The following is a 57,671-nucleotide window of genomic DNA, read 5'->3' as shown; positions in this document are numbered from 1 at the left end:
CACCGGCACCCCCGCGCCCGCGGAATTGCGGAAGAAGGAAGGCATTCTCGGGCCGGCAGGTCCAGGTGAAGACCTGCAGCCCGCGGTCGTGCGCATCCCGTACGACCGGGCTCGCGCCTGCGGTGCGGCCGCGCCGGTCGGGAGCGAGGATCATGCGCTTGTCGACGCTGATGCCGTCGACGGAGCCGACCAGCCGATCCAGCCCCGCGGGTGCGGCGGTCGCGGCGTAGGTCGGCGCGGATGCGCCGTGCTCTGCCATGAGGTCGTACGGACGACCGGCCGCCTCCAGCAGGTAGATGTACGTGGCGGGGATGTCGCGTTCCCGGAGCCGGGCGAGCACGGTCGACTCGAACGATTCGAGCACGAGCGGCAGTTCTCCGCGCGCCCAGCCGGCAGCCTCCAGCTCGGCCGCGATGAGCGCGGCGATGTCGAAGCCGAGCCCCCCGAAGTACGTGGCGTGCTTGATCTCCAAGACGACGCCGATCTCGCGCCCCTGCTCGAAAGAGGCTTCGCGCACGAGGTCGAGCACGTCGCGGAGGCGCAGCAGAGGCTGCGTCCCGTCGAACGTTGCGCTGGACGGGCGGATCTTCGGCAGCCGTTCGCGGGCGTGGAGCGTTGCCAGCTCGTCCCAGGTGAAGTCCTCCGTGAACCAGCCGGTCACCTGGGCCTCATCGATCGTCTTCGTCGTGCGGCGGTCGGCGAACTCGGGATGCTGCGCCACATCCGTCGTGGAGCCGATCTCGTTCTCGTGACGGACCACGAGCACGCCGTCGCGCGAGACGACGATGTCGGGCTCGACCGCATCCACCCCCATAGCCAGCGCCAGATCATAGGACGAGCGGCTGTGCTCGGGACGGTACCCCGGGGCGCCACGGTGTCCGATCACGAGCGGGCGGGGGCGACTCACGGCCCCACGCTACCCGGGCGACATCGGGGCGCCACCGGGGGTTGCATCGCTCATAGCGAACCCTCAGCGCCGTTCAGCCGGCGTCCACACGCGGTCCGCTATCGTTATTGCACAGCACAGTGCTGTGATCCCGAACATTCTTTGGAGTGTGAGAGCAAGTGGCCCTCAACAACCCGGCCTTCAACAACCCGGCGTTCCAGGACTCCCGTGCCTCTTCGACGTACCGGGGCGGTCCCGCCGGGACGCAGTACGCGCCGCCGCCGGCCGCCGAAGCCGCACAGCTGGACGGCATGTACGCCTCGCCCCCGGCGGGCGCGCGCGAGACCGGCCGCATGACGGTCGAAGACACCGTCCACAAGACCCTCGCCCTCTTCGGCGTGCTGCTGGTGACCGCGGTCGTCGGCTGGGTCTGGACGATGTCGGGCGTCACCGCCGCGAACCCGAACCCCTCGGTTGCTCCGTGGCTGATCGGTGCGCTCGGCGGTTTCGTGCTGGCGCTGGTCAACATCTTCAAGAAGCAGCCGTCGGTGCCGCTGATCGTGGCCTACGCCGCTTTCGAGGGGCTGTTCGTCGGTGGCATCTCGGCCTACTTCGAGTTCATCTACCCGGGCATCGTCTTCCAGGCGACCCTCGCGACCCTTTCGGTCGTGGGAGTGACGCTCGCGCTGTTCGCGAGCGGCAAGATCCGCGCGTCCGCCAAGGCGACGAAGATCTTCCTCATCGCGATGGTCGGCTACCTCGTGTTCAGCCTTGTCAACGTCGGCCTGATGCTCTTCAACGTCCCGGTCGCCGGAGGCGCTTTCGGTCTCCGCTCGATCGAGGTCTTCGGCATCCCGCTGGGTGTCATCATCGGCCTCCTGGTGGTCGTGATGGCCGCCTACTCGCTGGTGCTCGACTTCGATCAGATCCAGCGCGGCGTCCGCGCCGGCGCCCCCCGCAAGTTCGCGTGGGTCGGGGCCTTCGGCATCATGGTCACCGTCGTGTGGCTGTACGTCGAGATCCTCCGCATCCTCGCCCTCTTGCGCGGCAACAACTGATCCACCGCTTCCCGAAGGGGGTCGCCCATCCGGGCGGCCCCCTTCGTCGTCCCCGCGGCGCTTCGGCCTAGTCGCGCCGCTTCGGTAGCGGTCGCGGCGCTTCGGTGTCGTCGCGCCGGTGCGGTAGGGGTCGCGGCGGGAGGAGAAGTGCACAAGGGAGGACCCCTCCAGGCGAAAGGGCCCTCCCCAGCGGACATCTCCTCCCCACACGCACCCACCCCAGCCCCACCCAGCCCCACTCAGCCCGCCGAGCGAGCGCCCCGGGAGGAGAAGTGCACAAGGGAGGAACCATCCAGGCAAAAACGCCCTCCCGAACGGACATCTCCTCCGAAGAGGCACACCCCAGCCCCATGAGCCACCCACCCCGTCGGCGGCGTCCGCCGAGCGGCGACCGCCCCGGGAGGAGAAGTGCACAACGGAGGAACCATCCGGGCAAGAACGCCCTCCCCAGCGCACATCCCCTCCCCACACGTCCGCACCCCGGCGTCGCAGCAGGCCCCTCCCCACACGCACCCCCCACGGCGCGGCACCACGCTCCCCCGGAACGAAGCGAAGCGCATCAGCGCACGCCACCGGCACCGTGGCGTGGCCGCATCACCGCGCAAGGCCTGGCCGCCGCATCCACTGCACGGATACCCTCGGCGGCATGAGTCCGTCAAAGACCCCCGCCGAGATCCTCGAGGTCGACGGGCATGAGGTCCGCGTGACGAGCCCCGACCGTGTGGTGTTCCCCGAGCCGGGGATCACGAAGCTCGACATCGTCCGGTACTACCTCGCCGTAGCCGACGGTGCGCTGCGCGGTGCGGGCGGCCGGCCGATGGTGCTCAAACGGTTCGTGAAGGGCATCGATCAGGAGGCGTTCTTCCAGAAGCGCGTGCCGGAGAACCACCCCGACTTCATCGACACCGCGACGCTGCATTACGCGCGCGGCACGTCGGCTGAGGAGACGGTGGTGCGGGATGCTGCGGGGCTCGCGTGGATCGCGAACCTCGGCTGCCTCGACCTGAACCCGCACCCCGTGCGCGCCGAAGACCTCGACCATCCCGACGAGCTGCGCGTGGACCTGGATCCGATGCCCGGTGTCGACTGGTCGCAGATCGTCGATGTCGCGTTCATCGCACGGGACGTTCTGACGGATTACGGCCTGGTCGGATGGCCCAAGACGAGCGGCTCGCGGGGCCTTCACATCCTCGTCCGCATCGCCCCGGACTGGGACTTTCGTCAGGTACGCCTCGCCGCCGAGACGCTCGCGCGGGAGGTGGAGAACCGGGCGCCGGGGCTGGCGACGGCGCGCTGGTGGAAGGAGGAGCGCGGCGAGAGCGTCTTCGTCGACTTCAATCAGAACGCCAAGGACCGCACGGTCGCGTCGGCCTACTCCATCCGTCCCCTCCCCGACGCGCGCGTCTCGACGCCGCTGACCTGGGAGGAGGTCCGCACCAGGCGTCCCGAGGAGTTCACCATCCGCAGCGTGCGCGACCGTTACGCCGACATCGGTGACCCGCACCGCGGCATCGACGACGCGGTCGGATCGCTCGAAGGCCTGCTCCAGCTCGCCGAAGATCTCGGACCCGCCGAGAAGCCGCCGCGCGACTCCGACGGCTCCGGACGACGGGCATCCACGATGCCGCTCATCGAGATCGCCCGCACCAAGACGAAGCCCGAGGCGCTCGAGCTTCTCGAATCGTGGAAGACGCAGCATCCGAAGGTCGCGGGGATGCTGCATCCTGCCGATGTCCTCGTGGACGGCATGCGCGGGTCGAGCTCGCTCTGGTACCGCGTGCGCGTGAACCTCCAGCACGTACCCGAGCCGGAACGCCCGCCGCAGGGCGAGCTGCTCGCGTCATACGACCCCTGGGCCTGAATCCCGGACACGGAGGGACGCGGACAAGCGGGCGAGCCCGTACTCGAATGCGGCATCGACGTCGCCGCCGAGCCGGAAGGCGCCGGCGAGCTCCATCGTGATGAACCCCAGCGCCCAGGCCGTGATGAGTCGCGCGGCATCCAGCGCATGCTCCTCCCCGACCGCGGCGCGAGCTGCCCTCAGGACGGGTTCGCTCACGCGGGCGAGGACCTCCGGATCGGCATGACCGCCCACCAGAAACCGGAATCCCTCGGGCTGCTGGCGCGCGAACGCGCGGAACGCGCGCGCGAGGCCCTCGATCGAGTCCGTCGCCTCGAGGTCGGCTCGCAGATCCTCCGCGATCGCGGTGGCGACGAGGGCGAGGAGACCTTCACGGTCGCGCACGCGTTTGTACAGCGACGGCGCGCGCACGCCGACTCTCTCGGCCACCGCCTGCATTGTCACGCGTGCCGGGCCGCCTGCCTCGAGCAGCTCACGGGCAGCCGCGACGATCTGGTCCAACGACGTGCGCTCGGGTGTCGGCATGCGCCCTCCTCATGGCTATTGACATAAGCTATCATAGCTATGTACCATAGCCATACTAACCACAGACAGGATTGTCCTCTCATGCGACTCGCACCCCACCTCTCCCGCCTCGGGAACGACATCGTGGCGGCCCATCTCATTGACACCCCCGACGGCATCACCGTGGTCGACACGGCACTCCCCGGCCACTGGCGCGATCTGCAAGCCGAACTGCGCTCCCTCGGCCGCTCGATCGACGACATCAAGGGCGTCATCCTCACGCACGGCGACAGCGACCACATCGGTTTCGCCGAGCGCCTGCGACGCGACCACGGCGTGCCGGTGTTCGTCCACACGGCCGATGCCGTCCGCGCACGCACCGGGAAGAAGCCGAAGACGCCCATGGGTGCGCTGCGGCTGGCGCCGACCCTCGGCTTCTTCGCGTACAGCCTGCGCAAGGGCGGGATGCGGACGCACTATCTGACCGAGGTCGTCGAGGTGCACGACGGTGACGTGCTGGATCTCCCGGGCGCCCCGCAGATCATCGGCATGCCCGGTCACTCCCCGGGCAGCATCGCGGTGTACTCCCCCGTCGCGGATGCGGTGTTCGTCGGCGATGCGCTCACCTCACGCAACGTGCTCACGGGCCGGCTCGGGATGCAGCCGGCACCCTTCACCGACGAGCCGGCCGAGGCCCTGGCGTCGCTCGACCGCCTGGCCCCGCTCGAGGCATCCTGGGTCCTCCCCGGGCACGGCGCCCCGTTCCGCGGATCGCCGGCGGAGGCGGCGGCGGCCGTGCGGGCGGTGGCGGCCTGAGACCCCAGGCGCGGAGTGCGGCGGCGGCCCCGCTCCGCCCCAACTCAGGATGGATGCGGCGGTCGGTTCCGCACACCCGCGGATTTCCGCGGCGCGCGGCCAGACGCGTTCACACTCAGCCTGAGTTAGGCGCGGAGGATGCCCACCGCCCCGGCCCCGGGAACGCGGGCGGGATGCCGGAGCGCGAGAGCGGGCGGGATGCCGGAGCGCGAGAGCGGCCGGCGGGGAGTTGGCCCCGTACCGCGGTGGCCGCACGACCCGCGATACGCGGAGTCACGCGCGCCGGGCGCCGGGCGGCGACGTCATCACGCGCGCCTGGCGCCAGCCGGAGACGTCGCCGCGCGCGCCGCGCCGTGGTGGCCGGCCGGCCGGAGACGCCGTCGCGGGTCAGACGCGCCGGGAGGGCCGGGCAAGCACGTCCGTCACCGCGGATGCGAGCGCCGACATGGCGCGATCGGGGTCCAGCGCCCGGGATGCGGCGACCGCTTCGACCGCGAGACGCTCCCGCAGGGCGGTGTCGGTGAGCACGTCCACCACCGCCGCTGCGAGGCTCTCCTCGTCGCCGTCGGGCACCAGAATCCCGCCGCCGGAGGAGAGCTGATCACGCGGGCCGTAGCGGACGTCGAAGACAACGGCCGGGCAGCCGTGGACGAGCGCCTCGGCCAGAGCGAGACCCTGTCCCTCGAACGCGGAAGTCTGCAGGTACACCGCCGCCTCGTCCAGCACCCGGCCGGGATCGCCGGTGGCTCCGCGTAGCGCGACGATTGCGGAAAGCCCCCGCTCATCGATGAGGCCCTGCAGTCGTGCCCGCTCCGAGCCCTCGCCGTAGATGTCGAGCCGCGCGTCCGGCACCGCCTCGACGACGCGTGCGAACGTGCGAATCGCTGCATCGATGCGCTTGCCGGGCGCCAGCCGCCCGAGCATCACCACCCGCCCGGGCACGCGGTCGGCAACCGGCACGACCGCTTCGGCCGCCGGGACGCCGTGCGGCGCGAGAACGTGCACGTCGGATGCTCCGAACCGGTCCTGCACGTCGATGCGCTGCGTCGCGGTGGGCCACAACACGGCGTCGAAACGCTCAGCGAGCGTGAACCATCGGGTCCACAGAGGGTTCAGCTCCGCGTCCGGCGTGTACGGCGGCTCGAGGTGGATCGTGTGGATGGCGTGGACGAGGCGCACGCCGGGGTCGTCCCATCCGGCGAGCAGCTCGCCGAGCTGCCGGGACTCGCACACGACGACCACCGGCTTGTCTGCGATCGACCGCAGCTCTGCCACGACGAATGCCAGCCACGCGCGATAGAGCGCACCGAACCCGTCGATCACCCCTACCGCACCGCCGTGTCGGTCGCGCACGACGACCGGAGCGGTGCTGATGTGCCAGTCGGGGTCACCCGCGATCACCGGCAGGTCCACGACGGGCCGGCCCGCTGCATCCGCGATCGATCGATAGGCGAGCGCCGGATCGGCCTCTCCGGGATGCGCGGCGCCCCGGAGCCACGCCGCCGCGCCGCCGCGCGGATCGGCCGCCTCGTCGAAGAGGTTCCGTATCCGGTCGGCCGCGATGACGGCGCCCCGCCGCGCGAACTCCGCCCGGTGCGCGGCGTGGTCGGCGACGGCGCCCGGATCCACCGTGAGCAGCAGCGGACCTCGGCCGCCCTCGACGCCGGCTTCGGCCATCTGCCGGGCGCGCGCGAGCGTCGCGATCGTGTATCCGCCGTCGAGATCAGGGATGAGCCGGCTCGACAGCACGAGGTACCACGCGTCCGGAAACTCCGTCATCCCGTCCCCCACTGCCCACCGGGTTCGGTTTCGCTCCGGCTACCGAGCGACGGAGCGCGTAGTGATGTCCTGTCCCGGCCAATCGGGGTAGGGGCCCCCGCTCTTGGTCGGGACAGGACGTCACCGAGCGCGGAGCCGCCCACCAGACAGCCGAGGGAGGACATGGGGGCTCACTCCCATTCGATGGTCCCCGGCGGCTTCGACGTCACGTCGAGCACGACCCGGTTGACCTCGCGCACCTCGTTGGTGATGCGGTTCGAGATGCGGGAGAGAACGTCGTACGGCAGGCGCGTCCAGTCCGCGGTCATCGCATCTTCACTGGAGACCGGGCGCAGCACGATCGGGTGACCGTACGTGCGTCCGTCACCCTGCACCCCCACGGAGCGCACGTCGGCGAGGAGTACCACGGGGCACTGCCAGATCTCCGCGTCCAGACCCGCCTTGGTCAGCTCGGCGCGGACGATCGCGTCGGCGTCACGCAGAATCTCGAGACGGTCAGCGGTGACCTCACCGACGATCCGGATGCCGAGGCCGGGGCCCGGAAACGGCTGGCGTCCGACGATCACCTCGGGCAGGCCCAGCTCGCGGCCGATCGCCCGCACCTCGTCCTTGAAGAGGGTGCGCAGCGGCTCGACGAGCTCGAACTGGAGGTCTTCCGGGAGACCGCCGACGTTGTGGTGGCTCTTGATGTTGGCCGTTCCGCTGCCGCCGCCGGACTCGACGACGTCGGGGTACAGCGTCCCCTGCACGAGGAACCGGATCGGCTCGCCGTCGGCGGCGGCTTCCGCGACGAGCTCGGCCTCGGCGGCTTCGAAGACGCGGATGAACTCGCGGCCGATGATCTTGCGCTTCTGCTCGGGGTCGCTCACCCCGGCGAGCGCGTCGAGGAACTGCTGCCGCGCGTCGACGGTGACCAGGCGCACGCCCGTGGACGCGACGTAGTCGTTCTCGACCTGCTCGCGTTCGCCCTTGCGGAGGAGGCCGTGGTCCACGAACACGCAGACGAGCTGGTCGCCGACGGCCTTGTGCACGAGAGCGGCCGCGACGGCGGAATCGACCCCACCGGACAGTCCGCAGATCACCCGGGCATCGCCCACCTGCGCGCGGATCTTCTCCACCTGCTCGGCGATGACGTTGCCGCTGTTCCAATCGGCGGCAAGACCTGCCGCGCGGTGCAGGAAGTTCTCCAGCACGGCCTGGCCGTGGTCGGTGTGCTTGACCTCGGGGTGCCACTGGACGCCGTACATGCGCCGTGCGTCGTTGCCGAACGCGGCCACGGGCGTCGCGGCCGTACGAGCGAGCACCTCGAATCCGTCGGGAGCCCGCGACACCTGGTCGCCGTGGCTCATCCAGACGTTCTGCGCCGGGGGCTGGCCCTGCAGGAGCGTCCCCTCGGTCACGATCGTCGCGTCGGTCGCACCGTATTCGCGGAGCCCCGTGTGGGCGACCTCACCTCCGAGCGCCTGCGCCATGACCTGGAACCCGTAGCAGATGCCGAGGGTGGGCACCCCGAGGTCGAAGACGCCCGCGTCCACCGACGGGGCGCCCTCCTCGTACACCGACGACGGGCCGCCGGAGAGGATGATGCCCACGGGGCTCTTCGCGGCGATCTCCGCAGCCGTGGCGGTGTGCGGCACGATCTCGCTGTAGACCCCCGCCTCGCGAACGCGGCGGGCGATCAGCTGGGCGTACTGCGCGCCGAAGTCGACGACGAGGACGGGGCGCTGCTCGGTGCCGGTGGCACTGTCGGGGGCGCTGGCGTCGGCAATGGATGCTGCGCTGTCGGGCTGTTCGGTCAACGGATGCCTTCCGGAGCGGGGACCAATGCGGGTGCCTCAGCGGCTTCGCGCTCGGCGAGGTACGTGCGCACCTGCCGGGCGGTGGCCGCCTCGAGGAAGAAGGACGACAGCGGCACCACGCCGCCGAGGGCGAGGAGCAGGAAGCGCGGCAGACGCCAGCGCATGAGGCTCCACAGGCGGAAGCAGGCGAACAGGTACACGACGTAGAACCAGCCGTGGGCGACGAGGATGAAGAGCGAAATGTTGAAGCCGTCGCCGGTGGAGATCATCTCGCAGCTGTTGGTCCCGGGGAGGAACAGCGACCACCACTCGCATCCGGGGCCGGCGATCACCGTCGCGAACCACAGCGCCCCACCGCTCCCGCCCGCGAACAGCTCGAGGTGCAGGGGCGTGTACTTGAAGATCATCTCCGTCAGCAGAAGGAGCAGGCCGACACCGGTGATGATGGAGGCGACCTGGTAGAACTTCAGCGCTCCACGGATCGCCGGAAAAGAGGCGAGCTTCGGGGCAGCAGGCATGTTTCCAGTCTACCCGCGCGCCCCTGAGCCGCCGTCCCCCGGAGTGCTCGCGGCCTCCGCTGCAGCGTCCTCGAGGTCTTCGAGTTCCCTCTCCCACGCGTCGCGCGCGAGCCGGTACCAGAGGTAGAAGGCGAAGCCGGCGAACACGGCCCACTCCACGGCGTAGAAGATGTTCAGCCAGTTGACGTTGCTCCCCTCTTCGGGGGCCGGTGACGAGATCTCCTCGAGCCCGCCGAGCGCCTCGAAGGAGACCAGGTACGGGCGATACACGTCGATGCCTTCGATGTCGTGCCACCGCGAGAGCAGCGCGGGCGGCGACATGCGGGTGATCTCCTGCGGATCTGAGGCGGGAGGAAGCGCCGGCCCCTCGTCCGAGATGAGACGGCCGGTCACTTCCACCAGCGCATCCGGATTCTCCCTCGCCTCCTCCGACAGGGCGGATGCGGCGGATTCGGCCGACGCGCGGTCCGGTGCCCACCCCACGGCCACGGCCAGGGAGGTGGGGACGTCCGTGTCGGCGAGGCGCAACTGTCCGGTGACCCAGAATCCCTCCACGCCGTCGTTCACCCGCGCCGAGACCACCAGGAAGTCATCCGGGATCCAGCGTCCGACGGTCTCGACCTGCTGGCCGACGAGCGGCTCGGGCAGGTACTCCCCCGGCTGCGCGACGTCGGCGAGCGGCCGGAGCTCTTCCGTCATGCCCGGAGGGGGCGGCGACGTATCGATCGCGCGGCCGAGCTGCCACTGACCGAGCCACGCGAAGACCCCGGCCACGACCAGGCAGAGCGCCAGCATCGCGAGCCACTGCGGTCGGAGGAGCACCTCCCGCAGGGTAGGCGGGAAGACCTCGGGCAGTGTGTCGGGGGCGTCGCTCATCGCCCGCCCCGGCGAGGGAGGGAGGGCTGCATCAGCTGCCGTAGGGGGCAACGACGACCTCGACGCGCTGGAACTCCTTGAGATCGGAGTACCCCGTGGTTGCCAGGGACTTCCGGAGCGCTCCGATGAGGTTCGCCGTGCCGTTGGACACCGGTGCGGGTCCGTACAGCACTTCTTCGAGGGGGCCGGTCTGATCGACGCGCACGCGGCGTCCGCGCGGCAGCTGCGGGTGGTGGGCCTCCGGACCCCAGTGGAATCCCCGGCCGGGGGCGTCGGTGGCGCGGGCCAGCGCGACGCCGAGCATCACCGCATCCGCGCCCATCGCGAGCGCCTTGACGATGTCGCCGGAGGTTCCCACGCCGCCGTCCGCGATGACGTGCACGTAACGGCCGCCCGACTCGTCGAGGTAATCGCGGCGGGCGCCGGCGACGTCGGCGACGGCGGTGGCCATGGGGGCATGGATGCCGAGGGTCGCGCGGGTCGTGGAGGCTGCACCCCCGCCGAATCCGACGAGCACTCCGGCGGCGCCCGTCCGCATGAGGTGGAGGGCGGCGGTGTACGTGCCGGCGCCACCGACGATGACGGGCACGTCGAGGTCGTAGATGAACTTCTTCAGGTTCAGGGGCGCGGCGACGCTCGACACGTGCTCGGCCGACACCGTCGTGCCGCGGATGACGAACAGGTCGACGCCGGCGGCGACCACGGTCTCGTACAGCTCCTGCGTCCGCTGCGGCGTCAGAGCACCGGCCACGGTCACCCCGGCGGCGCGGATCTCGGCGAGCCGATCGCGCACGAGTTCGGGCCGGATGGGCTGGGAGTACATCTCCTGCATGCGGCGCGTGGCATCCGCATCATCCAGCCGCGCGATCTCATCCAGGAGCGGCTCGGGATCGTCGTAGCGCGTCCACAGCCCTTCGAGGTCGAGAACGCCCAGGCCGCCCAGCTGGCCGAGCATGATGGCCGTACGCGGGCTGACGACGGAGTCCATCGGGGCGCCGAGGACCGGGATCTGGAACGGGAAGGCGTCGATCGTCCACGCCGTCGAGACGTCTTCGGGGTTGCGGGTGCGCCGGGACGGCACGACCGCGATGTCGTCGAACGTATAGGCGCGGCGCGCACGCTTGGCACGGCCGAGGTCGATCTCCATGGTCACCGGTCCAGCCTACCCGGGGGTTCCGCCGGCGGTCGGGGCTGGTCGGACGCGTAATGGCGAGTCGACCGGTTACCTCTTGTAGTTGGGGGCCTCGACGACGATCTGCACGTCGTGCGGGTGCGACTCCTTCAGGCCCGCGGAGGTGATCCGAACGAAGCGGCCCTTGGCCTTCAGCTCCTCGATCGTGCGGGCACCGACGTAGAACATCGACTGCCGGAGACCGCCGACCAGCTGGTACGCGACAGCGGAGAGCGGACCGCGGTAGGCGACCTGACCCTCGATACCCTCCGGGATGAGCTTGTCGTCGCTGGGGACGTCGGCCTGGAAGTAGCGGTCCTTGGAGTAGGACGTCTTCTTGCCACGCGTCTGCAGGGCACCGAGCGATCCCATGCCGCGGTACTGCTTGAACTGCTTGCCACCCTGGAAGACGATCTCGCCCGGCGATTCGTCGGTGCCGGCGAGGAGCGACCCGAGCATGACGGTGTCGGCTCCCGCGACGAGCGCCTTGGCGATGTCACCGGAGTACTGCAGACCGCCGTCGGCGATGACCGGGATGCCGGCCTCCCGCGTCGCCTGGAAGGCCTCCCAGATCGCGGTGACCTGGGGGACGCCCACGCCCGCGACGATGCGCGTCGTGCAGATCGAGCCCGGCCCGACGCCGACCTTGACCGCATCCGCCCCGGCATCCACGAGCGCCTGGGCGCCCTCGCGGGTGGCCACATTGCCCCCGATGACGTCGATGTGCGCGAAGGTCGGGTCGGTCTTCAGCCGGCGGACCATGTCGATGACGCCCGCGGACTGTCCGTTCGCCGTGTCGACGACGAGCACGTCCACGCCCGCATCGCGGAGGGCTTCAGCCCTCTCCCAGGCATCCCCGAAGAAGCCGATCGCGGCACCGACCCGCAGCCGGCCGTGCTCGTCCTTCGTGGCAAGCGGATACTTCTCGCTCTTGTCGAAGTCTTTGATCGTGATGAGGCCGGCGAGCTTGCCGTCGTCGTCCAGAAGCGGCAGCTTCTCCACGCGGTGCTGCGCGAACAGCGCGATGACCTCGTTCGCTCCGATGCCGACTCGACCCGTGATGAGCCCGTCGCTCGTCATGACGTCGCGCACCTTGGTGGTCTGGCGCTCGAATCCGGAGACGAACCGCATGTCGCGGTTGGTGATGATGCCCACCAGGCGACCGTCGTCATCGATGACCGGCAGACCCGAGATGCGGTACTTCGCGCACAGCCCGTCGACCTCTTCGATCGAGGCGTCGGGGGTGGTGGTGATCGGATCGGTGATCATGCCGGACTCGCTCCGCTTCACGCGGTCGACCATCGCGGCCTGCTCCTGGATGGAGGCGTTGCGGTGCAGGATGCCCAGGCCCCCTTCGCGGGCGATGGCGATCGCCAGACGCGCCTCCGTGACGGTGTCCATGGCCGCCGACAACAGCGGCGTTGCCACGGTGATCCGTCGCGTCACGCGCGAAGACGTGTCGGCTTCGCTCGGGATGACATCGGTGTGTCCGGGCAGCAGCAGGACATCGTCGTACGTCAGGCCGACAAAGCCGAAGGGGTCGTGGTTCTCCATGGTTCTCCTGCGCGCGCGGCGCGTTGCTCGAGGGACGACGACGGCCGGTGCGCGGAAGCCCGCGCTCTTTCGATTCTAGGTCGGGGCGGCGGGGAAATACCCGACAAAGGACAGGAACGGCTCAGGTGTCCGAAGTATTCCGATCCGATCACGCACCACTCCCGTCGAGTGGGTGAAACACTGCCGACACATTACGCTCGTAGCGTCGTGCGTCACCGCCGATGCGAGACACCCGACCTCGGCCACCGCCGACTGGAGGATTTGTGAGTCCCACGACCAATGGGCCGCGTCGAAGCCGCGCGAGAACCCTTCCCGCTGTCTTCACGCTCCTGCTCACGCTGCTGGGCGTCTTCGCCGGGGCGGCACCCGCCGTCGCGGCCGAGGACGACCCGTACCGCATCAGCGGAAACGTCCAACTCGACGGCGAGCCGCTGGAGGGAGTCGTCCTCGTGATCGACGGCCCCGGCGGTGAGCAGGAAGCCGAGACGGATGCCGAGGGTCAGTGGCGCGTCGGGGTTCCCGAGCGCGGCGAGGAATACACCGTCGAACTCGACGAGGACACCCTGCCGGAGGGCATCGCGGTCGTGGAGGCCGAGGACGACACCCCCAACGTCAAAGAGGTCGAGGTGGGTGCGGGCGGCCGCGTCACCGTGAACTTCTTCATCGGCGAAGGTGAGCGCAACGTCACCAGCTTCGTCGATCAGCTGGTCCAGCGGGTCGTGCAGGGCCTCAGCTTCGGTCTGATGCTGGCGCTGGCGGCCGTGGGACTCTCCCTGGTCTTCGGCACGACGGGTATCTCCAACTTCGCCCACGGCGAGATGGTCACTTTCGGAGCGGTGGCGGCGCTGTTCCTCGTCGGCCCTGCCACCCTCGCGTTGCCCTGGTGGCTCGGCTTCCCCCTTGCCGTGCTGCTGGGGGCGGCATTGGGGCTCGTGATGGACATGGTGCTGTGGCGCCCGCTCAGGCGGCGCCGGGTCGGCGTCGTGCAACTCATGATCGTGAGCATCGGCCTGTCGCTGACGCTCCGGTACGTCTACCAGTTCTTCATCGGCGGCGGCACGAGCCAGCTTCCGTTCTCCTCCGCACCGAAGATCCCGCTGTTCGGCTCCGTTCAGCTCAGCGTCATCGACCTGGTCTCGATCGGCATCTCCATCATCGTGATCGTGGTCTTCGCGCTGTGGCTGACCCGGTCGCGCCTGGGCAAGGCGACCCGCGCGATCTCCGACAACCCGTCGCTGGCGGCCGCATCCGGTATCGATGTCGACTTCGTGGTCCGGATCATCTGGGTCGTCTCCGGCGCGATGGCCGCCCTCGCGGGCATCCTCTACGCCTACTACCGCCCGGGCATCAAGTGGGACATGGGGGCGCAGGTACTCCTGCTCATGTTCGCCGCGGTCACCCTCGGCGGTCTCGGCACCGCCTACGGCGCCCTCATCGGGTCGATCATCGTCGGGCTCCTCGTCGAGGTATCCACCCTCTTCGGGATCCCGTCCGACCTCAAGTACGCCGTTGCTCTGTTCATCCTCATCGTGATCCTGCTGTTCCGACCGCAGGGCATCCTCGGCCGCCGCGAGAGAATAGGTTAGGCGCGCAAATGGAATGGCTTCCCATCCTCTCCAACACGGCTTCGTCGATCCTGAGCCCGGCCACGATCGGCTACGCGCTGGCGGCCCTCGGCCTGGCCGTGCACTTCGGCTACGCGGGCCTGATCAACATGGGCATCGCCGGCTTCATGGCCATCGGCGCGTACGGCTACGCGATCTCGATCCTCTCCTTCGGCCTCCCCTGGTGGGCCGGGGCGTTGGTCGGACTGGCCGCCGCCGCCGTGTTCGCCCTCATCCTGGGCATCCCAACCCTGCGGCTGCGCGGCGACTACCTCGCCATCGTGACCATCGCCGCAGCCGAAGTGGTGCGGCTCCTCTTCCTCACCACCGCGTTCGACGAGTTCACCGGCTCGGCCGACGGGCTCAGCGGCTACCACGCGAGCTTCCGCGCCTCGAATCCACTCCCCGACGGCACCTACGGCCTCGGCCCGTGGACGTATAACGAGAACGGCTGGTGGGTGCGCATCATGGGCCTGGTCACCCTCGGCATCGCGGTGCTGGTGGTGTGGATGCTGATGCGCAGCCCCTGGGGGCGCGTCCTGAAGGGCATCCGCGAAGACGAGGACGCTGTGCGCTCGCTCGGGAAGAACGTGTTCTCGTACAAGCTGCAGTCGCTCGTGCTCGGCGGCATGCTCGCCGCGGCCGGTGGGATCGTGTACGCCCTGCCCTCCGCGGTCAGCCCCGGCGTGTACGTCACGTCCCTGACGTTCTTCGTGTGGACCGCTCTGCTCCTCGGCGGCGCCGCGACGGTGTTCGGACCGCTCCTGGGTTCCCTCATCTTCTGGGCACTGCAGACCTTCCTCTCGAACGTCCTGCCCGCGCTCGTGGAGGCCGGCGTCCTCCCCTTCATGTCACAGATCCAGGCGGGTACGCTTCGCTTCATCCTGGTCGGCATCGCACTGATGCTGCTGGTGATCTTCATGCCGCAGGGCATCCTCGGCAACAAGAAGGAGCTGACCTTTGTCCGGTAACAGCATTCCGAGCGGTGCCGATTCCGAGGGTGTGGACGCGTCGGCCGTCCCCGCGACGACCTCCCCCACGCCCCGCCCGAAAGCCACGGGCCTGCACGTGGGTGAGGCGGCCCCGGGTGTGAAGAAGGTCGACCCGATCATCGTGGCCGACAACATCACCCGCTCGTTCGGCGGCGTGAACGCCGTCGACGTCGAGCACCTCGAGGTCCCCCGCGGCGCGATCACCGCCTTGATCGGACCGAACGGCGCCGGCAAGACGACACTGTTCAACCTCCTCACCGGGTTCGACAAGCCCAACACGGGGTCGTGGACGTTCGACGGCAAGTCGCTCTCCGGCGTTCCGGCCTACAAAGTCGCGCGCTTGGGGCTGGTGCGCACGTTCCAGCTGACGAAGGCCCTCGGCCTGCTCACGGTCATGGAGAACATGAAGCTCGGCGCCACGGGGCAGCGCGGCGAGCGCTTCTTCTCGAGCCTCATCCCCGCTGCCTGGCGCGGGCAGGACGCGGAGATCGAAGAACGCGCCGAGGTCCTGCTGCAGAAGTTCAAGCTGGACACGAAGGCCGACGACTTCGCCGCGTCCCTCTCCGGCGGTCAGCGAAAGCTCCTGGAGATGGCGCGGTCGCTCATGACCCAGCCCACGCTCGTGATGCTGGACGAGCCGATGGCGGGCGTGAACCCGGCCCTCACCCAGTCGCTGCTGGACCACATCCTCGACCTCAAGGATCTCGGGATGACGGTGCTGTTCGTCGAGCACGACATGCACATGGTCCGCCACATCGCCGACTGGGTCATCGTCATGGCCGAGGGCCGTATCGTCGCCGAGGGCGATCCGACGTCGGTCATGAAGAACCCGGCCGTCATCGACGCGTACCTCGGCGCGCACCAAGAACTCGACCTCGGCGTCGTCACCGGGCGCATCCCCGTGGTCGCAGCCGATCCCACGACGGATGCCGCAGCATCCCAGAGCGCCAGCGCCGCCCTCCTCGTAGACCAGGGCGTCGCCGAAGACGAGGAGAACCGCTCATGAGCGCCGTTGCCACCGACACCGCGGTCGTCTTCGTCGACGACGTCCACGCCGGGTACCTCCCCGGTGTGAACATCCTCAACGGCTGCTCCCTCACCGCCCACCAGGGCGAGCTCATCGGCATCATCGGGCCCAACGGCGCCGGCAAGTCGACGCTGCTGAAGGCGATCTTCGGGCAGGTGAACGTGCGCAGCGGCCGCGTGCTCCTGGAAGGTGAAGAGATCACGGGGCTCCGGGCCAACAAGCTGGTCGGGCGCGGGGTCGGCTTCATCCCGCAGACCAACAACGTCTTCCCGAGTCTCACGATCGAAGAGAACCTGCAGATGGGGCTCTACCAGAACCCCAAGATCTACAAGGAGCGCCTCGAGTTCGTCACCGGGATCTTCGCCGAACTGGGCAAACGCCTCAAGCAGCGCGCCGGGTCGCTCTCCGGCGGTGAGCGCCAGATGGTCGCCATGAGCCGAGCGCTCATGATGGACCCCAAGGTGCTGCTGCTGGACGAGCCGTCAGCGGGTCTGTCGCCGGTGCGTCAGGATGAGGCGTTCATCCGCGTCTCGGAGATCAACAAGGCCGGCGTGACCTGCATCATGGTCGAGCAGAACGCCCGCCGGTGCCTGCAGATCTGCGACCGCGGCTACGTCCTCGACCAGGGTCGCGACGCCTACACCGGCACCGGGCGCGAGCTGCTGAACGACCCCAAGGTCACCGAGCTGTACCTCGGCACGCTGGGCCAGTAACCCGGACTCTTCGAGGCCGGTAACCCGGGCTCTTCGAGGGGGGGATGCCCCGCGGCATCCCCCCTCTGCCGTCCCCGCGCCCGCGCAGCGGGGTGCTGGTGCCCCGAGTGCACGGGATGCTGCCGAACGCACGACCTCATCACGCAAACAACCCGTGCACTCGCAAAGAACTCGTGCACTCGCGAACCGCTCCCCCCGAGCGGCGCGCCCCGGGAACGGGAAAGGCCCCGGTCTTGCGACCGGGGCCTTTCGCGTGAATGCGGTGATCAGCCCTCGTATGCGACGTAGTTGTTGTCTTCGCCGAACTGGTAGATGCCGATCGACGCCTCGGTCGGGTCGCCGACCTCGTCGAACGTGATCGGACCCGAGATGCCGTCGTAGTCCGCGGTGCCACCGTCCAGGATGATCTGGGCGCAGTCCGCGTACGTCGAGCAGGTCTCACCGTCGCCCGAACCACCGGAGACCTCGACGAGCTTCTCGGCGATGTCGGCGGGGTCGGTCGAACCGGCTGCCAGCGAGGCGAGCGCGAGCAGGACCGTGGCGTCGTAAGACTCAGCCGCGTAGCTGTAGTCCTCCAGAGCCGGGTCACCCTCGGCCTCGACGAAGGCGTCGAGCTCGGAGGTGAAGTCGGCGATCGAGTCGATCGACAGACCGGGCAGCGTGCCCTTGGCGTCCGTGAGGGAGCCGGCCGGGAACGTGTCACCGAAGTTCTTCAGGTTACCGTCGACGAAGTACAGGTCTTCGGCGGGGTACTGACCGAACAGGCTCGGCAGGATCGTGGCAACCTCGTCGAACGTGATCAGGGCGATCGCGTCGGGGTCGGCCGCGAGGACCTCGCTGATCTGCGTGTCGAACGTGGTGTCACCGGTGTTGTAAGTGGTCTCCGCGACGACCTCGCCACCGGCGGCCTCGAAGGCCTCCGAGACGTACTTGGCCAGGCCGGTACCGTACGAGTCGTTCAGCACGATCAGACCGAGGGTCTGGTTGCCGTCCTCCGCGATGAGGTTACCGAGCACCTCGCCCTGCAGCACGTCGGAGGGTGCGGTGCGGAAGTACAGCCCGTTGTCCTCGTAGGTGGTGAAGGCGTCCGACGTGTTGGCCGGCGAGAACTGGATGACGCCCGCGCCGACGACCTGGTCGATGAACTGAAGCGACGTGCCGGACGAGGCAGCACCGATGATCGCGGAGACGTCCTCGCCCAGCAGGCGGGGGATCTCGGTCTCGTATGCCTTGTTGTCGGTGTCGCCGGAGTCACCGAACGCCACCTCGATGGACAGGCCGGTCTCATCGGAGATCTCGTTGATCTGTGAGGCGGCGTAGCCGACGCCGGCCTCTTCCGGCGGGCCGAGGAAGGCCAGGTTTCCGGTCTGAGGAAGCGCGGTGCCGATCTTGAGGTCGAGCTCGCCGCCGACCTCGGACGACGAGTCGCCGCTCTCGGCGGCTTCGCCGCCGCCGCCGGCGCACCCGGCGAGAATGAGCGCGCTGGCACCGACCACGGCGATGCCGCCGATGACCTTACCGGCGCGCGAACGTGTGAAGACGCTCATGTTGCTCCTTGCTGCTGTGTATGAAGGCGGGCCAACTCGGGCGCCACCAGTGAGCTAAACCTAATGCGCGGGGCATCTCGCGAGTATTGCCGTTCGTTAACGATGTGTAACGGGACCCAATCGTTACCTGGCACGGATGCTGCGGCCCTCGGGCCGCGCGTCAGGCCAGTTCCGCCACATCCGCGGTCGCCCCGCGCCCGCGCCGTGCACCTCGCACCGAGTCCGCGGTGAGCAGGATCAGGGCCACCCAGACGAGCCCGAATCCGATCCAGCGCTCCAGGGGCATCGGCTCGCCCAGCACCCACACCCCGATCGAGAACTGCAGGATGGGCGCCACGAACTGCAGCATCCCCATGACCGTCAGCGGCGTGCGGCGGGCACCGGCGGCGAAGAACAGCAGCGGAGTGGCCGTCACGACGCCCGCGAGGAGCAGAAGGATGGCGTGCCCGGCGCCGGCCGTGAAGAGCGTGAGGCCCGAGGTGGCGCCGACGATGGCGAGCTGGACGAGAGCGACGGGAGTGAGCCACGCCGATTCGAGCGTCAGTCCGCTGACGGCGTCGACGGCCCCGCCGATGCGCTTCTTCACCAGTCCGTACAGGCCGAAGGAGAACGCCAGCCCGAGCGCGATCCACGGGAAGGCGCCATACCCGACGATGATCACGATCACCGCGACGGCAGCGATCCCCAGCGCGACCCACTGCGTGATGCGAAGGCGCTCGCGGAGGAGGAAAACGCCGAGCATGACGGTCACGAGCGGATTGATGAAGTACCCGAGGCTCGTCTCGATGACGTGGCCGGTGAGGGTGGCGAGCACGTAGATTTGCCAGTTGACGTAGATGAGCGCCCCCGCCAAGGCGGTCCAGCCGAGCAGACGCGGCTGGCGGAGGATCGCCAGGAGCGGCCGCCACGCCCGCGTGACGGCGAGCAGGGCGACGCAGAACACCAGCGACAGCACGATCCGCCATGCGACGAGTTCCCACGGCCCGGTCGGCGCCAGCGAGACGAAGTACAGCGGCAGGACCCCCCACATGAGGTACGCCACGAAGGCGTACCCCCCGCCGAGCAACGTTTCGCGGCCCTCGGACCGGCGGGGTGCGGACGGGAGGTGGTCGGTCGTCCGGGTCACTCGATCAAGCCTACGGGCGCCCCGCCCTAGGCGCGCCGCCCTAGGCGCGCCGCCCTAGGCGCCGGAGGGAACCGCGCGGGGATGCAGAAGGCCCCGGATGCCGCAGCATCCGGGGCCTTCGTCAGAACGTGTGCGTCAGCGGACGACGACTGCGAGCACGTCGCGCGCCGAGAGCACGAGGTACTCGTCGGCCCCGAACTTCACCTCGGTGCCGCCGTACTTGCTGTAGATGACGCGGTCGCCGACGGCGACGTCCAGCGGGACGCGGTTGCCGTTGTCGTCGATGCGGCCCGGCCCGACGGCCACGACCTCGCCCTCCTGGGGCTTCTCCTTGGCAGTGTCAGGGATGACGAGACCACTGGAGGTGGTCTGCTCTGCCTCGACCTGCTGGATGACGATGCGGTCCTCGAGCGGCTTGATGGAAACCGACACGGTCTACCTCTTCTTTCTTGACGCTTCGGTACGGAAGACTCGTTAGCACCCACCCATGGAGAGTGCTAACGCCAGTCTACGGAAAGAGTTGGCACTCATGCAACGCGAGTGCCAATCCCTGCACTCCGGACGTGGGCGCACGAGCACGGCGGGCGTGTTCCGACCTCTCTTCCTATCGGTTGATGCGTGTGTAAGAATCCCGATCACAGGTCGGCACGTAGGGGGCACGGGCCGACGAATTGGGACATCAGTGGGGATGTCGCAAGGCATTCCATACCGATGGTGTGGAGACGAGCGGGTGTGTTTCGGCGCACCTTCGTCCGGGGGAAAACAATATGAATGCTGCGTACTTTCTGGCGATCGACATCGGAACGAGCCGCACTTCGGCGGCTATCGCGAGGTCTGCTCCAGACGGCAGTCTGCTGGCGACACCGGTGCCTCTGGGGCGCAGCGGTGACAATGCACCGACCGTGGCCTTCGCCGCCGACGGCGAACTGCTGTTCGGCGACGCCGCCGAACGGCGCGGTCATACGCAGCCCGACCGCCTGATCCGCGAGTACAAGCGCAGGATCGGCGACGACGTGCCGATCCTCGCGGGCGACCGCGCGTTCGCGCCGGAGGAGCTGTACGCCCTCACGGTGGACTGGGCCGCGCGGGTCGTCGTGGAGCGCGAGGGAGATACGCCGGCCCAGCTGGCGATCACCGTGCCGGCGGCCTGGGGCGACTATCGCAGCGGTCTCGTCCGGGCGGCCCTGGCGACCCAGGGATGGCGCGATGTCGTCGTGATCTCCGAACCCGAAGCTGCCGCACGGCACTACGAGTCGACCAATCCGCTGGACGCAGGACGGGTGCTCGCCGTGTACGACTTCGGCGGGGGGACGTTCGACGCGGTCGCGCTGAAGAAGGACGCGCACGGCGAGGTTCGCATCGTCGGTGCACCGTCGGGGATCCCCGACCTCGGAGGTGCCGACTTCGATGACGCGGTCGTGCGCCACGTCGTGCGGACCGCACAGGTCGACGCGACGACTCTCTCGGGAACCGCCGCGGGGCGGATGGCCCTGTCGGCGCTCCGCCGCGAGTGCGTCGACGCGAAGGAGTCGCTGTCGTTCGATTCGGAGGCCGTGGTGCCCGTGCTCGTCGGCGGCGACCAGCGCAGCGTGCGCCTGAGCCGCGACGAGTTCGAGCTCATGATCGCCGACGACCTGGAGCGCACGGTCGAGGCGTTCCAGGATGCTCTGGATGCCGCGGACGTCGAGCTCGCGGACGTCGACGCGATCCTCCTCACTGGCGGAACCTCACGCATCCCGCGCGTCGCGCAGGTGCTGTCGGAGCGGTTCGACCGTCCGATCGCCCTGGACGCCGACCCGAAGGCGATCATCGCGCTCGGCGCGGCGAGGGCCGCCGCCGACGCGGCCCGGGCTGCCGTCGCGGCGCACGCCGGCGACGACGCGGATGACACGGATGCGGCGCTCGCGATCTTCGAGACGCCGGCTCCGGCGTCTGCCGCTCCGCGTCGGGCCTGGTTCCGGCGGCTGCCGAGTGCCGCGTACATCACCGTGGGCGCGGCGATCCTCGTCACCGGCATGGGGGTCGCTGCTGCACCGGCGCTCGGCACCGGCGTGATCACCGCATCCGAGCGGGCAGGGATGACGACAGCGCCCGTCGCCCTGGACGACGTCGACGACTCAGCCTCGGTCGAAGCGCCCGTCGCGGAGGCGATCGTCGAGCCGGTGGCCGAGGTACAGACCCCGTCCGCACCGTCCGCCCAGTCCTCCCAGCGCCCGCCCGCGAAGAAGCCGGCGGGCCCGACCCCCGGCACGAAGCGGACCGCGGCGCCGGAGGCTCCACGCACGGCGACCGCACCGAAGTCGACGGCCGCATCGCCGTCGACACCGTCGGGCTCGGGTAATCCCGCATCGACCGGGACGCCGGCGGGACCGTCCACCGGCTCCCCCGCCACCGACCCCGCAACCGGGAGCGGCACGGGCGACGACACCGGAGGCGACGCAGGCACCGGAGGCGACGCAGGCACCGGCGGCGGTGACACCGGAGGCGACACGGGCACCGGAGGCGAGACAGGCACCGGCGGTGGAGGCGACACCGGCGGAGGCGACACAGGCACCGGGGGCGACACAGGCACCGGCGGCGACGCAGGCACCGGTGGCGGTGACACCGGAGGCGGTGGCGGCCACGGCGGTGGTGGTGGCGGCCACGGCGGCGGCGGCCACGACGGCGGCGGCCACGGTGGCGGTGGTGGCGGCGGCCACGGCGGCGGCGGCGATCACGACGGCGGCGGAAACGGTGGCGGCGAGTCGACCCCGCCCGCCGAGGAGCCCGCACCCGCTCCCTCGCCGATCTCGGCTGCCTGAGCCGCACGGGTCCGGACGATGGCGACCACGGCGACCATGCCCATCTCTCCCCTGCTCCACGAGGAGTTCGACGGCGTTCCGATGATCCTGACGCGCCCGGCGCGCATGCACGTGGAGGCGCTCGTCCACGATGACCGCGCCCCGCGCGTGCTGCTCGTCGGGACGGCGGGTTCGGGGAAGACGCGCCTCATCCGGCGGCTTCTCGCGCAGTTCGCGCAGGACGGGCGTACCGCCGTGCCGGCGCAATCGGCGAGCGCCATCGCGTCCGCGTCTGCCACCGAGGTCGTCGTCGTCGACGATGCTCATCTCCTTCACCCGGACGACCTCGCCGCGGTGGCCGAGCGGCTCCGCATCCCCGGCGCGGGCATCGTCCTCGCCATGCGCCCGTGGCCCGCCCGCGACGAGCTGCGTGCGGTCGCCGAGGAGCTGGAGAAGGTGCATCCGGCGATCGTGCTGGGCCATGTGACGCGTGCCGACGTGCTGGACGAATGCGCGGAGAAGGGATGCCGGATCACACCGCGCTGTATCGACAGCATCCTCGACCTCACCGGGCATCTCACGTGGCTGGTCTCGGAGGCGCTCGCGGTGCACAGCGACAACTGCGACGAGGATGCGGCACACCACAGCGTGCGGGAAGAGCTGCGCGACATCATCGCGCACCGCATCGCCGGATTGGACGATGACCTCCGGCGGGCGATCGAGACGCTGTGCCTCACGCCTCAGAGCCTCCCCTCGGATGAGGCAGCGCAGTGGTCGCACGCCGGCCACGCGAAAGGGCTCCTGCTGCGCAACGGGCAGCCGGCACCGGTGGTCCGTGACACCGTGCGCGCCACGATCGGCATCGACCGGTTGGTCGGGTTGTACGCGGAATCGGGCATGACGGAGACGGATCCCACACTGCGTGAGCTTCTCGGCGGCCTGCACCATCCGCGCGTCGCTACGGCGCTCCTGCTCGACGGCGACGCGGCCCTTCCGCGTGACCCCCGTCGTGCCGACGAACTGTTCCGGGCCGCCGGTGAGGCCGGCGCCGATCCGCGGACCGTCGCCGTGCGGCGAGCACGGGCGGCGTGGAACGCCGGGGCGATCGACACCGCCGGGACGGTGCTGGATGCCGCGGCGATAGAACCCCCGCACGCGACCTTCGCCGAGGCGGGCTCGATCGCGGCGGCCGTCTGGGCGGCGCGAGGCGACATGCGGATGGCGTCCACCGTCCTCACACATACCGCGCTGGGCTCTCCCGATGCGGTGGCCCATGCCACGATCGCGGCGATCGGCGCGGGCGACGTCGAGGAACTCGACCGCCTCGCGGACGTACGCCCCGCGCGGGCGGTCCCGTCGACCCTGATCGTGTCCCAGGACCTCCTCGCGCGAGGTCTCCGCGCGAGCCTCGGTACACAGGCGCGCACGTGTTTGAGCGACCTTGTGCGGGCCACCGAGATGTACACGGCATCGGCGTGCGATGCCCCCACTCCTGAGCTGCCGGCCGTGATCGCGGCCATCGCCGCGCTCAGCCTCGGAGAGCTCAACGTGGCCCACACCGTGATCGACGCGGCCGTGCAGACCCGCCACGGCGGCACCTGGGCGCGCTCCCGCCTTCTGCTCTGGCAGGCATGGATCGCCGTCCAGCGCGAGCGACCGCACGAGGCCGAGATCGCTCTTCAGCACGCTCAGATCGGCCGGAAACTGGCACCGCGCGAGCGGATCCTGGCCGACGCGATCACCATGGCTCTGACCCGACGATACGCGGACTCCTCGGCGCTCGCGCCGGCCTGGCGGCTCGCGCGCGAGAGCATCCTCCGCGCGCGTTTCGACCTCTATTCCCTCCTCCCGCTCACCGAGTTCGCCGTCAGCGCGGCGCGGTTGGGCGACATGGATCGGATCCGCCCCAACCTCGATGAGGCGTATGCCGCCGTCGAGCGCCTGGGGTCGCCGCCCATGTGGTCGAGTCACCTCAACTGGGCGGGGCTGCACTGCAGCATCATCCTGAACCAGCCCGGTGATCTGGCGCCGCACGCGCGGGCGCTCCTTGCCGCGGCACCGCACAATCGGCTGGCGAAGATGATGGCCCGGGCCGGCAAGGTGTGGACCGAGGTGCTGACCGGTCAGGTCGACGTGGACGACATCGAACACGCCGCCCTGGGGCTTGCAGCCGTCGGCCTCGCGTGGGACGGCGCCCGGCTTGCCGGCCACGGGGCCGGACGGACCGAAGACCGCCGCGTCATCGCACGCCTGCTGGCATGCGCGCGGCAGCTGCACCCGCGGGAAGAACTCGACCGGACGCCCGACGAAGAAGCGAGCGGGACGACGGGGTCCCTCACCCGGGCGATCGAGGTTCTCAGCGCGCGCGAACGCGACGTGGCGGTATTGGTCGTTCAGGGGAAGACCTACGCAGAGATCGGCGAGTCGATCTTCATTTCACCTCGCACGGCTGAGCACCATATCGCCCGCATTCGCCGGCGCCTGGGCGCGACGTCGCGATCCGATCTCATCGCGAAACTCCGTCTCGTTCTCGAAGACGCCGCCGAGCCCGGCGACCTCCGCCGATCCGCCCGCACGGCGGAGTTCGCCTGAGCACCACGGGACCCCCCGCGTGCCCCCACCCACCCCCTAGTGCACCCCCTACGGCATGGGGGTAGCCCCCGACGCGGGGCGGGAGCGGAAGCAATAGCGTCGAGTCATCATCACCCTAAGGAGCCGAAATGAGCGTCACACTGGCCACGATCGCCGACGCGCTGATCGAGTTCATCCTCAGCCTCCTCCGCGATCCCGAAGCGGCCGCGGAGTTCGACCAGGATCCGCAGGCGGCACTGTCGTCGCGGGGGCTGAGCAATGCCACAGCCGCGGATGTGTGCGCCGTCGCACCGGTGATCGCGGAGAGGGCACAGATCGTCCCGGCCGCCGTGGCCCCCGACCCACGGCCGGCGCCGCCAGAGGTGAGTCCCACCGTGCGGGAGATCAACGCGATCACGAACAGCTTCTCCTACGTCGATGACCGCGACACCGTTCTCGACCAGTCGGTGAATCAGAACATCTGGGCGGACGGTGATGTCACCCAGGTGTTCGACCAGGACGCCGTCGTAGCCTCGGGCGATGACGCCATGGCCGCCGGCGACGACGCCACGGTCGAGACCGACATCGACAATTCCACGGACATCGACGCCGGGGACGACGTGGCGATCGACGGAAGCGACATCACAGAGAACACCGCTACCGACTCGGGCAACACCACGACCGACACCGCGACGACGACGGATGCGTCGACGACGACGACCGTGACGGACTCGATGAACGAGACCACGGGCACCGCCACGGCCGACGACTCCTTCAACGACAGTGCGTCCACCTATACCGAGACCACCGTCGACAGCGACACGTCCGCGGTGTTCGACTCCTCCGACTCGGCCGTGATCGAGGAGATCCCGTCCGATGACAGCTTCTGATCTCGAGCGGAGGCGCGACCCCGACAACGCCGTCGCGGGTCGCGGCCTCCCCTCGAACACGACCGGGGAAGGACGTGCAGCCCCTGCGCGTCCTTCCCTCTCAGACAAAGAGGCCGCGCCGGTGCTGGTGAAACTGCCCGCACCGGCGTCGGTGCGTCTCAGCCAGCTGTCATGGGTGCTCTCGCTCGCGGTGAGCGCGGTCGCCGTGGTCTACCTCTTCATCATTCGCGAGCCGCAGCTGCCGGAGATCGTCCGTGTCATCAAAGGCGTCGACGAGAGCCGTGCTGACGCGACCTACGACACCGCAGCCGACATCGTGTTCTGGTCGGTGTTCGGGGTGCTCGTCGCCCTCTGGCTCGTCCAGGTCACCCTGCTGGTCTCCTTCTCGAACCGCCGACCCCACATCCGCTGGTGGCTTTTGGGCACCGCGCTCCTCCAGGGCGGCGTCTTCCTGGTCTGCCGCGAACTCGTGGCGGTGGGAGAACGGGGCGTTCCGCTCGAGCGCGTGCTGTTGCTGGCTCTGGCCTTGGCCGTGGTGGGGTTGCTCTTCGCGACCTTCCCGCGCGCCCTACGCTGGACCGCTCGCAAACACGACGTCGTCCGCGGCGCCGGCGCTGCGGGCGGCGACCTCTGACGCGATTCCCTCGATGCTGCGCACGACCATGCGGCAGAGGTGCGCGGTATAGCGGTCGTTGATCGGCGACTCTCCCAGCGCGCGCCAGCGGGTGAGCAGTGCTCCGATGCGGGCCGTGCGCTCCTCGGGTCTCGCCGTCTCGGGCAGACCCAGCCGCGCGGATGCCGAGATGCCCAGGCCGCCGAGGACCCGCTCCCCCTCGGCGACGTCCGCCGGCGAGAGAGCAACGGAAGAGGTGCGTAGGTCAGCGAGAAGGGTCAGCTCGCGCAGCTCGTGACTGCGCGACACGATCCGCTCGATGCCACCGAGCACGGCGTCCGCTCCCGGGCGCGGCCGTTCCCGGACGACCTGTTCCACACCCTGCAGGACCCCGCGCGCCTTCAGCGCGACAGCCCGGGCACGGAAGTGGTCGACGACGAACTGCTGCAGCGTCACCATGCCGCTTTGCTGGACGAGCCGCTCGGCGAGGGCGGACGAGGACGTCGCACCGCCGCGGATGAGGGCAGCCGCCAATCGGACGCCGAAGATGCCGAAGCGTTGCAGCAGGTTCTCCCGCACGGGGATGCTGAGCGAGGTCGCCGTCGTCGGACGCACGAACCGGTCGGCCGACAGCAGGAGGCGCTCCCGCACGTCACGGTCCAGTCGCGCGAGCTCGCGCAACGCGATGAACTCGCTCTCGCGAAGGGTGCGCGCGCCCTCCGCGAGCAGGCCGGCGACCGGGAGGACCCCGAGGGCGAGCGCTCTCAGCTCGCCGTCGCGGCGATAGCGGTCAGCGATCGCCGCGGCGGAGAGCAGCGAGTCGATGCGGCCCGAGCCGATCTCGTCTGCGCGGGACAGCACCGCCACGGCGTTCACGGTGGAAGACGGCCCTGCCGCCGTGTCGTGGAACGCCCGCAGGAACGAGACGTCGGAGGAGTGCACGTGCCGCAGGAGATACACGATGGCGTCGGCGGCGGACGGGGAGTTCTCCGGCACGAGGAACTTCATCGACCGCGCCGAGTTCGTCCGCGTCACCGACGCGATTCCGGGCGTGTCGATGAGGATCGTCGACCGCAGGCTCTCCGACGGCCAGCCCACGTCGATCCACGCGACGTCCTCGACGGGATGGCCCTGCAGGTCGAGATCGAGCCGCCCCTCCACACGGCGGACAGGCAGGCGCACCGCCGTTCCGTCGACGAGGTGCATGGTGATCGCCGCCGTCGGCGCATAGCGGTACCACGTGATCGCCCGCGTACATTCACCGGCATCGGTGGGGGCGATCCGCTCGCCGATCAGGGCGTTCAGGAGCGTGGACTTCCCGGCCTTGACGATACCCGCGACCGCGACGCGCAGCGGTTCGCGCAGCCGGCGGGCGTAACCGTCGAGAAGCTCCACCGTCTCGGGCTCATCCTCGTACAGGATGCGGGTGGCATCGATGACGTCGGCGACGTCGCTCAGCGAGGTCCGCATCACTTCGCCCGCCGCGCGGCCGCAGCCTCGATCGCGGGGATCTGCTGGCGGAGGTTCTCGATCTGACGCAGCCGCGTCTCGAGCTCTTTCACCCGCCCGTCGCGATCGGCGGTGTAGGTCGCGGCGGCCTGCTTGGCGGCGAGCACCGACTCCGACAGCGACCGGTGCAGCTCGTCGGCGATCGTTCCGAAATGATCGCGGGAGGCACGTTGAACGAGGCGCAGACGATCTTTCAGCTGCTTGCCCACCTGGAACACGACGTCTTCGATATGCCGGCGCAAGAGGTTCTTCGCCTCCATCTGCCGTCGCGTCAGCCGGCCGGTCATGTCTTCACGGAAGGCCCGGCGGCCGACGAGCACGCCCGCCAGCAGAGACAGGGGATTGATCAGCGAGAGGCCGACAAGGCTCGTCGCGAGCCCCACCATCAGCACACCCCCGTACGAGCCGCGCACCCCGATGTAGATCTTCTCCGTGGCACTCATGCGCCCCTCGTCGAGCACCTGCAGCTGCTCAACCGGGTCGAGCACGCCGGTGACATCGCCGACGTCGATGAGGGGGATGCCCGACTCCCCTGCGATGAACTCCTCGGCGACCCGCTCCGACAGCCACTGCGAGCGCTCGTTGGTCCAGACGAACGTCTCCGACACGGCGGCGGAGACGCGCTGGTCCAGCCACTCCGCGATCTGATCCCAGATCGGGCCGGGGTCGCCCTCGTCGATGGCCGCCTCGCCGTCGCGCTGCACCTTGCGCAGGCGGTCGCGCAGGTCGTGCTCGGTGTCGGCGATCAGGTCGGCGATGCCGTCACTGAGCGTGACTTGCCAGCGGGCCGAGCGGCCGCGGAATTCGTCGGCACGCGCCTTCGCGTCCTCGAGTTCGGCGATCATGCGCGGCGTGTCTTCGGGATGCACCAGGGCGTTGAGCTCCGAGCGCACCGACATCCCCAGCTGGTCGACAACGGTCGTGAGGTCGTGCACGGCGGCGCGCCGGTGCAGCAGCTCGGCGCGTCCCAGCACGTCGCGGCGCAGATGCGCGACGAGTGCGGGGAACCCGGACTCGTCGTTGAGTTCGCGATCCTGGTGCTCTGCGGCCAGCAGGCGCAGGTCACTGGAGACGGCGAAGATCGGCACGTCGCCGAGATCATCCAGACGGGTGCGATCGATCGAGTGGATGTCACGCCACTGCGGATAGATGTCCGTCTTGCTCAGGACCGCGGCGACATTGGGTGAGATGCGCATCGCGTGCTGGAGGAACGTCATCTCCGGCTCGGTGTACTCCTGTGAGGCGTCGGAAACGAGGATGACCGCGTGCGCCGTCGACAGTGCCGCAAGAGTGGCCAACGCCCGCGTGGACTCCAGGCCCCCAACACCCGGTGAGTCGACGAGGCGAAGGCCACCCTTGAGGATTTCCCGGGGCAGGAGCACTTCGGCGCCCACGATCGCCCGCCCCGGAGGCATCTGCGCACGGTCAGACACATACGAAGCCAGATCGTCGAAGGAGATCTGCAGCCGCTCGACCGTTTCGTCGCCGCCGCCTTCGGGCCGCAGGAAGACGGCAGCGGAGGGCTCTTCGGCGTACCCGACCGACGTCGGCACCGCGGTGGCGACGTCGTCGTCGACGGCGCACGCGGGCGCGTTGATGAGCGCGTTGACGAGCTTGCTCTTGCCCTGTTTGAACTGTCCGACGACGATCACCCGCACATGCGGATCGAGGAGGCGCGTGCGGGTGTCGTCGAGTCGTTTGGCCAGATCCGTTCGCCCGACCGCGCCGGAGAACGAGCGCGTCTGCTCCACCAGCCGGACGAGCTCTCCTGGCGGGACAGGCACCGGTGTCCGCTCCGGAGCTCGAGGGCCCGCGGCCGTGGCGACGGCGCCTGCCGATTCGGGTGCGGTCACGGTGTTCTCCTCAGGTGGACGGGCGGGGACAGCAGAGGGCGATGACCCCGGGTCGGGTCATGACCCGGGGTCATCGCCACATCAGGCAGTCGTCACAGATCGACGTCCACGTCGGGATCGTCGTCCGCGATTCCGGACATGCCGCTGTCCCAGATGACGTTCGCGTCGACGTCCCAGTCGTTCGTCGACGTGGTCGTGAACTCGTCGTTGAACGAGTTCTCGACGTCCAGCGTGGCGGAGTAGGTGTTGTCCACGTTGTCGAGGTCCCAGTCCTGCGAGTTGTCGGTCACCGTGGTGTTCACCGTGGTGGTGTTGCCCGAGTTGTAGGCGAAGTTCACGTCCTTCGAGCTGCCGTCCATCAGGATGTCGCCTCCGGCATCGATAGTCGTGGCGTCGTTGACGTTGTAGGTGACGTTCACGTCGTCACCCGCCACGTAGGCGCCGTCACCGCTGTTGACCACCGCATCCGGAGCGACCCACTGGTCGAGCCCCCCGCCGGCGGCGACGTTGGCGTTGATCGACTGGTCGACGATCGTCGACCGGTTGTCGATCATCATGTCGCCACCGCCGCCGGCGGCCCCCAGCACGTTGCCGAAGCCCGTGTCGTACGAGCGCAGGCCGGCATTGACCGAGTTGTCGTTCGTGGAGTTGTCGGAGTTGTCCGTGTCCGAGTCGTCGGTCACCGTCACGGTGTCGTTGTAGGACCCCTCGTTACCGGAGTGGTCGGTGTCGGTCTCGGTGTTGTGCGAGTTCGCGTGGAACGAGTCGGTCGCCGTCGCGTCGGTGTTGCCCGAGCCGTTCGTCGAGGCGTCGACATTGCCGACGTTGCTCACATCGGCGGCGAGGTTCGCGGTGTTGGTGGTCGTCGTGTTGAACGACCCGCGTGTTTCCGCGGTGACGTCGATGTCGGCGGTGTAGTCGTCGAATGCCATGTCCTTGCTCTCTTTCTCGAAAGGCGCGAGCGCCCGGATGCTGGTATGCCGGCCGCCGTTGGCGGCGGCCGGCAGCGGGTCTCACATGCCGAGGTCGGTGCCGTCCGCGATACCGGAGCCGACGCTGTCGACGATCGCGTTGACGTCCACGTCGACGTTCGTGGTGGAGTCGAAGACCCCCGAGTCGTTGTACGAGCCGCTGACGGTGCTCGACCAGTCGTAGGCGTTGTTCGAGTCGTCGATGTCCCAGTCCTGCGAGGTGTCGGTCCAGTTCGAGGTGAACGAGTAGTCGTTTCCCGAATTGATCGAGGTGTTGACCGTCTTCGTGCTGTCCATCAGGATGTCGCCGTCGGCACTGATGGAGGTGGACTCGTCGATGTTGTAGGTGACGCTCACGTCGTCGCCAGCCACGAACGCCCCGTCGCCGGAGTTGACGACCGCGTCACTGGATACCGAGGAGAAGACCGGGCCGTCCGCGGCGACGTTGCCGTTGACCGACTGGTCGACGATGGTCGAGCGGCTGTCGATCATCATGTCGCCGCCGCCTCCCGCGGCCGCCGCCGCTCCGCCGACGTCGCCGAAGCCCGTGTTGTAGCTGCGGAGACCGGCGTTGATCGAGTTGTCGTTCGTGGAGTTGTCGGAGTTGTCGGTGGTCGAGCTGTCGGTGAAGCTCCACGAGTCGTTGTACGAGTCGGTGTTGCCCGAGTTGTCGGTGTCGGTGTCGGTGTTGTGCGACCCCCAGTGGAACGAGTCCGTCGCCGTGGCGGTGGTGTTGTTGCTGTCGTTCACCGACTCGTCGGTGTTGCCCGCGTCTGTGACGGCAACGTCGACATCCAGCGTGTTCGTCTCGTCGTCGTTGAACGAGTCCGCAACCGTCGTGCTGAGCGCGGCGTTGAGGGTGTAGTCGTCGAAGGCCATGATCCCTGTCCATTCCCGGGGCTCTGCACCCCGCGTGAGTTCGTGGCCTCACAGTACGAACGCACGGCACTCGGCCACATCGGGGATGCCTCCGGGGATTCGGGGTCGTTGGGAGGGGGTCCCCTCCCCCCAACCCCCTATCGGCAGGGGGTACCGACTCGGACGCGTACGGGGCCGCGCCTAGGGTGGAGGGGTGGATATGGCGGAGTTGACGGCACTGCTCACGCCCGAAGGGCTCCGACTCCTGGATGAGGCGGGCGAGATCTCGTCGACAACCGACGTCACGCGCGCGGTCTCGCAATTGCGCTCCGCCGGGCACTCCCCCGACCTGGTCTCAGCCGTCGTCGGCCAGGCGCGCCTTCGTGCGCGTGCCCGGACGAAGTTCGGACCGTTCGCCGAACGCATGCTGTTCACCCGTGCCGGACTCGAACAGGCCACCCGCCTCTCGGTCGCCGCGCGCCACGCCGGGCGGTTCCGGGCGGCCGGGATCTCCCGCGTCGCGGACCTCGGCTGCGGCATCGGGGGCGACGCCCTGGGCTTCGCCGCGCTCGGCCTGGGGGTGCTCGCCGTCGACGCCGACGAGGTCACCGCAGCAGTCGCCGCCTACAACCTGGCCCCGTTCGGGGACGCCGTCGAGGTCCGCCACGGTACGGCCGAAGCATCCGACCTGTCCGACGTCGACGGCGTGTGGCTCGACCCGGCGCGCCGGACGGCCGGGCACACCGAGACCGTGCGCGTTCGCGCCGCGGACTACTCGCCGCCTGTGGAGTGGGCCTTCGACCTGCTGGACCGGAGGCCCGGCGGGATGAAGCTCGGCCCGGCGTTCGATCGCGACGCGATCCCCGCCGACGCGGAGGCGCAGTGGGTCAGCGCCGACGGCTCGACCGTCGAACTCGTCGTATGGACGCGTGCGCTCGCCCGCGACGGCGTACGTCGGGCGGCCCTCGTCACGCGCGGCGACGACGCGTGGGAACTCACCGCGGGCGGGGATGCCGAGGACGAACCGGTGCGGGAGCTCGGGGCGTTCGTGCACGAACCCGACGGTGCGGTCATCCGGGCGCGGCTGATCGGCGAGGTCGCTCGCGCGCTCCAGGCGGGGATGCTCGCCCCCGGCATGGCGTACCTCACGTCGGACGCGGCGCTCACGAGCCCCTTCGTCTCCTCGTTCCGCGTGCGCGAAGAGGTGCCGTTCGAGACCCGCGCGCTGGGCCGTGCCCTCCGCGAGCGCGGAATCGGCACTCTGGAGATCAAGAAGCGCGGCGTCGATGTCGACCCTGCGGTCCTGCGCACCAAGCTCGGCCTCCGCGGTGACGACTCGGCGACCCTGATCCTCACGCGCGTCGGCAAGCGCCGCCTCGCGGTGCTGGCCGACCGCATCCCCTGACCCGCCGGCTCGACCTTCTGCGGGCGGGGCGTCGCTGGGGCGCGGGGCCCCTCAGCGGCGAGCCCCTATGGTTTCGCCGAAACCACACGCTCTGGGTGACCACAACGTGCGGTCTCGCCCAGGACATATGGAGACGGCGGATGCGGTTCAGCCCAGCGGAAGCCGCGGGATGGCCCACAGCAGCCATCCCGTGCTGTAAGCGATGGCGAGGAGGCTCAGCATGAGCGCCCACACCGCGACCGCGCGCGACTCGCCGGCGCGACGGAGGGCCACGATCGCCGTGATGGCGCCCGCCAGCCCGATGGGCAGCATCCAGCCCACGAAGATCGACGCCGCCAACGCGACGATCGCGAGTGCGAGCGCCCAGGGAGCGACGGCGGCGCGCTTGGCGGGTGGCGGCGGAGCCCACTCGAAGTGCTGACCTTCGACAGGGCCCTCCGCCGAGACGATCACGGGCGCGGTCGGGAGCTGGGTGTACCCGGTGCGCGCGGAACCCGGGATGCGGGAGGTCGCGGCGACGACGACGTCGGGTGAGGGCGGCTCCACGAGCGGTGGGCGGGACATGGCCGGGGCAGTGCGCGCGGGGGCGGTGGAGGCCGCGCGCGGGGCGTCCGGGGCGTCCGGCGCAGGGCGGGTCCTCGCCGGGTCGGTGGGCCGGGCGTCCGACGCGGCCTCCTGCGCAGGCCCCGCCGACGCGGCCGCAAGCGCGACATCCACCCCACGGAGATCGGGGGGAGCGGCCGCCTGCCGCACCGCGGTCTCCGCCGTCGTGGGCGCAGGTCGCGGTTCCGCGGGGTCGTCCAGACGGCGAGGGCGGCGCGGCGAGCCGTCGCTCATGCTGCATCCTCTTCGCGGTTTTCCGCGACCTGGATCTGCGTCACCGGCAGCGTCGAGTCGGCACCGAACGCCAGCGTGGAGGGCCGGCTCCCCGAGCGAATGAGCTCGGAGGCGAGCGCGGCGATCATCGCGCCGTTGTCGGTGCAGAGGCGGAGCGGCGGAATCCGCACGCTCACCCCGGCGGCGCCCGCGCGCTCCAGCGCGACATCGCGCAGCCGACGGTTCGCGACGACGCCGCCGCCCAGGAGGAGGCGCGGCACATCGAACTGCTCACACGCATCGAGGGCCTTGGTGACCAGCACGTCGACAACGGCCTCGCGGAAGGATGCCGCGACATCCGCCACCGGCACCGGCTCGCCCGCCGCCTCGCGCTGTTCGATCCAGCGCGCGACGGACGTCTTCAGTCCGGAGAAGGAGAAGTCGTAGCGGTGCCGCTCCCGGTCGGAGGCGCGGGAGAGCCCGCGCGGGAAGGCGATCGCCCGGGGATCGCCGGATGCGGCGGCGCGGTCGATCTCCGGGCCCCCGGGGTAGGGCAGCCCGAGAAGGCGGGCGACCTTGTCGAACGCCTCGCCGGCGGCATCATCGACCGTCTCGCCGAGGAGTTCCACGTCGCTCGTGAGGTCGCGAACGAGGAGGAGCGAGGTGTGGCCGCCGCTCACCAGGAGCGCGACCGTGGGGTACTCCAGCGGTCCTGCCTCGGTGTCGAGGATGTCGGCGGCGATGTGTCCGACGAGGTGGTTCACCGCGTACAGCGGCTTGTTCAGCGAAACGGCGAGGGCTTTGGCGGCGCCGATTCCGACCATGAGTGCGCCGGCGAGCCCCGGGCCGCTGGTGACGGCCACCGCATCCAGGTCATGTATGCGCACGGATGCCTCGGCAAGCGCCGCCTCGATCGAGGGCTGCAGCGCCTCGAGGTGTGCGCGCGCGGCGACCTCGGGGACGACGCCGCCGTATCGCGCGTGCTCTTCCATGCTCGAGGCGATGGTGTTGCTCAGCAGCGTGCGGCCGCGGACGACGCCGATGCCGGTCTCGTCGCAGCTGGTCTCGATGCCGAGCACCAGGGGCTCGCGGTTCATGTGCACCACCCGGTCTCGAGGTCGCAGGTCGCCCCCGCGGCACCGAGCGGCTGCAGCCCCTGCCCCGCGGCGCCGAGGGGCTGCAGTCCCTGGCCCGCCGCACCGAGGTCGGAGGATGTGCTCGATGTCGGAGCATTCCTCGCGGATCCTCCGACCTCCGTGCGATCCTCCGACGGTGCGGCTGCGCGCGCGTGCCCCCATCCGGCCAGGTCGAGAGCCATCACAATCGCATCCACGTCGTCCGGCTGGTAATACCGGGGCCGACGGCCGACCTCGGCGAACCCCTCCGACGCGTACAGGGCCTGCGCGACGGGGTTGTCGGCCCGCACTTCGAGGAAAACCTCCCGCACGTCGCGCCGCAAGGCCTCGTCAAGCAGCGCGGTCAGCAGCATCCGTCCCCGGCCCCCTCCGCGAAAGCCTTCGGCGATCGCGATCGTCTGGATGTCGGCATCCTTCGCCCCGCGGGGCGCGCGGAGCCCCGCGTAGCCGGCGAGACGGCCCGCCTCCTCCGCGACGACGTACCAGCCGTGGCGGGAGGAGAGCTCCTCGCGCATCATCGCCTCGCTCCACGCATCCGTGGGGAACGAGGCCCGCTCGAGCGTCATGATGGCGTCGAGATCGGACGGGTCGGCGGCCCGGAGATTCACGTGCGGACCTTCTTCGGCGTGTGCCCGAGCGTCACATCGGGCGAGCGGAGGTAGAGCGGCTCGGACGGACCGATGGTGCGACCGGCCGCCGTCGCGCGGGCAGCGGCGAGCGCGACCATCGCGGCGGGCACGGATGCGGCGTCCCGGCGATCCGCGCCGAGTTCGGCCAGACGCGCGTCGATCTCGGTGCGCGGGATCAGCGCCGGCTCGGTGACCCGCACAGGCAGTCCGTCATCGTCGAGTCCGGCGTACACGGTGAAGGCGAATTCCCGGCGACGCGCATCGGTCACGACGGCGAAGCGGCCTGGCTCGGGAGCGCCGGCGAGGGCGGCATCCATGAGGATGCCGAGCGCGACAGCGTCGTGGCTGACGACGGGCACCACGGGCAAGGCACGGCCGAGCGCGAAGGCCCGAGCGGCGGCGATCCCCACCCGGAGGCCGGTGAAGGGCCCTGGACCCATCCCGGCCGCGACATGGGTGACGCCCGCCGCATCCACGCGCGCGAGCAGCTCCCCGATCACTTCGGCGTGGCCGAGCGGGTTGTCGCTGGATGCTTCGTCCTGGACGTACCCGTCGACCTCGACGACGGCGACAGCCGTGCCGAGGGAGGTGTCGATGCCGAGGAACACCCTTCCAGCGTAATCCGCCCCGGTCCCACGGTCCCCGCGCGCGGGAACCTCACGGGTTTGGGGCGCATTTCGTGTCTTGGGGCGCATCCAGTCGCGCCCCAAGGCACTTTTCGCGCCCCAAACCTCGGAGAGTGGCGAGGGCCGGCGCGGGGCGGCGGGCGGCGGCACCGCGCCGGAGAGCGGCCAGCGGCGGCACAGGGCCGGAGTGCGACGAGGAGCGGCCTAGGGGCGGCGCGTGATGGTGACCGTGCGGGGTGCGTCGTCGTCGAGTTCCGCGGTGTGGCGGGCGATGGTGCCGCATGCGGAGTCGAGGCCGCGGCCGCCGGTCTGCGGGGTGATCTCGATCTCCCACCACGTGTCGGCGAGGTGCTCGGCCATCCCCCGCCCCCACTCGACGATCACCACCGAATGCGCCACGTCGATGTCGAGGTCGTCCAGTTCGACCGCCGAGCCGAGGCGGTACGCATCCACGTGCACGAGCGGGGCGCCCCCCACCAGCGACGGATGCGTGCGCGCGAGCACGAAGGTGGGGCTCTGCACCGGTCCTCGGATGCCGAGTCCCTCGCCGATGCCGCGGGTGAGCGTCGTCTTGCCTGCGCCGAGGCCGCCGGTGAGCACGACCACATCGCCCGGCTGCAGCGCCCGGCCGAGCGTCACGCCGAGGTCGCGCATCGCCTCGGGTGTGTCGATCTCACGTGTTCCGAGCAGGCCGTCGGGAACGCTCATCCGGCCACCTGCCGTCGGGGAACCCGCGGGCCGATGCGCGTGACGATGTCGTAGTTGTTGGTGCCCGCCGCATCCGCCCAGTCGTTCGCCGATGGCGCTCCGAGCGTCGGATCTCCGAAGAGCACCACCTCGTCGCCCACCGCCACGGGGGTGTCGCCGACGTCCACGACGAACTGGTCCATGGCGATACGGCCGGCCACGGCGAAGCTCCGTCCGGCGATCGAGACCTGGCCGGCTCCCGAGGCTTGTCTCGGAACACCGTCGGCGTACCCGAGCGGTACGAGCGCGAGGGTCGTCTCCCGTCCGGCACGGAAGTCGTATCCGTACGACACGCCCTGCCCTGCCGGAACCCGCCGCACCGCGGCGACGGCGGCCCGCAGCGTCATCGCGGGCCGGAGCCCGAGTTCGGCCGACGTGCGGTCGGCGAAGGGCGACAGGCCATACAGCCCGATGCCGATGCGGACGCATCCCAGACGCGCCTCGGGCAGCGCGATCGCCGCGTGCGTGGCGGCGATGTGGCGAAGCGGCGGGTTCAGTCCGAGGGATGCGGCGACGACCACGGCCTCTTCGAACACGCGCAGCGCGGCCCGGTCGTCCTCCGGCGATGCGTTGGACAGGTGCGAGAAAAGTCCCGTGACGCGGAGTTTCCCGATCCGCTCGAGCCGGGCGGCTTCGGCGAACACGACGCGGCTTTCCGCCGGCGGGATACCGTTGCGCGACAACCCCGTGTCGATCTTGAGGTGCACCGTCGCGGGATGGTCTCCGGATGCTGCGGCCGCGGCCGCGAGGAGCTGATCCATGCCGGAGATCCCCAGCTCGATGTCGGAGGCGACGGCTTCGACGAACGATGTCCCCGGCGCCTGCAGCCACGCCAGGATCGGTGCGGTGATGCCGGCGCGGCGCAGCTGCAAGGCCTCGGCGACGTCGGCGACGCCGAGGCGGGATGCTCCGCCCTGCAGTGCTGCGACCGCGGAGCGGAACGCGCCGTGCCCGTACCCGTCGGCCTTGACCACGGCGATGACTTCCGCGCCGGTCAGCCGGCGCAGGTGCCGCACGTTGTCGGCGATCGCCTCGACGTCGACCTGCGCCTCCCGCATGACTCCGTCCGGAAGCCGATTCATTCCGCCCCCACCCCCGTCGACTCGCCATCTTCCGTGGGCTTCTCGGCCCGGAACCCGACGTTTTGCGGCGACTCGACGGACTCGACGATGACGTAGGCGGTGGCCAGGCCGGCATCGTGGCTGAGGGAGAGGTGCACGCGGGTGATGCCGCGTGCGGCAACCGCGGCGGCGGTCGACCCCGACAGCGCGAACCGCGGACGCCCCGACGACTCCGACACGACCTCGATCTCGGTCCAGTGCACGCCGTCCGACCCGCCGAGCGCCTTGATGAGGGCTTCCTTCGCGGCGTACCGGGCGGCGAGCGACCGGGGTTTCAGCATCCGCTCGCTCGGCGAGAAGAGGCGTGCAAGCAGGCGCGGGGTGCGTGCGATTGATCGCTCGAACCTCGGGACGTCGACGAGGTCGATCCCGATTCCCTCGATCATCCGCTCTCCTCCCGCCCCGAATGGGCCGGATTCAGCCTAGTCCGGGTGCACCGTCCGGGCCCCGGCGCGAACCGTACTCAGGCTGGGCCCGGCGGGGACGGCGAATCACCGCGGAAATCCCCGGTGCGCCCCGAGCGCGCGCGACTCCAGCCTGAGTACGGCCCCGGACGGAGTCCCGCACGCCGGGGTGATCCGCCGCGTGCGGGACGCTCCCTGCGCCAGGATCGCCTGGGGCGAGTAGCCCCGTGCCCGCCGCGGCTACTCGACCGTGACGGACTTGGCGAGGTTGCGCGGCTGATCGACGTCGAGGCCCTTGGCCGTGGCAAGCCCCATCGCGAAGATGTGGAGCGGCACGACGGCGAGGAGCGGCTCGAACATCGGAGCAGCCAGCGGGATGCGGAGCACCTCATCCGCCTTGGGGAGCACGGCGACGTCACCCTCTTCGGCGATCGCGATCACCCGAGCGCCGCGGGCGCGGATCTCCTCGATGCTCGAGACCACCTTGCGGTGCATGTCACCGCTGCCCCGCGGCGAGGGGACGATGACGAACACCGGCTGCCCCGGCTCGATGAGCGCGATCGGTCCGTGCTTGAGCTCGCCGGCGGCGAATCCTTCGGCGTGGATGTAGGCGAGCTCCTTGAGCTTGAGCGCCCCCTCGAGCGCGATGGGGTACCCGACGTGACGGCCGAGAAACAGCACCGACCGGGTGTCGCCCATCCAGTGGGCGAGCTGCTCGATGCGCTCCTGCTCGGTCTCGAGAACCCGCGCGATCTTGCCCGGGATGGCTTCCAGCTCGGCGGCGTTCTCGGCGATCTGCTCGGATGACAGTGAGCCGCGCAGGCGCGCGACGTGCAGGGCGAGGAGGTACAGCGCGGTGATCTGCGCAACGAAGGCCTTCGTCGAGGCGACCGCGACCTCGGGGCCGGCGTGCGTGTAGACGATCGCGTCGGACTCGCGCGGGATGGTGGCGCCCTGCGTGTTGCAGATCGACAGCGTCTTCGCACCCTGCTCACGGGCGTACTTCACCGCCATCAGCGTGTCCATGGTCTCGCCGGACTGGCTGATGGACACCACCAGCGTCGAGGGCGACAACACCGGGTCGCGATAGCGGAACTCATGAGCGAGTTCGACGTCGACCGGCACGCGGGTCCAGTTCTCCATCGCGTACTTGCCGACCATGCCGGCGTACGCGGCGGTGCCGCAGGCGATGACGAGGATGCGGTCGATGCCGCGGAGCAGGTCATCCAGGCCGTCCAGCTCGGGGATCTCGACCAGGCCGTCGTGGATACGCCCGCGGATCGTGTTCGCCACGGCCTCGGGCTCTTCGGAGACCTCTTTGGCCATGAACGAGGACCATCCGCCCTTCTCGGCGGCGGCGGCATCCCACGTCACTTCGAACGGCTCGACCTCCACCGGCGTTCCGTGGAAGTCCGTCACCTCCACGCCCGAGGGCGTGATGACGACGATCTGGTCCTGGCCGATGGCCAGGGCGTTGCGGGTGTGCTCGACGAACGCGGCGACGTCGGAGCCGAGGAAGTTCTCACCCTCCCCGAGGCCGATGACCAGGGGCGAGTTGCGGCGGGCGCCCACGACGACCCCCGGCTGATCCTGGTGCATGGCGAGCAGCGTGAAGGCCCCTTCCAGCCGAGCGACGACCGCGCGGAAAGCCTGTGCGAGGTCGCCGGAGGCGGCATATTCCCGTCCGAGCATCACCGCCGCGACCTCGGTGTCGGTGTCGCTGCGGAACGTGAAGCCTTCGCCGAGGAGTTCCGCCTTCAGCTCGCCGAAGTTCTCGATGATGCCGTTGTGGATGACCGCGAGCTTGTCGTCGTCGGCGAGGTGCGGGTGCGCATTGCCGTCGGTGGGTCCGCCGTGCGTGGCCCAGCGAGTGTGGCCGATGCCTGTCGTGCCGTCCGCGAGCGGTGACTCGACGAGGTCATCCCGCAGCACGGCGAGCTTGCCCGCGCGCTTGCGCATACCCAGGTGGCCGTCGCTGTCGAGAACCGCGATTCCTGCCGAGTCGTAGCCGCGATATTCGAGCCGCGCGAGGCCCGCCAGCAGGATGTCCTGGCTCTGCCTCGGACCGACGTAACCGATGATTCCGCACATAGTTCCTCATCCTAAACGGGGGATGCTGAGGGCCTGCCGCGTGGCGCGGGGCCGGTGCGAGCCCCGCGTCACGCCGCCGGAAGCGCGATCGTGTGCGCCGTGTGGTCGCGCTTGGCGGCGAGGTAGCGTGCGTTCGCGGCCGACATGTGGACGGCAGTGGGCACCTTCTCCGCCACGCGGATCCCGAGGCTCTCGAGCTGCGCGGCCTTGTCGGGATTGTTGCTCAGCAGTCGGACGCGGTCGACCCCGACCGCCCGCAACATCTGAGCGGCCACGGTGTAATCGCGCTCGTCTTCGCCATGCCCGAGCGCGACGTTCGCCTCGTACGTGTCGAGGCCGGCATCCTGCAGCGCATAGGCGTCGAGCTTGGCGTACAGTCCGATGCCGCGCCCTTCCTGACGGAGGTAGAGGAGGAAGCCGCCCTCGTCGGCGATGCGCTCCAGCGCCTCGTGCAGCTGAGGGCCGCAATCGCAACGCTCCGAGCCGAAGACGTCGCCGGTGAGGCACTCGCTGTGCAGCCGAGCCAGGGGCGCTTCGCCGCCGGCGCGCATGCGTTCGAGGGCGCCTCGCCAGTCGCCGAGCCCCAGAAGGAGGTGCTCCTTGCCGTCGACCAGCCCGTCGAACGTGGAGACGTCGGCGACGGCGGCGAATCCCTCGGGGAACCGCAGCGGCACCCGGACGGCGGTGCGAACCGTCGCGAGGTTCGCCGGTGCGGCGCCCGGCACCGGAACGAGGAGATCGGTCATTTCCATCCCAAGCATGAGTTTCACGTACTTGGACGGCCAACCGGCGCCCCTGCCGACGTATTCCACGTCGGCGTCGGCACCCCGGACAGGGCGCGGGCCCTCTCGAGTTTCCCATTAGGGACTGGATGACACGAGAGGGCCCACTACTCCGGCACGGACCCGCGGAATCGCTTGGGGAAACGACCCGGAAAAGACTGCTGGGGACAGCCCGGATGCCGCGCCGGAGGCAAGGCCAGTGTACTGCACTGGCCTTGCGCGAGATCGGCGCTATTCCTGCGGCGTGTCCGAAAATTCGCGGATGATTTTCAGGGACTAAAGGCCCAAACGTGTCCCCTATATGGCGGACACAGTGGCCCGGCGGTATCGTGGACACCGGCCAAGGGTGGCCACGAGGGGGACCTCGAGGGGACGAGGATCGTGCCACCTCTAGCCCGCGCAGGAGTGACTGGGGAGTTCGCTCCGCGATATTGAACCCTGTGTGTGGCGCGCGACTCACACGCTGCGCACAGGGTTCGATATGACTCGCGGCGTGGCGCCGTCGGGCCGGCCTCGCGGAACCAGACCCTAGGCTCATCGCATGTCTGCGGATGACTCGGACCGCCCGGAGGCGGCGATCGTGGCCGCCGTCGCCACCCTCCACGCGCGCGGCTTCGAGGGCATCCGCATCACCGCGAACTTCTACGCGACCGGGCACTGGCGGTGCCGCGTGCTCGTCCCCGACCCCGGTGACGCCAGCGGGCCGGCGGCCGAGCGCAACGTGCTGCTCGCGTACTCGAATTCCCTCGGTTGGGACCTGTTCCGCGACGGCAGAACGGAGTGGGATGTGGACGCCATCGCCGGCCGACTCGCCGCGGCGGCCCAGGCCTATCCGAACGCGCTCCGAGCCGACCGGGAGTACGTGGCGTGGCTCGCCGAGCTCCGGCGCCGCACTAACGGCGGATGGTTCGCCATGTATGAAGACGCCTACGTCCCGCAGCAGATGTGGGATCGCCGCGGCCTGGTGCGGCTGGTGCATCCCGACCGCCGATCAGCCGACGCGGATGCGGCGGCCTACGGCGGCGTGGATGAGAACGGCTGGTCGCTTGTCGGAACGGCGCCGGCGCCGCCCGCTCCCTGACGAAGGAAGGGGCGACGCCGGACGCTCGAGAACGCGGTTCAGCGATCGGTGCACGCCGCCACGGCTGACGACACCGGGACCTCGCGGAGGAGGGGCGTGTGCAGGACGACCGGCGGGTCTTCGGCACCCGCCGCCAGGACGAATCGGAACTCGACCGTCTCGGTCTCGCCCGGCGAGACGTTGACCCGCACCGCCGTGAAGGGGCGGCCACCGTCGACCTCGTTCGCCGACGCCACCGCACCCTCGGCGTCGGTCACTCCCCCGAATCCGGCATTCGCCGGCGCGGCTACGGTGACGCTCGTGCCGATATCGCCGATCGCGGTGCCGAACAGGCCGCCGCCGGTCATACTCATCGGCAGTTCCGCGATGCCTTCGGGGCGTGCCGTGTTGGAGAGCGTAACGCGGACGACGCTCTCCGCCGCACCGTCCTCGCTGCACCGTTCCACGCCCGATTCGATGGCGACGTCGAGATAGCTGTCCATCTTCCCGCCCGTTGCGTCGTTGAGATAGACCGCATGCGCGGCCTCGCCGGCTGCGTCCAGCCGAGCCCGCGGGCCACCCACGGCGGAATCCGCCAGCACGGCCTGCTCCTCCGGTACGGCGCTCCACACCGAGACTCTGCCTTCCGCGACGACGGGCACGAGTGCTTCGGCCCAGGCGACCAGATCCATGTCGGTCATCAGTGTGGTCAGCACCGATGACGTCACCTGCTGCAGGTACGCGGTCTGGGCGTCCGGATCGAGGTGGAGGTACGGGTCTATGAGCAGGCGCTGGACGAGATCGGCGTCGCTCACCTGCGTCCCGTCCGCCAGCGGAATCGGTCCGTGTGCGGTGAGCAGAGCGCGCAGCACGAGCGGGTCGATCGCGACCACCGCGTCCGGCACGACGCCGTATTGCGACTGCCACCACGCCGACGCGAGGGCGGCGGAGGTCGTGAAATCGGGCGTCATCGTGGCGTTCTGCACGAAACGCCCGACGACATCGCCATACAGCGCCGTCGCGGCCGCAGGCACCGGCGCGATCGAGGTGTCACGCATCGGGAATCGGGCGGAGTCGGACTGCTGCACCAGCGACAGCGTCCCCGCCTCGGCGTGCAGGTGCACGAAGCTGCCCGTGATGCCCCCGCCGGTGCGTACCTCGGCGCTGTTCTGGAGCATGACCAGGATTTCGCGGGGCCCATCCGCGCCCATGAGACCCGGCAGCACGGCGCCCGCGCGTGCCAGTCCGTCGAGCACGGGCGCGGCGGAGTCCAGAGCACCCTGCAGTTGGGAGACACCGGCGGCCACGGGCGGCAGCACGGCGTCGCCGTCGATCGCGTGCATGGCGTCGCGTGCAGAGGTGAGCGCGGCCGAGGCCCGCGCGAGCGGTTCGCTCGCGCCGGACACGGCGCTCGGGTCTGCCGAACCGCCGAGCGACCCGGCCACATCCAGGACGGGCTCGAGCACCGACTCCCCCACCACCGACAGCTGCACCGAGACGGTGCGGACGGCGGCGAGGTTCGCTCCGACACCCGGAGTGAGACCCGCGACCGACCACAGTGGACCGGCAGTGAGTTCCTCGGCACGGTCGGCGTGCTCACGGAAGCGGACGGCGACCTCACGGGCGGTGTCGAAGTCGCGGAGGGAGACGGCGGTGACGAGCTCGTCAGCCAGCGGAACGACGGCCGAAAGCTCGTCCTTCGCCTGCCAGGCCTGCGCGCCGACCCATGCGACGGCGCCGGTGGCCAGGGCCACCGCGCCGCCGCATGCGAGCATCACCGTCCGTCGCCTCCGCCGCGATGCGACGGATGCCACGACCGTCAGCCTGCGCGTCGCCGGCGAACAACGCCCAGCGTGACGCCGGCTGCCACCAGGGCAGCGCCGACCACGCCGAGCATCGGCACCCAAGCCGCGAGGCCTGTGAGCGGCAGTGTCGCCGACGATGCGACCGAGTCGCATTCGCTGAGCGTCAGCGGCACGCGGAGGTCCGGTGCCACGGACGGCTCCACACGGAGCACAGCGGTGATCGACGAATCGGACGCGGCATCGGCGACCGCATCCGCGGGCCAGCGAACCTGCCCGGCGACGGTGCCGTCCGACAGCGCGCCCAGCGCCACGGTGGTCGACCGGCTGCCCCGTTCGAGGACCAGCTCGGCGTTGCCGCCGACGATGGCCCCATCCGGATCGGTGACCTGAACCCGATAGTCGATCCATGGATCGCCTGACCGGCATTCCATGACGACTGCCGAGCCGGCCAATGTGGCGGCCGACGGATCGGTCGGTGTGTATCTGGAATCTGATGCGACGCCAGCCGCCAGCGGTGCTCCCATAAGCACGCCGACGAGCATGGCCGCTGCGATTGTTCGCATGCGGATTGCCCCTCCCCAATAGGCTGCGCAGGCGCTCAACTCCCCAGCGGAGTGCCTGCAGAATCGAGACTGTACCGTGAAACTCGTCGCGAGAGCAATCTCGCCGCGACACGCCGGTGGCGCGACATGGACTTTCGCCGCGACCAAACCTGTGGTTGTATTCATCCCGCACCAGGTATCGCAAGATGTCGAGGTCGTATCTCCGAGGGGTCGGGGGTGCGAGACCTCCCGATCTGGGGTCGGGAACATGGTCACCTCAGGTGCACAAGCGGGATTGGGCCCGCTCACTGGGGAAAATTGGGGACAACGTCCATGGGGAGACGTTATTTGGCGTACCCGCGCACCGTCGGAGGTGCGCGACCGTGCGCCGTCGACGGTGCGCGGGAACGCGTAGAGGGACCGCCGCGCTGTTCTGAGGCGCGATCGTGACCGCCATCGAGATCGGGGCGCGCGGCAGCGCGCTGCCCGCATCCGTTCCGGCTATCGCCGACCTCACAGTCCGCCGCCCGCCGACGTGGGGTCTCGCCGTCGGACCGCGGGCGACGCCTGCGCTCGAGCGTCGGCTGACGTGGGAGCGGGCTTACCGCCTGCGCCTGCGGGTGACGGACACCGTCGTGGTGGCGGCCGTCGCGTGCATCGCCTCGGTCGTGCAGCTGATGGCCTCCGCACCGGGGGTGCTCGTCGAAGATCCGTGGGTCCTCGCCCGCATCCCGCTGGCCAGCGCCGCTGTCTGGCTGCTGATGCTCTCCGCCTTTCAGACTCGCGAACCCCGCATCACCGGTGCAGGCAGCACCGAGTACAAGCGGGTCGCCCACGCCACAGGCCTCGCCTTCGGCATCATGGCGATCGCCTTCATCGTGTTCCAGTGGCAGGGGCTGCGCAGCCAGCTCGTCATCGCACTGCCGCTCGGCCTGCTCGCGCTGCTCGCGGCTCGGTGGCGCTGGCGCCGCTGGCTCGTCGCGCAACGGCGCACGGGTCGGTACGTGTCGCGCGCCATCGTCGTGGGACGTCGCGCCGACGTCGCGCACGTCATCGGAACTCTCGAACGCGACGGCCAGCTCGGCTTCCACGTCGTAGGGACGGCGTTGGATGGGGATTCCGCCGCCGAGCTGGTCGTCAGCGCACGGACCTACCGCACCTACGGCACGCCGGAGACGGCTGCCCAGGTGGCACGGGACCTCGGCGCCGACACCATCATCGTCGCCAGCCACCTGGAGAACCCGGACTTCGTCCGCCGTCTCGGGTGGCAGCTGGAGGGAACCGCCGCCGATCTGGTTCTCTCGAGCCAGCTCACGGACGTGGCGGGCCCCCGGATCTCACTCCGCCAGGTCGTCGGCCTACCGCTGATCTCCGTGCGCATCCCGACCTTCGAGGGTGCACGTCACGCATACAAGCGGGCACTCGACCTCGCTATCGCCGTAATGGCGCTGATTCCGATCGCGGTCCTGACGCCTTTCGTGGCGCTGCTCATCAAGCTCGACTCGCCCGGAGGCGTGTTCTTCCGCCAGCGCCGCGTCGGCCAGGACGGACGCGAGTTCGACATCGTCAAGTTCCGCACGATGCGGACGACGGCGGAACAGGAACTCAAGGCGCTCATCGAGAGCAGCGAGGGTGCCGGGCCGCTCTTCAAGATCCGCAAAGACCCGCGCGTGACACGCGTCGGAGCAATCCTGCGCAAGTACTCGCTGGACGAGCTGCCGCAGTTCTGGAACGTCCTGCGGGGCGAGATGAGCGTCGTCGGGCCTCGGCCGCCGCTGCCGAGCGAAGTCGGCGACTACGACGGGCCGGTGTTCCGCCGGCTCTACATCAAGCCCGGCATCACAGGGCTCTGGCAGGTCAGCGGACGCAGCGACCTGTCCTGGGAGGAGAGCGTCCGGCTCGACCTCCACTACGTCGAGAACTGGTCGGTCATGACCGACCTCATGATCATCGCCCGTACGGCGAAGGTCATGTTCCGCGGAACGGGAGCGTACTAGGAATGACTCTGCACAAGCCCACACCGGTCGCGACGAGGCGATCACTGGCGACAGAACGTACCCGGGTGATCGTCGGCGGGATGCACACAGCACCGCCCGAGCGCTCGCATCGGCTGGACGGACTGCCGCGCATCGACATCGCCACCTGCCCCGTGCACGTCACGAATGAGGTCGGCGCACTGAAGATCATCACGCAGTCGGCCGTGCCGCCGCATCCCGCGCCCCTGGCGGTCTCGTCGATCAACCTCGACCACGTGCACCACTTCGGTCACGGCCGGCGGAAGCTCGGCGACTCAGGGGTGGAGTGGCTGCACCTCGTCGATGGCGCACCGATCGCCTCCCAGGCCGAGCGCCTGGTGCACGAGGACGTCCCGCGCCTCGCCGGCAGCGATCTCATCTCCGGCATCCTCGACAACGCCGACCGTCGCGGCCTCTCGGTCGCCGTGCTCGGCGGATCGGAAGACGTCACGACGCCGCTGCGGGAACGCATGTCGCGGGATTGGCCGAACGCGCGCTTCGCGGGCCACTGGACCCCGCCGCGCGAAGTGCTGGCCGACCCGGAGGCCTCGCGGGCGATCGCCACGGAGATCCGTGCCGCGGGCACCGACATCCTGATCGTCTGCCTCGGTAAGCCGAGGCAGGAGGAGTGGATCGACAGGTATGGCTCGGCCACCGGCGCAGGGACGCTGCTGGCCTTCGGAGCAGTCGTCGACTTCCTGGCCGGGCGCGTCTCACGCGCACCGCGCTGGGTGGCGAAGGCCGGTTTCGAATGGATGTGGCGGCTCATGCTCGAGCCACGGCGACTTGCCCGCCGGTATCTCATCGAAGGACCGCCGGCTTATCTGGCCGTGCGGCGGTCGCGTTTCCCCAAGAGGGCATGAGTCGCCACTTGACATGGCCGTGCGGGCCGATCCCGCACGGCCTCCTCAGCTGCCTCGGGTGGGTGCGCCCCTCACCCACCCGAGTGCACTAAAGGTCCGGGCGGGTGTGCCCCTCACCCGCCCGGACTCACCACAGGGGCATGTGAAGAAGAGAACGGGGATGACCCATGGGGAGCGCATGCAGCGACGTCTGCGCGGGCTCGTTGCGTTATGCAACGGCAGGGTCATCGAAAAAAGGACAGCGATCGTGAACGAGGAACAATTGAGCAACAACACCCACATCGCTGCTGACGACTCCTTCTATAGGGATGAACGGGTCGACGTGGCCGTCGTCGTCGTGTCGTACAACAGCGCGGATGACATCCGCCAGCTGCTTCCCGACCTGAGGCGCGAGACACGGTCCACGCGTCTACGCGTGATCGTGGCCGACAATTCGTCGGAGGACGGCACCCTTGCGATGCTGTCCGAGCACACGGATGTCGTCGCGGTTCGCACCGGCGGCAATATCGGGTACTCGGGCGCGATCAACGTGGCGATGGAGCACGTGGGCGAGGCCGATTCCATCCTGATCCTCAACCCCGACCTGCGCCTGGACGCCGGCGCCATCCCGCGCATGCTGCGGCGGCTGCGCAGCGACCCGCGGATCGGCGCCGTCGTTCCCTTGCTGCGCGACGAGGACGGGTCGGTGTACTTCTCGCTGCGCCGCGAACCCACTGTGCTGCGCGCCGCCGCCGACGCGGTGATCGGCCGCTATTGGCAGGCTCGGCCGGCTCCGCTGTCGGAATACGTTCGTGACCCCGCCGAGTACGGCTGGGCGCACCCGGTCGACTGGGCCACGGGCGCCGCACTGCTGATCTCCGCCCCGGCCGCCGCGGTCATCGGCGACTGGGATGAGCGCTTCTTCCTCTACTCGGAGGAGACCGACTTCCAGCGCCGCCTCCGCGACGCGGGATGGCTCGTTCTGTTCGAGCCCGCCGCCGCGGCGACGCATCGTCGAGGCGGCTCGGGGGCCTCGCCCGACCTCAACGCGCTTCTGACCGTCAATCGCGTCCGGTATATGGAGAAGCATCGCCCGCTGTCCGCCGCGGCGTTCCGCGCGGCCGTCATCGTCGGCGAGCAGCTCCGCCGTAGCCCCGCGAATGCACGCTCACGCTGGGCGCTGTGGACGAGGACGCGGTGGCACGCGCTGCCGCACGGCCGCAAGGATCCCCTGCCGCCGGATGCCTTTCCCCCGGCGTCGATCGTCATCCCCGCCCATAACGAGGCGGGGATCATCGAGCGCACGCTCACGCCGCTCGCCCCACTGGCTGCTGCCGGCCGGGTCGAGGTGATCGTCGTCTGCAACGGCTGCACCGACGACACTGCGCAGCGCGCCCGCGCCTTCGCCGGTGTGCGCGTGGTGGAGACGGACGAGGCTTCCAAGGCATCCGCTCTGAACCTGGGCGATGCACACGCGACGTTATGGCCGAGGTTCTACCTCGACGCCGACATCGTCGTGACAGCGGACGCCCTCGCCGTCGTGGCCACCGCGCTGAATGAGGGCACCGCCCTCGCCGGTCGCCCGTCGTTCCGTCTGGATCTGGATGGTGCCTCGCCGCTCGTGCGGGCGTACTACCGGGCACGCGAACGGATGTCGTCGACCTCGTCGGCCCTGTGGGGCGCGGGGGTGTACGCGGTCAGCCGCGCCGGACACGAGCGGCTCGGCCGCTTCCCCGCGCTCACCGCCGATGACCTCTACGTCGACCTTCTTTTCACGCCGGCGGAGAAGGTCTTCCCCGCGACCGAACCGGTGATCGTGTCCGTTCCCCGTCACGCGGGGGCGCTGCGTCGCGTCCTGAGGCGCATGCGGCGCGGGCCGGCGGAGCAGGGCGTGGATACGGGGTCGTCCAGCGCACGGGAATTGGCCCGAAGCGTTCGCGGGCCGCTCTCGGCGACCGACGCTGCGATCTACGCCGCGTTCGCCGTGGATGCGCGACGCAGCGCGCGGGAAGCCGCGCGCCGGGGCTCCCTCGGATGGGAGCGCGACGACACATCCCGCAGGTCATCGACCCCTGGCTCTCTGGTGGACGCCGGCTGAGCTCGCTCGGCTCACGGCCGTCGAACAGCGAGCGAGGAATCCGGTCGACGGCTTCCGCTGGCCCACACGAGACGGTACACTTCCCCTAAGTGGTGATCAGGTTCCGGGGGGAATCGATCACTTTGGGGCAAATCACGACGGCGCTCGAGCTGCGTTTTCGTGTGGGGACTGGGGACTGCTCGATGGGGATATCTGCGCGTTCGCGCATCTTGACGCCGCGTATGCGCGGCACACTGGTCGTCACGGCAGTCGTCGTGGTCCTCGGCCTCGGTGTCGGCGCCTGGCTCCTCGTGGCGCCCGTTGCGCCGGGAGAAAAGCCCGTGGCAGCACAGACCAGCGGGCCTGTCCCTGGGGCGACGCCGACGACGGGCAGCGAAGTTCAGACGCCGACGGAGTCGACGGCGCCGAACGATCGCCTCCCGCCACGCGAGGGCGCCGCTCCACGCGTCTCTCTCCCGCTTCCCACCCCCGCGTCTGCGCAGGGCGCAGTCGTGGATGGGTATCCCGCTGACCTGGCGCCCCCGGTGGACGGATCGGACGTGCTCGATACGTCTCTGGCGACGGAGAACGAGGTTCTGCAGTTCACCCTGGTCGCCAGGTCCGACGCCTCGGGTGAGGACATCCTGGCCCACTATGGCGCGCTGTGGGCCGGGCTCGGACTCACACCCACGTCGGTCGCGGAGGCCGGAGCTGCGTCCTACACCGACGCATTCTCCTCGGTGACGGTGTCTGCGGACGCCTCCGGCACCGGCACCGTGTACACGATCTTCGGCGTGCTGAGAGCGGGCTGACGGCAATGTACATCTCGCTCACGAACAAGCCCGCGTCCGAAGACGAAGGCACGCCGGCGTCGCCCGAAGGCGCAGACGCCCCGACGGTAAAGAAGCGCAAGCCCGCGGGCATCCGCACCGTGTCATCGACGGTCGTCACGCTCGGTATCGTCTCGCTGCTCACCGACATCTCGTCCGAATCCGTCTCGGCGATCCTTCCGCTCTACATCACCGGGGTCCTGGGGCTCTCGACGATCGCGTTCGGCGTGCTGGACGGCCTGTATCAGGGCGTCAGCGCGCTCGTGCGCATCGCGGGCGGTTACACCTCCGATCGCATCGACCAGCCCAAGTGGGTGGCCTTCGTCGGTTACGCCCTCGCGGCCGTCGCCCGCGTCGGGCTCCTCTTCGGCTCGGGGTTCGCCGCGCTCACCGCCGTCATCACCGCCGACCGCATCGGCAAAGGCATCCGCACCGCCCCGCGCGACTCGCTCATCACCGCCACGAGTGATCCGGAGAAGCTGGGTACGGCGTTCGGTGTCCACCGGATGCTGGACAACATCGGCGCCGCGCTCGGACCGCTCATCGCGTTCGTGATCTTGCTGGTGATCCCCGACGGCTACCTGACCGTGTTCGTCGCGTCGCTGGCCTTCGCGACCATCGGGGTCGTCATCCTCGCCCTCGTCGTTCCGAATGTCCGCACCCGCCGCCGTGAGGCGCGTCCCGCGGGCGAGCCACGTCCGAAGCGGGAGCGTTTCGCATGGTCGGTGATCACGCGCGGTCCGATTCGTCGCGTCCTGGCCGCGGCAGGCATCCTCGGCCTCATGACGATCGGCGACGGGTTCATCTACCTCGTGCTGCAGGCGCGGAGCGACTTCGCCGCACAGTGGTTCCCTCTGCTCTATGTCGGAACCAACGTGGCATTCCTGGCCTTCGCCCTCCCGCTGGGCAAGCTGGCGGACCGGATCGGCCGCGCTCGCGTCTTCGTGCTGGGCCACCTCGCACTCCTCGCGACGTACGTCATGGCCGCCCTGCCGGTCGCCGACATCGCCGCCACGATCCTCTGCCTCGTGTTCCTCGGCGCCTTCTACGCCGCGACCGATGGAGTGCTCGCGGCGCTGGCCGCGCAGCTGACGACGCCGGAGACCCGTGGCACGGGCATCGCGGCCGCGCAGACGGTCGTGGCGATCGCGCGCTTCATCTCCGCGGCCGGATTCGGCCTGCTGTGGTTCGCCATCGGACGCGAGGCTTCGATGCTCGTGGTCGCGGGAGTCCTCGTGATCGCGATCCCCTGCGTGGCCCTCCTCCTGCGGCCCCTCCTCACCTCTCCGAAAGCGGTGAGGGCGTGAACGATCGGCGCAAGTGGATGATCGTGGCGATCGTTTCGTGCGCGGCGCTGGCGGCGACCTCGGTCGTGGGGATCTTCGCGTGGCGTGAGTATCAGGCTCGTGCGCAAGCTCCCAGTGCGGTCGACGTCGCGGGCGCCGGGGACGAGATCGACGGAGATCACGTCGTCTTCCGCAACACCGCCTCCGGGTCGGGGTACGGGCACATCGCGCGCGTCCCGTTGTCGGATCCGGATGGAACGCGGGTCGTCGACAGCGTGGCGTGCGACCGCGTCGACGCGACGGACGTCGAGCTCTCGTGCCTGCGGATCGAACGCGGCATCGTCCCCTCGTACTCGGCGACGCTGTATTCACGCGACGGCGAGCAGCTGGAGCAGTGGCCGCTCCCGGGCATCCCGAGCCGCACCCGGATCTCGGCGGACGGGTCACTCGTGGCGACGACGTCGTTCGTGACCGGGCACTCCTACGCCACGGTGGGCTTCTCCACCGAGACCGTCATCCGCACCGCCGGTGGCGAGAGCATGGGCAACCTCGAGGAGTGGAGTCTCCTCGTCGACGGGGCCGCATCCACGCCGCAGGATCGCAACTTCTGGGGCGTCACCTTCGTCGACGACACCACCTTCTACGCCACGGTGGGTCTGACGGCTTCGGGGGCCACCTACCTGGTGCGCGGCGACATCTCCGCGCGCACGCTCACGACGCTGGCGGAGAACGTGGAGTGCCCGTCCGTCTCACCGGACGGCACCCGGGTCGCCTTCAAACGGGTCACCTCCGGTTCGGGCGCGGGCGTGCGGTGGACGCCGGCGATCTACGACCTCGCCACCGGCGAGGTGACCGTCCTCCCGGAGTCCCGCAGCATCGACGACCAGATCGAGTGGCTCGACGCCGACACCATCCTGTACGGGATGCCGCGCGAGGGCGCCGTCGGTGACACCGACGTGTGGCAGCTCGCCGCCGACGGCTCCAGTGACCCGACTGTTTTCATCGAGCACGCCTGGTCGCCCTCGGTCGTTCGGAGCGACTCATGAGCCGCGACGCCGGGCTGCCGGCGGTGACCGTCCGCCCGTCTCGCCGGAGAGGGCGATCGACCTGGGTACTGGCCGCCTTGGCGATCTATCTCATGGGCGCGATCGTGATCCTCCTCTCCCCCGTTTCCCCGGAGGGACTCGTCACGGCGACAACCGCCTGGCTACGAGACGACGTGGGAATCGCCGCGGTACGGCAGGGATGGGTGGAGTTCGGCGCCAATGTCGTCCTGTTCGCGCCACTCGGCGTCCTCGTGACGCTCGGGTTCCGTTCCGCGTGGGCGGGGGTCGGGGCGGCGGTCATGTTGTCCGCGGGCGCGGAACTTGCACAGATCCTGCTGCCGGGTCGCATGGCGAGCGCACGCGACGTTCTGGCGAACGTGCTGGGCGCTGCGGTGGGTTCCGCCCTCGTCGTGGCCGTGCGGGCCGCGCGTCGCCGACGCGAGAAAAGGACCAGCATCCCGGGACAAGCGGGGTCAACGCTGGTACGGTCTCCGGAGGGGCGTCCGACGCACGCCATCGAGCCGTGGAGCGCCCCCTAATGGAAATCACACCTTCCCCGTCACACGCGCGGCTGCTACACACGAGCCTCGCTTTCACCTGCCTCGCCCTGGCGACGGCCCTGCTGATGGTTGCATCGCTGGTCGTGCATCGCGCCGGCGTCGATGCCTCGCCCGCGGAGAGGCCCGCGACAGTGAGCGTGTTCGCCGATGCGGCGACACCGCGATCGGATGCGGTCCCCCGCAGCGCTGGCGCCGAGGCGTCGGCGCCATTCGCGCTGCAGCAGGGGACGGTGAATCTCGCGATGGTGAAAACCCAGACGTTGCCCGAGTCGACCGCACCGGCCGGTGTCTTCTCCGACTCGACAACGCCTCAGACGGCCGTCGATCCCGACACGCGGTCGGTGGAGCTGGGAATGAGGTTCTCACCGAAGGTCGACGGGACCGTCTCCGCGCTTCGCTTCTATAAGACGGCGGCAAACCTCGGGCCGCACGTCGGCACACTGTGGGGTCCGGCGGGAGAGGTGCTGGCGCGGATCAACTTCGCCGACGCCACGTCCGTGGGATGGCAGAACGCCGAGATCTCGCCCGCGGTATCCGTCGTGGCAGGGGTGACATACGTCGCGTCCTACTTCGCACCCACGGGGCGCTACGCCGCTGATGAGAACGACTTCCAACAGGGCCTCGAGACGGCCTCCCTGTCGGTTCCCGCCGGCGCAGGGGTGTACGCGTACGGTCCTGGCGCCTTCCCGACGGAGAACTACCGCAATTCGAACTATTTCGTCGACGTGACGTTCCGACCGGGAGTCACCGAGCCCACCCCCGAACCGTCGGTCGAGCCGGAACCGACGGCTTCACCGGCGCCTACCAGCGCGCCCGAACCCACGGGCGGGCCGACGCCCGAGCCCATCGTCACTGCTGAGCCCGTGCCGGGCGCCCCCGACGAGGGGATCTTCCCCGAAACGACCGAGCCCGGTCAGGCCGTCGACCCCGACCGCGAGTCGGTGGAAGTCGGAATGGTGTTCGTCCCCAAGGTCGCCGGCGCCGTGACGGCGCTGCGGTTCTACCGGTCTGCCGTCAACACCGGTCCGCACGTGGGCACCCTGTGGAACGCGGAGGGCACCGCTCTCGCACGCGTGGACTTCCCCGCCAGTGGTGGCGAAGGCTGGCAGACAGCCGACTTGTCGGAGCCGGTGCAGGTCGTCGCGGGCGAGCGGTACACCGTGTCCTATCTCGCGCGGGAGGGCCTGTACTCGGCCGACGAGCACTACTTCGACGTCGGCATCGATAACGAGTACTTCTCGGTCCCTGCGGGCGCGGGTGTCTACGCCTACGGGTCCGGCGCGTTCCCCACAGAGAACTTCCGCAACTCCAACTACTACGTGGATGTGCGCTTCGCCCCGGCCGAGACCTCCTCTCCCACGCCGACCAGCACAGCGACGCCCAGCTCAGAGCCGACGGCATCCCCGTCGCCTTCCGAGTCGCCGACTGCTCCGGGGGAGACGTCGGTGCTCGATCTACCGACCGAGGCCTGGTGGGGTGGCCCGGCGTACTACGGGCAGTGGGATAAGGCCACGCAGGCCGGCTGGACCGATGCGTCCTTCTTCCCCATCTCGGTGTTCTTCGGCAAGCCGTCCCAGGCCGGCGCCCTCGCCGATATCGGAATCAACACGTTCATGGGCGCCGAACACGACGGCTCGCGGGTGAGCGCGATCACCGGTCAGGGCATCTCGGTCCTGGCACAGTCCGAGTGGACCGACGCCGAGGTCGGCGACGATCCGCTCGTGGTGGGCTGGCACGTCAGCGATGAGTGCGACATGGGCCTGGGTGGCTGCGACAGTACCGCCGGGGAGGAGGGCAGCCTGGAGATCCAGAAGGGCTACGTCGCCGAAATGCGCGCGAAGGCTGACGGGCGCTTCCTCCAGGCCAACTTCGGCAACGGCGTGCTCGGTAGTTACTGGTCGCCGAACACGATGGACGACCACCTCGCGCTCGTCGACGTCTCGAGCGTCGACAAGTATGCCTACACGAGCCCCCATGTCCAGGATCTGTTCCGAGGATCCCCCTTCTGGCCCGCCGGCAAGAATCCGTCGTCCGCCGGCGCGTACGGGTGGCAGCAGGACCGGATGGAGAGCTTCATGGCGCCGGCGGCATCCAAGCCGAACTGGGTGTTCGTCGAAACAGCGCAGCCATACCTCACGGAAGCCGGCGCGCGCACGATCACGGTCGATCAGATCCGCGGCGCCGTCTGGAACGGCATCATCCACGGCGCCGCCGGAATCGCGTACTTCCAGCACAACAACAACGACGACTGCGGGAACTACTCGCTGATCGACTGCGGAGAGGGGCTCCGCGATGGCGTTGCGGCGATCAACGCGCGGGTCGCCGAGTTGGCTCCGGTCATCAACTCGCCCACGTACACGTGGAGCTTCGGTGAGGGCCTCGACACGTCCCTCAAGGCGTACGACGGTGCTGCCTACATTCTCGCGATGACCGATGGTGGCACGGGCGAGAGGTCCTTCGCCCTCCCGGCAGGGCTGAGCGGCGCGGTCCAGGTCGTCGGCGAGAACCGCACCCTCGATGCGGCTGGCGGCACGTTCACCGACCGGTTCGCGGCCGAGAACACGGTCCACATCTACCGGGTGGCGATCGAATGATCCGTCCCCGAACGCCTCGGAAGGGAATCGGCTACCTGGTGCCCGAGTTCCCTGGACAGACACATGCGTTCTTCTGGCGCGAGATCGAGGCGCTGGAAGCTGCCGGGGAGACGATCGACATCCTCTCCACCACACCGCCGGCAGCACCGCCGACCGTCCACCCGTGGGGCAGCATCGCGGCGCAGCGCACCAGCTATCTTGCCCGTCCCGCAATCCGCGACTGCTTCGGCGCGGTGCGCGTGCTCGCCGCCGCCCAGGTCCGCGGGATGCTCCGCACGGCGCTTTCCCGCGTCGGGCCGGGCTCCCTCCCCGAAAGGGGCAAAGTGCTGCTTGCCGCCGCTGTGCTTGCCGGGCGGTCACGCAGGCAGGGGTGGACGCACGTCCATGTGCATTCCAGCGGCAACTCGGCGCGGGTCGCCATGGTCGCGGCCGCTCTCGCCGACCTCACCTACAGCGTGACTCTGCACGGACCGCTCAGCGATTACGGCCCGCAGCAGGCCGCTAAGTGGGGCCACGCCTCGTTCGGCCTGGTGATCACCGAAAAACTGCGCACCGACCTGCGAGCCGCCCTCGGCGTGGGGATCGCCGACCGCACGCGGCTCGCCCCGATGGGTATTCGCCTGGCCGACACCGAACGCGTGCAGTCCTACCAGCCCTGGAGCGGGGTGGGCGACGCGATGCTGTTCAGCTGCGGCCGCCTCAACCCGGCCAAGGGTCATGACGTCTTGATCCGCGCGGTGAGCATCCTCGCCGACGAGGGCATCCCGGTGGAGCTTGCGATCGCCGGTGAGGACGAGCAGGGCGGATCGGGATACCGGCGCGACCTCGAAGAGCTCATTGAGGAACTCGGCATGCAGGACCGCGTGCGGCTGCTCGGCGCCATCGGTGAGCATCTCGTGCGCGACCACCTCGAGCGTGCCCACGTGTTCGTCCTGGCCAGCCGCGGCGAACCACTGGGGGTCGCGATCATGGAGGCCATGGGCGCTGCGGTGCCCGTGGTGGTGGGCGACGGGGGCGGGGTCCGTGAACTCCTCGAGCCTGGGACGGGGACGCTCGTAGACCCGACGGACCCGCATGCCATCGCCGGGGCCATCCGCCGCCTGCTGGATGCGCCAGACGAAGCGCGCGCACTCGGAGAACGCGGGCGCGCTCGCGTGCGCGCGCACTTCACCAGCGAGTCGAGCGCACAGGTGCTTATCGATTCGATCGACCGCGCACGAGATTCGGCGGATCGGCCTCTGCGGCCGTGACCTCGATAACAAACCAAGCGTCCGGGGGGGCACAGTGACGACGACATACGACGATCGCGCCGCGCGCGATCGCCAGCATTGGCTCGCCCGCGCACGACACGTGCACTCGCGCTTTGCGCAGAATCCGCTCG

At 69.7% G+C, this 57,671-nt stretch carries 49 protein-coding genes (2 of these 49 running past the window's edge); 23 read left to right on the top strand and 26 right to left on the bottom strand.

Features of this window, described 5'->3' with window-relative positions:
• On the bottom strand, positions 1–907 hold the 5' portion of the coding sequence (locus AC4FS2_RS01485) for a glycerophosphodiester phosphodiesterase family protein (RefSeq protein ID WP_491154136.1). It extends 104 nt beyond the left edge of the window; 907 of the gene's 1,011 nt are visible here — the first part of the coding sequence; it begins with the start codon at positions 905–907; its stop codon lies beyond the left edge, outside the window.
• Between the two features lie 158 nt (positions 908–1,065).
• On the opposite strand from AC4FS2_RS01485, the gene AC4FS2_RS01480 reads away from it, so the two are divergent.
• Together AC4FS2_RS01480 and ligD are read left to right on the top strand one after the other, a co-directional pair.
• Positions 1,066–1,944: a Bax inhibitor-1/YccA family protein gene (locus tag AC4FS2_RS01480; protein WP_491154138.1), complete on the top strand. Its 879-nt coding sequence runs from the start codon at positions 1,066–1,068 to the stop codon at positions 1,942–1,944.
• A gap of 646 nt (positions 1,945–2,590) precedes the next feature.
• Positions 2,591–3,805 carry a non-homologous end-joining DNA ligase gene (gene ligD / locus AC4FS2_RS01475; protein WP_491154140.1) on the top strand — a complete coding sequence of 405 codons (1,215 nt, stop codon included), beginning with the start codon at positions 2,591–2,593 and terminating at the stop codon, positions 3,803–3,805.
• Here ligD and AC4FS2_RS01470 read toward each other — a convergent pair.
• A complete protein-coding gene (locus tag AC4FS2_RS01470; protein WP_491154141.1) occupies positions 3,785–4,330 on the bottom strand; it encodes a TetR/AcrR family transcriptional regulator in 546 nt (181 codons plus the stop codon). The genes ligD and AC4FS2_RS01470 overlap by 21 nt on opposite strands.
• Before the next feature lie 81 nt (positions 4,331–4,411).
• On the opposite strand from AC4FS2_RS01470, the gene AC4FS2_RS01465 reads away from it, so the two are divergent.
• Positions 4,412–5,125 (top strand): MBL fold metallo-hydrolase, encoded by a 714-nt coding sequence (locus AC4FS2_RS01465; protein WP_491154143.1) that lies wholly within the window; start codon positions 4,412–4,414, stop codon positions 5,123–5,125.
• 387 nt (positions 5,126–5,512) lie between these two features.
• Here the strand turns inward: AC4FS2_RS01465 and AC4FS2_RS01460 are convergent, their stop codons facing one another.
• From AC4FS2_RS01460 to guaB, 6 genes are all read right to left on the bottom strand, one after another.
• Positions 5,513–6,904 (bottom strand): glycosyltransferase, encoded by a 1,392-nt coding sequence (locus AC4FS2_RS01460; RefSeq protein WP_491176290.1) that lies wholly within the window; start codon positions 6,902–6,904, stop codon positions 5,513–5,515.
• A 170-nt stretch (positions 6,905–7,074) separates the two neighbouring features.
• Complete coding sequence (gene guaA, locus AC4FS2_RS01455; protein WP_491177785.1) at positions 7,075–8,673, bottom strand: glutamine-hydrolyzing GMP synthase; 1,599 nt, start codon at positions 8,671–8,673, stop codon at positions 7,075–7,077.
• Positions 8,674–8,699: 26 nt separating this feature from the next.
• On the bottom strand, positions 8,700–9,221 hold the full coding sequence (locus AC4FS2_RS01450; RefSeq protein ID WP_491176288.1) for a DUF3817 domain-containing protein: 522 nt from the start codon (positions 9,219–9,221) through the stop codon (positions 8,700–8,702).
• A gap of 9 nt (positions 9,222–9,230) precedes the next feature.
• On the bottom strand, positions 9,231–10,097 hold the full coding sequence (locus AC4FS2_RS01445) for an SURF1 family protein (protein WP_491154151.1): 867 nt from the start codon (positions 10,095–10,097) through the stop codon (positions 9,231–9,233).
• Positions 10,098–10,128: 31 nt separating this feature from the next.
• Complete coding sequence (locus AC4FS2_RS01440) at positions 10,129–11,244, bottom strand: GuaB3 family IMP dehydrogenase-related protein (RefSeq protein ID WP_491155684.1); 1,116 nt, start codon at positions 11,242–11,244, stop codon at positions 10,129–10,131.
• Between the two features lie 75 nt (positions 11,245–11,319).
• Positions 11,320–12,822 carry an IMP dehydrogenase gene (guaB, locus tag AC4FS2_RS01435; RefSeq protein WP_491154152.1) on the bottom strand — a complete coding sequence of 501 codons (1,503 nt, stop codon included), beginning with the start codon at positions 12,820–12,822 and terminating at the stop codon, positions 11,320–11,322.
• 263 nt (positions 12,823–13,085) lie between these two features.
• Here guaB and AC4FS2_RS01430 point away from each other — a divergent pair, with 263 nt between their 5' ends.
• From AC4FS2_RS01430 to AC4FS2_RS01415, 4 genes are all read left to right on the top strand, one after another.
• A complete protein-coding gene (locus AC4FS2_RS01430) occupies positions 13,086–14,408 on the top strand; it encodes a branched-chain amino acid ABC transporter permease (RefSeq protein WP_491176286.1) in 1,323 nt (440 codons plus the stop codon).
• A gap of 8 nt (positions 14,409–14,416) precedes the next feature.
• Positions 14,417–15,397: a branched-chain amino acid ABC transporter permease gene (locus AC4FS2_RS01425; RefSeq protein ID WP_491154155.1), complete on the top strand. Its 981-nt coding sequence runs from the start codon at positions 14,417–14,419 to the stop codon at positions 15,395–15,397.
• Between the two features lie 91 nt (positions 15,398–15,488).
• A complete protein-coding gene (locus AC4FS2_RS01420) occupies positions 15,489–16,424 on the top strand; it encodes an ABC transporter ATP-binding protein (RefSeq protein WP_491177783.1) in 936 nt (311 codons plus the stop codon).
• A complete protein-coding gene (locus AC4FS2_RS01415; RefSeq protein ID WP_491154157.1) occupies positions 16,421–17,158 on the top strand; it encodes an ABC transporter ATP-binding protein in 738 nt (245 codons plus the stop codon). Before AC4FS2_RS01420 ends, AC4FS2_RS01415 begins: the two co-directional genes overlap by 4 nt.
• Before the next feature lie 266 nt (positions 17,159–17,424).
• Here the strand turns inward: AC4FS2_RS01415 and AC4FS2_RS01410 are convergent, their stop codons facing one another.
• The 3 genes from AC4FS2_RS01410 to groES form a co-directional block, all read right to left on the bottom strand.
• Complete coding sequence (locus tag AC4FS2_RS01410) at positions 17,425–18,705, bottom strand: ABC transporter substrate-binding protein (protein WP_491176285.1); 1,281 nt, start codon at positions 18,703–18,705, stop codon at positions 17,425–17,427.
• 160 nt (positions 18,706–18,865) lie between these two features.
• Positions 18,866–19,831, bottom strand: a complete 966-nt coding sequence (gene rarD / locus AC4FS2_RS01405) for an EamA family transporter RarD (protein ID WP_491176282.1) — start codon at positions 19,829–19,831, stop codon at positions 18,866–18,868.
• 135 nt (positions 19,832–19,966) lie between these two features.
• Positions 19,967–20,263 carry a co-chaperone GroES gene (gene groES, locus AC4FS2_RS01400; RefSeq protein WP_135063578.1) on the bottom strand — a complete coding sequence of 99 codons (297 nt, stop codon included), beginning with the start codon at positions 20,261–20,263 and terminating at the stop codon, positions 19,967–19,969.
• A 335-nt stretch (positions 20,264–20,598) separates the two neighbouring features.
• On the opposite strand from groES, the gene AC4FS2_RS01395 reads away from it, so the two are divergent.
• The 4 genes from AC4FS2_RS01395 (at position 20,599) to AC4FS2_RS01380 (ending at position 26,706) form a co-directional block, all read left to right on the top strand.
• Positions 20,599–22,632 carry an Hsp70 family protein gene (locus AC4FS2_RS01395; RefSeq protein ID WP_491176280.1) on the top strand — a complete coding sequence of 678 codons (2,034 nt, stop codon included), beginning with the start codon at positions 20,599–20,601 and terminating at the stop codon, positions 22,630–22,632.
• Positions 22,633–22,668: 36 nt separating this feature from the next.
• Complete coding sequence (locus tag AC4FS2_RS01390) at positions 22,669–25,203, top strand: LuxR C-terminal-related transcriptional regulator (RefSeq protein ID WP_491176278.1); 2,535 nt, start codon at positions 22,669–22,671, stop codon at positions 25,201–25,203.
• A gap of 128 nt (positions 25,204–25,331) precedes the next feature.
• Positions 25,332–26,072, top strand: a complete 741-nt coding sequence (locus tag AC4FS2_RS01385; RefSeq protein ID WP_491176276.1) for an IniB N-terminal domain-containing protein — start codon at positions 25,332–25,334, stop codon at positions 26,070–26,072.
• Positions 26,059–26,706, top strand: a complete 648-nt coding sequence (locus tag AC4FS2_RS01380) for a hypothetical protein (RefSeq protein WP_491176274.1) — start codon at positions 26,059–26,061, stop codon at positions 26,704–26,706. Before AC4FS2_RS01385 ends, AC4FS2_RS01380 begins: the two co-directional genes overlap by 14 nt.
• On the opposite strand, the gene AC4FS2_RS01375 is transcribed toward AC4FS2_RS01380, so the two are convergent.
• From AC4FS2_RS01375 to AC4FS2_RS01360, 4 genes are all read right to left on the bottom strand, one after another.
• A complete protein-coding gene (locus AC4FS2_RS01375; protein ID WP_491176272.1) occupies positions 26,641–28,155 on the bottom strand; it encodes a dynamin family protein in 1,515 nt (504 codons plus the stop codon). The two genes, AC4FS2_RS01380 and AC4FS2_RS01375, sit on opposite strands and share 66 nt — an antisense overlap.
• Positions 28,155–30,047: a dynamin family protein gene (locus tag AC4FS2_RS01370; RefSeq protein WP_491176270.1), complete on the bottom strand. Its 1,893-nt coding sequence runs from the start codon at positions 30,045–30,047 to the stop codon at positions 28,155–28,157. The genes AC4FS2_RS01375 and AC4FS2_RS01370 overlap by 1 nt, the downstream gene beginning before the upstream one ends.
• A gap of 92 nt (positions 30,048–30,139) precedes the next feature.
• Positions 30,140–30,979 (bottom strand): hypothetical protein, encoded by an 840-nt coding sequence (locus AC4FS2_RS01365; RefSeq protein ID WP_491176268.1) that lies wholly within the window; start codon positions 30,977–30,979, stop codon positions 30,140–30,142.
• Positions 30,980–31,060: 81 nt separating this feature from the next.
• Positions 31,061–31,897: a hypothetical protein gene (locus AC4FS2_RS01360; RefSeq protein WP_491176266.1), complete on the bottom strand. Its 837-nt coding sequence runs from the start codon at positions 31,895–31,897 to the stop codon at positions 31,061–31,063.
• Positions 31,898–32,090: 193 nt separating this feature from the next.
• Here AC4FS2_RS01360 and AC4FS2_RS01355 point away from each other — a divergent pair, with 193 nt between their 5' ends.
• Complete coding sequence (locus AC4FS2_RS01355; RefSeq protein ID WP_491176264.1) at positions 32,091–33,281, top strand: class I SAM-dependent methyltransferase; 1,191 nt, start codon at positions 32,091–32,093, stop codon at positions 33,279–33,281.
• Between the two features lie 147 nt (positions 33,282–33,428).
• Here the strand turns inward: AC4FS2_RS01355 and AC4FS2_RS01350 are convergent, their stop codons facing one another.
• From AC4FS2_RS01350 to AC4FS2_RS01310, 9 genes are all read right to left on the bottom strand, one after another.
• The gene (locus AC4FS2_RS01350; RefSeq protein WP_491176262.1) at positions 33,429–34,118 is read right to left on the bottom strand and encodes a hypothetical protein; all 690 of its coding nucleotides are present in this window, start codon (positions 34,116–34,118) and stop codon (positions 33,429–33,431) included.
• Positions 34,115–35,194: a tRNA (adenosine(37)-N6)-threonylcarbamoyltransferase complex transferase subunit TsaD gene (gene tsaD, locus AC4FS2_RS01345; protein ID WP_491176260.1), complete on the bottom strand. Its 1,080-nt coding sequence runs from the start codon at positions 35,192–35,194 to the stop codon at positions 34,115–34,117. Before tsaD ends, AC4FS2_RS01350 begins: the two co-directional genes overlap by 4 nt.
• Positions 35,191–35,841, bottom strand: coding sequence for a ribosomal protein S18-alanine N-acetyltransferase (rimI, locus tag AC4FS2_RS01340; RefSeq protein WP_491176258.1), 651 nt, complete (start codon positions 35,839–35,841; stop codon positions 35,191–35,193). The genes tsaD and rimI overlap by 4 nt, the downstream gene beginning before the upstream one ends.
• A complete protein-coding gene (gene tsaB / locus AC4FS2_RS01335; RefSeq protein WP_491176256.1) occupies positions 35,838–36,470 on the bottom strand; it encodes a tRNA (adenosine(37)-N6)-threonylcarbamoyltransferase complex dimerization subunit type 1 TsaB in 633 nt (210 codons plus the stop codon). The genes rimI and tsaB overlap by 4 nt, the downstream gene beginning before the upstream one ends.
• Before the next feature lie 222 nt (positions 36,471–36,692).
• Positions 36,693–37,196 carry a tRNA (adenosine(37)-N6)-threonylcarbamoyltransferase complex ATPase subunit type 1 TsaE gene (gene tsaE, locus AC4FS2_RS01330; protein ID WP_491154188.1) on the bottom strand — a complete coding sequence of 168 codons (504 nt, stop codon included), beginning with the start codon at positions 37,194–37,196 and terminating at the stop codon, positions 36,693–36,695.
• On the bottom strand, positions 37,193–38,317 hold the full coding sequence (alr, locus tag AC4FS2_RS01325; protein ID WP_491176252.1) for an alanine racemase: 1,125 nt from the start codon (positions 38,315–38,317) through the stop codon (positions 37,193–37,195). The genes tsaE and alr overlap by 4 nt, the downstream gene beginning before the upstream one ends.
• Complete coding sequence (locus AC4FS2_RS01320; protein WP_491176250.1) at positions 38,314–38,742, bottom strand: holo-ACP synthase; 429 nt, start codon at positions 38,740–38,742, stop codon at positions 38,314–38,316. Before AC4FS2_RS01320 ends, alr begins: the two co-directional genes overlap by 4 nt.
• Before the next feature lie 258 nt (positions 38,743–39,000).
• Positions 39,001–40,851 carry a glutamine--fructose-6-phosphate transaminase (isomerizing) gene (gene glmS / locus AC4FS2_RS01315; RefSeq protein WP_491176248.1) on the bottom strand — a complete coding sequence of 617 codons (1,851 nt, stop codon included), beginning with the start codon at positions 40,849–40,851 and terminating at the stop codon, positions 39,001–39,003.
• Between the two features lie 68 nt (positions 40,852–40,919).
• A complete protein-coding gene (locus tag AC4FS2_RS01310) occupies positions 40,920–41,597 on the bottom strand; it encodes a GTP cyclohydrolase II (protein WP_491176247.1) in 678 nt (225 codons plus the stop codon).
• A 577-nt stretch (positions 41,598–42,174) separates the two neighbouring features.
• On the opposite strand from AC4FS2_RS01310, the gene AC4FS2_RS01305 reads away from it, so the two are divergent.
• Complete coding sequence (locus AC4FS2_RS01305) at positions 42,175–42,714, top strand: hypothetical protein (RefSeq protein WP_491176245.1); 540 nt, start codon at positions 42,175–42,177, stop codon at positions 42,712–42,714.
• A 38-nt stretch (positions 42,715–42,752) separates the two neighbouring features.
• On the opposite strand, the gene AC4FS2_RS01300 is transcribed toward AC4FS2_RS01305, so the two are convergent.
• Positions 42,753–44,507 (bottom strand): DUF4012 domain-containing protein, encoded by a 1,755-nt coding sequence (locus AC4FS2_RS01300; protein WP_491176243.1) that lies wholly within the window; start codon positions 44,505–44,507, stop codon positions 42,753–42,755.
• A gap of 5 nt (positions 44,508–44,512) precedes the next feature.
• The gene (locus AC4FS2_RS01295; RefSeq protein ID WP_491154201.1) at positions 44,513–45,061 is read right to left on the bottom strand and encodes an LPXTG cell wall anchor domain-containing protein; all 549 of its coding nucleotides are present in this window, start codon (positions 45,059–45,061) and stop codon (positions 44,513–44,515) included.
• A gap of 425 nt (positions 45,062–45,486) precedes the next feature.
• On the opposite strand from AC4FS2_RS01295, the gene AC4FS2_RS01290 reads away from it, so the two are divergent.
• The 10 genes from AC4FS2_RS01290 to AC4FS2_RS01245 all read left to right on the top strand — a co-directional run.
• Positions 45,487–47,037, top strand: a complete 1,551-nt coding sequence (locus AC4FS2_RS01290) for a sugar transferase (RefSeq protein ID WP_491176241.1) — start codon at positions 45,487–45,489, stop codon at positions 47,035–47,037.
• 2 nt (positions 47,038–47,039) lie between these two features.
• A complete protein-coding gene (locus AC4FS2_RS01285) occupies positions 47,040–47,918 on the top strand; it encodes a WecB/TagA/CpsF family glycosyltransferase (RefSeq protein WP_491176239.1) in 879 nt (292 codons plus the stop codon).
• Between the two features lie 247 nt (positions 47,919–48,165).
• Complete coding sequence (locus tag AC4FS2_RS01280; RefSeq protein ID WP_491176237.1) at positions 48,166–49,995, top strand: glycosyltransferase family 2 protein; 1,830 nt, start codon at positions 48,166–48,168, stop codon at positions 49,993–49,995.
• A gap of 221 nt (positions 49,996–50,216) precedes the next feature.
• On the top strand, positions 50,217–50,786 hold the full coding sequence (locus AC4FS2_RS01275) for a hypothetical protein (RefSeq protein WP_491176236.1): 570 nt from the start codon (positions 50,217–50,219) through the stop codon (positions 50,784–50,786).
• Positions 50,787–50,791: 5 nt separating this feature from the next.
• Positions 50,792–52,111: an MFS transporter gene (locus AC4FS2_RS01270; RefSeq protein WP_491176234.1), complete on the top strand. Its 1,320-nt coding sequence runs from the start codon at positions 50,792–50,794 to the stop codon at positions 52,109–52,111.
• Positions 52,108–53,136, top strand: coding sequence for a TolB-like translocation protein (locus AC4FS2_RS01265; protein WP_491176232.1), 1,029 nt, complete (start codon positions 52,108–52,110; stop codon positions 53,134–53,136). The genes AC4FS2_RS01270 and AC4FS2_RS01265 overlap by 4 nt, the downstream gene beginning before the upstream one ends.
• Positions 53,133–53,675, top strand: coding sequence for a VanZ family protein (locus AC4FS2_RS01260; protein WP_491176230.1), 543 nt, complete (start codon positions 53,133–53,135; stop codon positions 53,673–53,675). Before AC4FS2_RS01265 ends, AC4FS2_RS01260 begins: the two co-directional genes overlap by 4 nt.
• An 86-nt stretch (positions 53,676–53,761) precedes the next feature.
• Positions 53,762–56,290 carry a DUF4082 domain-containing protein gene (locus AC4FS2_RS01255; RefSeq protein ID WP_491176228.1) on the top strand — a complete coding sequence of 843 codons (2,529 nt, stop codon included), beginning with the start codon at positions 53,762–53,764 and terminating at the stop codon, positions 56,288–56,290.
• Between the two features lie 38 nt (positions 56,291–56,328).
• Positions 56,329–57,540 carry an exopolysaccharide biosynthesis GT4 family glycosyltransferase EpsE gene (gene epsE / locus AC4FS2_RS01250; protein WP_491176226.1) on the top strand — a complete coding sequence of 404 codons (1,212 nt, stop codon included), beginning with the start codon at positions 56,329–56,331 and terminating at the stop codon, positions 57,538–57,540.
• 34 nt (positions 57,541–57,574) lie between these two features.
• Positions 57,575–57,671, top strand: partial view of an O-antigen ligase family protein gene (locus tag AC4FS2_RS01245; RefSeq protein ID WP_491176224.1) — the start only. It continues 1,328 nt past the right edge of the window; 97 of the gene's 1,425 nt are visible here — the first part of the coding sequence; the start codon lies at positions 57,575–57,577; the stop codon falls past the right edge of the window.

This window comes from Microbacterium sp. Z10_103, assembly GCF_058310455.1.
The sequence above is the reverse complement of the archived record's forward strand: the minus strand, read 5'-3'. Positions and strand labels throughout refer to the sequence as shown.

What these genes read in the sequence shown, in the direction of transcription:
- AC4FS2_RS01375 (WP_491176272.1), bottom strand. Translation starts at nt 28,155, where the DNA reads ATGCGGACCTCGCTGAGCGACGTCGCCGACGTCATCGATGCCACCCGC.
- AC4FS2_RS01445 (WP_491154151.1), bottom strand. Translation starts at nt 10,097, where the DNA reads ATGAGCGACGCCCCCGACACACTGCCCGAGGTCTTCCCGCCTACCCTG.
- AC4FS2_RS01310 (WP_491176247.1), bottom strand. Translation starts at nt 41,597, where the DNA reads ATGACCGATCTCCTCGTTCCGGTGCCGGGCGCCGCACCGGCGAACCTC.
- tsaE (WP_491154188.1), bottom strand. Translation starts at nt 37,196, where the DNA reads ATGAGCGTTCCCGACGGCCTGCTCGGAACACGTGAGATCGACACACCC.
- tsaD (WP_491176260.1), bottom strand. Translation starts at nt 35,194, where the DNA reads ATGAACCGCGAGCCCCTGGTGCTCGGCATCGAGACCAGCTGCGACGAG.
- AC4FS2_RS01365 (WP_491176268.1), bottom strand. Translation starts at nt 30,979, where the DNA reads ATGGCATTCGACGACTACACCGCCGACATCGACGTCACCGCGGAAACA.
- AC4FS2_RS01410 (WP_491176285.1), bottom strand. Translation starts at nt 18,705, where the DNA reads ATGAGCGTCTTCACACGTTCGCGCGCCGGTAAGGTCATCGGCGGCATC.
- alr (WP_491176252.1), bottom strand. Translation starts at nt 38,317, where the DNA reads ATGAATCGGCTTCCGGACGGAGTCATGCGGGAGGCGCAGGTCGACGTC.
- AC4FS2_RS01415 (WP_491154157.1), top strand. Translation starts at nt 16,421, where the DNA reads ATGAGCGCCGTTGCCACCGACACCGCGGTCGTCTTCGTCGACGACGTC.
- AC4FS2_RS01305 (WP_491176245.1), top strand. Translation starts at nt 42,175, where the DNA reads ATGTCTGCGGATGACTCGGACCGCCCGGAGGCGGCGATCGTGGCCGCC.
- AC4FS2_RS01395 (WP_491176280.1), top strand. Translation starts at nt 20,599, where the DNA reads ATGAATGCTGCGTACTTTCTGGCGATCGACATCGGAACGAGCCGCACT.
- AC4FS2_RS01260 (WP_491176230.1), top strand. Translation starts at nt 53,133, where the DNA reads ATGAGCCGCGACGCCGGGCTGCCGGCGGTGACCGTCCGCCCGTCTCGC.
- AC4FS2_RS01465 (WP_491154143.1), top strand. Translation starts at nt 4,412, where the DNA reads ATGCGACTCGCACCCCACCTCTCCCGCCTCGGGAACGACATCGTGGCG.
- AC4FS2_RS01270 (WP_491176234.1), top strand. Translation starts at nt 50,792, where the DNA reads ATGTACATCTCGCTCACGAACAAGCCCGCGTCCGAAGACGAAGGCACG.
- AC4FS2_RS01385 (WP_491176276.1), top strand. Translation starts at nt 25,332, where the DNA reads ATGAGCGTCACACTGGCCACGATCGCCGACGCGCTGATCGAGTTCATC.
- AC4FS2_RS01380 (WP_491176274.1), top strand. Translation starts at nt 26,059, where the DNA reads ATGACAGCTTCTGATCTCGAGCGGAGGCGCGACCCCGACAACGCCGTC.
- AC4FS2_RS01285 (WP_491176239.1), top strand. Translation starts at nt 47,040, where the DNA reads ATGACTCTGCACAAGCCCACACCGGTCGCGACGAGGCGATCACTGGCG.
- glmS (WP_491176248.1), bottom strand. Translation starts at nt 40,851, where the DNA reads ATGTGCGGAATCATCGGTTACGTCGGTCCGAGGCAGAGCCAGGACATC.
- AC4FS2_RS01460 (WP_491176290.1), bottom strand. Translation starts at nt 6,904, where the DNA reads ATGACGGAGTTTCCGGACGCGTGGTACCTCGTGCTGTCGAGCCGGCTC.
- AC4FS2_RS01275 (WP_491176236.1), top strand. Translation starts at nt 50,217, where the DNA reads ATGCGCGGCACACTGGTCGTCACGGCAGTCGTCGTGGTCCTCGGCCTC.
- AC4FS2_RS01360 (WP_491176266.1), bottom strand. Translation starts at nt 31,897, where the DNA reads ATGGCCTTCGACGACTACACCCTCAACGCCGCGCTCAGCACGACGGTT.
- AC4FS2_RS01350 (WP_491176262.1), bottom strand. Translation starts at nt 34,118, where the DNA reads ATGAGCGACGGCTCGCCGCGCCGCCCTCGCCGTCTGGACGACCCCGCG.
- AC4FS2_RS01295 (WP_491154201.1), bottom strand. Translation starts at nt 45,061, where the DNA reads ATGCGAACAATCGCAGCGGCCATGCTCGTCGGCGTGCTTATGGGAGCA.
- AC4FS2_RS01425 (WP_491154155.1), top strand. Translation starts at nt 14,417, where the DNA reads ATGGAATGGCTTCCCATCCTCTCCAACACGGCTTCGTCGATCCTGAGC.
- AC4FS2_RS01440 (WP_491155684.1), bottom strand. Translation starts at nt 11,244, where the DNA reads ATGGAGATCGACCTCGGCCGTGCCAAGCGTGCGCGCCGCGCCTATACG.
- AC4FS2_RS01450 (WP_491176288.1), bottom strand. Translation starts at nt 9,221, where the DNA reads ATGCCTGCTGCCCCGAAGCTCGCCTCTTTTCCGGCGATCCGTGGAGCG.
- AC4FS2_RS01390 (WP_491176278.1), top strand. Translation starts at nt 22,669, where the DNA reads ATGCCCATCTCTCCCCTGCTCCACGAGGAGTTCGACGGCGTTCCGATG.
- AC4FS2_RS01320 (WP_491176250.1), bottom strand. Translation starts at nt 38,742, where the DNA reads ATGATCGAGGGAATCGGGATCGACCTCGTCGACGTCCCGAGGTTCGAG.
- ligD (WP_491154140.1), top strand. Translation starts at nt 2,591, where the DNA reads ATGAGTCCGTCAAAGACCCCCGCCGAGATCCTCGAGGTCGACGGGCAT.
- AC4FS2_RS01470 (WP_491154141.1), bottom strand. Translation starts at nt 4,330, where the DNA reads ATGCCGACACCCGAGCGCACGTCGTTGGACCAGATCGTCGCGGCTGCC.
- guaB (WP_491154152.1), bottom strand. Translation starts at nt 12,822, where the DNA reads ATGGAGAACCACGACCCCTTCGGCTTTGTCGGCCTGACGTACGACGAT.
- AC4FS2_RS01255 (WP_491176228.1), top strand. Translation starts at nt 53,762, where the DNA reads ATGGTTGCATCGCTGGTCGTGCATCGCGCCGGCGTCGATGCCTCGCCC.